Source organism: Cohnella ginsengisoli, from assembly GCF_029525555.1.
In the GTDB taxonomy this organism is placed as follows: Bacteria; Bacillota; Bacilli; order Paenibacillales; family Paenibacillaceae; genus Cohnella; species Cohnella ginsengisoli.
The window spans coordinates 340,549-398,219 of the sequence record NZ_JAPDHZ010000006.1 but is presented as its reverse complement, the minus strand read 5'-3'; the positions used below and the strand labels follow the sequence as shown (position 1 = coordinate 398,219).

Here is a 57,671-nt window from a genome sequence, read left to right as displayed (position 1 = left end):
GCCGCCAGACTTCAGCGCCGGGATACGCGCCAGCATGACGGCCATCTCCTCGCGGGTGATCGGCGCGTTCGGCGCGAAGCTGCCGTCGCCCTTGCCCGTGATGAGACCGTTCGCGGACGCGATGCCCACGACTTCGGCATACCAGCTGCCAGACGCTACATCCGTGAAGGAAGTGCCGGCGCCTTGGGCTTGCAGCCCGAACTCCTGTACCAGCAGCTTGGCGAATTCGGCGCGCGTGATCTGCCTTTGCGGCGCGAAGTTCGCGGTGTCCATGCCGTCGATAAGCTGCTTGGCAGCCAGTTCCGCGATGACGTCCTTCGCCCAATAGGACGCAGCCACGTCTGCGAAGCTGCGGTCGTACGTCAGCGCTGCATAGGTGCCCGGCTGCGTCACTTCAGTCGTCAACAGGCCGCCTTGCAGCTTGGCCTTCACGTAGACCGGCTTGCCGCCGTCGATGCGGTACAGGTTCGTCAGCTTCGCGTTCGCGCCGCTGTCGACCTTCATCGCGATCGAGACAGGCTCTGCGAAACGGCTAAGCGTACCTGCCGTCGTACCATCCTTCGCTATGGCGGAGAGACCGAGCTTCGTCACCGCGCCTGCCGGCTTGATGCTCAAGTTGGCGTTCTGCGCGCCGGCGAGCAGCGAGTTAGAAGCTTCGGACGTCAACCGGCTGTAATTCAGCGACAGCGTCGCATCCTTCGCCGCATCGCCGGCGACGAGCTTCGACGTATCCTCCAGCACCTTGGCCGGAAGCGACAGGGTCACGCCGTCCAGCTCGAGCTTGATCTTGTTGCCTGCGCCAGCCAGCTCCGCGATGTTGAGCGGCAGCGAGATGCTGACGTCGGCCGCGCCGGCCGGAATCGTCACCGGCAAGCTCACGACGCCGTTCTCCGCCTTCGGCACGTCCTTCGCTTCGACGCTCACCTTCACCGGTGCGCCCGGCGTCGGGGTCGGGGTAGGCGTAGGCGTCGGGTTGCCAGGGTTGCCTGGCGTAACCGGCGGCGTCCCCGGTTTATTGTCGATGCGTCCTTCGATCTTCGCCGTGATCGGTCCGCCCTTGAACGTATCCACGATGTACTTGTAGAAAATGTCCAGATCGGTCGGGCCCACTACCGCGCTCTTGGCTTCCGTAAGGACCTTATAGTTGTCGCCGCCGGCAGCCATGAAGTTGTTGACGACTGCCGTGTATTCCTTGTTGTCTTCGATCGGCGTGCCGTCCGTCTTCGTCAGGCTCGTGACGCGCTGCGCGACAGGCAAATCCTTATAGGCCGTATACTTCAGGCCCGAGATTTGCAGCGTCTTCGTGTCCGCGGTGCCGTCCGCCTTGACGCCCCACTGCTGCTGGAGCAGCGTGCGGATCTGTGCGCCCGTCAGCGTCAGCTTCACGAGCGTGTTGCCGAATGGCTGCACCTTGGCCAAGTCGCCGAACTTCACTTCGCCCTTCGGGAGGTCCGCACGGATGCCGCCCGGGTTCATGAACGCGAAGTCAGAGCCGGGGAACGCGCTGCGCATGGCGTCCGCGATCAGGTTGCCCAGCGGCGCCTCATTGTTGTATGCGTCGGTCCGGACGATCGTTCCGTCCGTCGTGCCGACCGGATTTTTGAGCTCCGGATGCTTGTCGAGATAGCTGTTTACCAACGTTTCGGTCGCCTTATCCGGCGTCACGCCGTCCTGGAACGTCGTCGTGACCGTCGCCGACTTGCTCGTGATGTCGCCCGTCGCCGGGTCGATGATCAGCTTGACGTCCTCGAAAGCCGTACCGTAGGAGTAGGCTTGAACGACCAGCTTGCCGTCCACGAGACCGTTGGCTAGCGCGTGGTTGTCGCCGGCCATGATCACGTCGACCTCGTCGTCGACGCTGTTCGCCAGATCCGCGGCTTCGCCGGTCGTCAAGCCCGTCGTCGCGTTCGTGGTCGCCGGATCGTGCGCTAAGATGACGATGCTCTTGATGCCTTGTTTCTTCAGCTCATCCACCGCTTTATTCACGACAGGCGCCTGATCGACCAGCTTAACGCCTTTCAGGCCCTCCGGCGACACCTTCGTCACCGTCGCCATCGTGACGACGCCGATGAAGCCGATCTTTACGCCGCCGATCTCCTTCACCGCATAAGGCGCGATGATCGGTTCGCCCGTCTTCTCGTCTACGACGTTGGCGTTGATATAGTCGAAGTTCACGCCTTTATGCGTGATCTTTCCGCCTACGGGATCGGTGCCGCCGTACAGCTGCGCCTTCAATGCCGCCACGCCTTGGTCGAACTCATGGTTGCCCAGCGTGCCGATATCGAACTGCATCAGGTTCATCCATTCGAGCGTCGGCTCGTCGCGCTCCAGCGAGGAGACCGGCGCGGTCGCGCCTACGGAGTCGCCGTTATGAACGAGAAGGCTATACTCATACTTGGCGCGCGCTTCCTTGATATACGTCGCGAGCGTCGCTGCCGTGCCCGCCGGTTTGTTGTTCACGATCGAAGTCGTGTCCAGTTGGCCGTGCAGGTCGTTGATGCCGATCAGATGCACTTCGACCGGCTTGGTCGGCGTCGGCGCCGACTCGCTCAGCTGCAGATCGTAAACTTCAAAATTTTTATCGTTCGTCTTTCCGGTGTCCGCGATCTTGCCGTTCGTCTGCCCCGCGTACTTCGCGGCCGCAGGCGCGCTCGTGAAGGTCACGTTCACCATGCCCTCGATCGGCGCGAACGTCCAGTTGCCGTCCGCGCTCGGGCTTACCGTCTTCATTTGCGAGATATAATCCATCAGGACCTGACGGTTCTCGTCCTGGGAATCGATGGCCAGCGTGGAGCCCTTAAGCCCCGGGAAGTTACCTCCGCCGCCTGCGCGGTAGTTGTTCGTGACGACGATGAAATCCTGTGCCGGATCGATCGGCTCGCCGTTGTATTCAAGGTTCACGATCCGGCTGGACGATGCGTCGTTGATGCTGCCGTCCGGCTTGTACTTGGTCGGCTTCGTCACGTCGATCTGATAAGTGACGCCGTCGATGACGTCATAGTTAAAGACGGAGAATGCGGGGTTCAGCAGCGGCTGAGGCAGTGACTTCGTCCGATAAATCTGGTTGAAGGCGCCCGCGGACATCTCCAGCCATTCCTTGACCGTCGCGCCCTTGATTACGACCGCCTTCAGCGTATTGTCGTACAGATACAGATCGCTCGCGCTGCGGATCGTCAGCGGACCCGTATCGATGTCCGTGTACTCGGAAGGTCCGTTGCGCCCCGCCTTGAACGGCGCGCCCGCGCTCAGGATCGGCAATCCCTCGTATACCGTGCCTGCCACCGACTGCTCCGCGTACCACTTCTGCGCGTCCGTCACGATCTGGATCGACGGATCGTCCTGCACCATCGCGAAGTAGCTGTTGATCGGCGCGTCCGTCTGTCCGAGCTCTTGCCCGGTATAGGCGATGGTCGCTTGATGCTCGGCATCTACCGCCGCTACGACCGCCGGGTCTGCGTTTACGTCGGCAATATTGACTTTGTCGACCGTGTGGTAGATCGAACGCGTGGACGACTGGGAGCCCGCCTTGTCCACCGTCCATTTGCCGCCCGCGTCCTTGACGAGCTTCAGGTCGATGAGACCGAGGTTCGCGCCGCCGAAGCCCGACTGTACGGCGAATACGCCGTTGATCGTGCCGCCGCCGAGGCCGTAAACGTTGTTCACGACGCTGCTCGGCGAATTGTACGGCTGGTTCGTGGCCGGGTCCTTGAACAAGGCGTCCAGCGAAGCGTTGCTCGCCGTCGGGAAGATTTTGTGCGTATGGGAAAACGTAATCGCGTCGATGCCGGGCACCTTGCTCAGCGCGTTGACGTCGTTTTCCGAAAGGTCGCCTTCGACCGCGTTCGAATCGAAGCCCGTATGCGCCAGCGCCACGACGATGTCCGCGCCTTCCGCCTTCATGAGCGGTACGAAATGCGCCGCAGTCTCGGCGATATCCCGCGTCACGACTTTGCCGAACAGATTGGCTTTGTCCCAATCCATGATCTGCGGCGTCACGAGGCCGATGACTCCGATCTTGACGGTCTGGTCGACGCCTGCGTCGTCCTTGAACGTACGGGTAAGGATTTGATAAGGATCGTATTGATTGGTCGTCTCTTCGGGCTGCGCGACACCGTCGTGATTGTCGTCCACGTAAATATTGGCATTTACATACGGCAGCGGATCGCCGGAGCGGTCTTTGGCGCCGGAGACGGCTTTGTCTAGAAAATCCAATCCATAATTGAATTCATGATTGCCGAAAGTCGCGGCGTCGTAGCCGAGCAGGTTCATCGCCTTGTACATCGGATGGACGCTGCCCGGGCTCGACAGCTTGTCCACTTTGGCCATATAGGTGCCGAGCGGCGTGCCTTGGAGCAAGTCGCCGTTGTCGAACAGCAGCGCATTCGGCTGCTCGACGCGTGCCTGCTTGATCAGCGTCGCGGTTCGGTCCAGTCCCACCGCTACCGACTCGGCGTTTTTAAAATAATCGAAGCCGCGAACATTCGTGTGCAGGTCCGTCGTCTCCATGATCCGCACGTGAAGCGGCGCATCCGTCGCCGCAGCAGCCTTGTCCGCCGCCAGCAGGCCGAATCCCCCCGAACACCTGAGAGACCAATACCGCCGCGGCCGTCACGGTCGACGATCTTTTGCTCCAGCCAGTCTTCCTGTTCAACATGCTCGCTCTCCCTTCGGTTCGCATTCTCTGCAAGTATAGTAAATGATATCGCTAGATGATCGCTTAATTTGTAAAAGATATGTAAAGGATCAAGAACAAGGGTGTAGATAGAGGGGGGAGCTCGTAACGCTGCAGAAGAAAGGTAGTAGCCTCCAAAGGGTGCCCGTGAATCTAAATTGGCACGTTCGCGGGAATGTGGCGCTCAAAGTGTGCACGTAGATCAATAGTTGTCACGTTCGCTAGAAGGAGAGTTGCAGAAAAACGGGGCTATCTCTCGGGTCAAATGATTGACCCTGAGACACCCCCTCGTTACATGCGGCTCGATACGCGAGCCACTTTTGCATGACTATATATATTGAATACTCGACTGCGTCCCTAGCGGCAGCAACTCATAGAGGTACACGCCGAGTAGCTCGCGCTCGATCGGCGAGATCGGTAGCGTGGAGCGGATCGTCAGATACACGATCGCATTCGACCGGTCGTAGCGCTCGAACGAGAGGCGCCCGCCGGCCAGCATGCGGTCCACGACGTCGATGATGTCGTGCAGGTCCGAGCCGCGGTGCATCGCCGCTTCCCTGACATCGTCCGGCACCTCCGGCGCGGCAGGCACCCGCTCCTCCTTCGTCAGCCCGTACGGCTTCACCTTGAAGCAGACGAACGGCGTCAGATACGCGGATGCGAACTTCAGCAGATTCGCCCGATCTTCCTCGCGCAGTTCCAGCTGGTCGTCCCAGGCATAGATCGTCGCCGTCTGCTTGCCGCTCGTATGGATCCTCACGTATCGCAGATGAGGAAATCGCTCCCGCACGAGCGATTCGGACAACAATCGCGTACTCATCGTGGGCCGCCCCCTTCTCTACAGGCTCATGCATTCAGTTTGGCTACGCTTTCACAAGAAGATGATTCGACGCCTTGGCTTCCCTCATGCTCCCCGTCGAGCGGAACGGAAGATATTCACTATTGTATTCCGCTCGCCTCGGGATGTATGTTCGCAAGCCTAAACTTGCAGCGGAGAAGGCCGCCGGACGCGAAAAGGGCGCCGCCCGCAAGGGGCGACGGCCTTCTTATTCGTTCCGGCTGCCGACTTAAAACCGCAGCTCCACCAACCGCGCCGTCCGCTCCCGCGGCAGCGTCACGCGCAGCGCGCCGGCTTCGCCGTCCCAACGGACGGCGCTGCCCTCGTGCGCGGCCGGGTACGCGATGCGCGCCTGCACTTTGCCCGCGCCGCCAACCGCAACCGCACCGCCAGCGCCTACTCCAGCCTCCGCCGCCAGCCACGGCAGCGGCAGCGCAATCTCGGCCGCCTCGCCGCCGATACGCCAGACCGCGACATAGGCGCGGTCCTCGGCGCGAATGCCGAAGCAGATCCAGTCGTCCTGCTGCGTCGGCAGGCCGAGCGGCCAGAACGGCAGGCCCGCGGCGATGTCGGCGCGCATCGTCTTGTAGTAGTCGAGCGCCTCCTTGACGAGCGCGCGGCGGCGCGGGCTCAGTTCGGCGACGTGGCCGCTCTGGTGGACGCGCAGCAGCATCGCGTTGACCATATTGAACACGACTTCCTCGTCGTCGCCCTCGCGCAGCGGATACGACCAGATCGCCGACTGCTCCGGCGTCAGCGCGGACGGAGAAGCGGCGGCGATCGCCGCGTATTTCACGTAGTCCTCCTGGTCGCTGGTCGACTGGATGCTATGCCGGCTCAGCATGGCGTAGTCCATGCGCATGCCGCCGCTGGAGCAGTTTTCGATGACGAGGTCCGGATACCGCGCGAAGACGCCGTCGAGCCAAGCGAGATACGCACGGTTGTGCTGCAGCAGGCCGTCGCCGAAGCTGTCCGCGTCCGTCTCGGTGCCGATGCCCGCGTTGATGTTGTAGTCCATCTTAATATAGCCGACGCCGTAGTCTTCGACGAGACGGCGGATGACTTCGTCCGCGTGGGCGACGACAGCCGGATTGCGGTAGTCGAGCTGGTAGCGGGAGCGATCCTTGACCCGTTTGCCGTGGCGCATGAAAAACCAGCTGTCGTCCGCGTCCGCAAGCTTCGGGCTATTGATGCCCATGACCTCGAGCTCCAGCCAGAGACCCGGGATCATGCCTTTGCCGCGGATATAGTCGAGCACGTATTTGATGCCTTCGGGGAACCGCGCCTTGGACGGCAGCCACTCGCCGACCCCGTCCCACCAATCGCCGTCCGCGTACCAGCCCGCGTCGATGCAGAAGTACTCGCTGCCGATGTCGGCGGCCGCGTCGATGAGCGGGAGCAGCTTTTCGGTCGTCGGCTGGCCCCAGAGGCAGTTCATGTAGTCGTTGAAAATGACGCGCAGCAGCCGATTGTCGTCGTTCGGCCGCCGGATCGCGCGCCGGTAACGGGTCAATTCGCCGATCGCCGCATCGAAGCCGCCGCGCGAAGCGCCGACCGCCGCCGGCACGGAGACGAACGATTCGCCCGGCGCGAGCTCCAGCCACCAGTGATTGTCATGCTCGGTCGGACCGCTCACGAGCAGCGTCAAATAATCGAACTGGTCGATGATCTCCCAGTGCCAGGAGCCGTTGTGCTCGATCTGCCAGAACAACTGCATGTCCGTCTCGCGATTGTCCAGCACCGCCATCGGGATATGCTCGGCGGCCGCCCAGGAGCCCGTGTTGCTGCAGGTAATGCGCTTCGAGCTGCGGTCGGTCACGTGCGACAGGCCGAGCTCGGGCAGCGAGTACGTCCGCCACTGCAGCTCGCTCTGCCAGCCCGTATGCGGGATGGAGACGGACATCTTGTCGTCGCGGTCCAGCGCGCCTTCTTTGTCGATGCCCGTCAAGGCGAACGTCGATACGTACTCGACGCCCAGCGGTGCCGCGCCGCCATTGTGCAGCGTCGTCCAGCAGCGCGCGACCGCGATGCCGTCGTAGAACTGGAAGTGGGACACGGCCTCGAGCCCGGTCTCGGGATCGGTCAGCGTCACTTCGAGCTTGCGGCCCGGACCGCCGCGCACGTCGGTGTGCGAACGATACTGCATGCGCAGGCCCGGATAGGTCGCGCGATGCGTGCGGCCATGATACTCGGCGCGGTCTTCGCCGGTCAGCTGCAGCTCCAGCAGGCGGAAGCCGGGGGCTTGCTTGTCCTCAACGGCGCCCGGCCGATACGGCTCGGGTCCGAAATGCATCAGCCGCGCATCCCCCTCGTCCGTCACTTCGATATATAAATGCAGGCCGTTCTCGGCGATCTCGATCGCTTTGCTCATTGTCGCGCACGCTCCTTGCGTTCATTTAAAATAAATAAGGTCCGAAAACGCGCAAAACCCAGTCCCGGAGGGCTGAGTCTCGCGTGCTTCTATGCCGGTTCGGCGCGAGGCGCCTTGCCGTTCCGTTCATTATTGTGCGGAGCCAAGCTGCGTCCACGCTTGCTGAATCTCGGTGATCGCCTGGTCCTTCGTCTTGCTCTTGCCGACATACGCCTGCATGATCTCGCCGAACTTCTGGTGGAACGTATCCAGCGAGTAGTTGACGGACAGGTCGCCGGACTTCTCGGTCTTCAGGATCTCGTCCATGGCCTTCGGCATTTGCAGATCCGGCAGCGGCGCGTCCTTGATCGGCGGGATGACCTTCGCGACGTTGGAGAACCAGCTCTTGCCGTATTCGGACGTATACAGCCAGTTGAAGAAGTCGATCGTCTCGCGGGCGACCTTGGAATCCTTGTTGATGCGCAGCGCCTGGTCGGCGCCCGTGATGATGACTGCTTGCTCCGGCTTGTCGCTCACCGGGTAGCCCATGATGCCGATCTGGATGTCCGGCGTGATCTTCTCGATCGCTTCTTCGTCCCACGCGCCCTTGCCGGTCATGATCGCGGCCTTGCCCGCTGCGAAGTCGCTGACTTCGGCGTTGCTGTCGCGCTCAAGCGGCTTGTCGGTGCCGTGGGCGATCGTGGTATCGACGAACTTGAAGAAGTTGTCGGCCAGCACCGGATGATCCTTGAACGTCGTCTTGCCGGCGATGAAGTCGGCGACCAGCGACTTGGCGTCCGTGCCTGCGTCCAGCGCGGCAGCGTCTACGAAGTGTTGGAATACGTGCTTCCACGTCCACCATTCCTTGTAGGCGTTGGCGAACGGCGTGATGCCCTTGGCTTCGAGCTTCGCGATCGCGTCGTCGAGCTGCGCGGTCGTCTTCGGCACCTCGGTGATGCCCGCTTCTTCGAACAGCTTTTTGTTGTAGATCAGCGTGAACAGGTTGCCCTTGACCGGCAGGCCCAGCACCTTGCCGTCGCTGGACGTCATATTGCTGCGAACCGCGTCCGTCATGGCTGCCGCGAGCGGCTCGTTGGTCAGGTCCGCGCTGTATTCGGCGAACGTGTCGATGTCTCCGCCTGCCGTCGTCTGGAACACGTCCGGCGTGTTGCCGGAAGCGATGCGCGACTTCAGCACCGTGTTGTAGTCGGCCTGCATGATCTCGAGGTTGATCGTGACGTTCGGCTTGACCTTCTTGTATTCGGCGATATAGGCGTTAAAAGCGTCCGTGTACTCCGGCGAAGCCGTGAACATGTTGATGGTGACCGGCTTGTCCGAAGCGCCTGTCGAGGCGCTTGCCGACGCGCCCGCGCTGGCCGAAGCCGACCCGGTCGGTGCCGCGTTGTTGTTGTCGTTGTTGCCGCCGCATGCAGCCAGCAGACCGGCCATCATCACTGCGCTGACGGATACGCCCGCGATCTTTTTGAGCATGTATGTTGCCCCCGATTCGTTTGTGATTTTGCGCTACGATGCCTATATTAAAGAACCGCGGCCGGCAACCCAATGCATTTAAGTAATCTCTTAAGGGTAAAAAAGCGGCCTGGCCGGCAGTTCGCTTTTTTACCCTTCTCTCGAACAAGGGAAGTTATGCGCGCCATGAGCCCCCCCTGGGGAGGCCCCGTCAGCCGATAAAATCGGCTATCTCCTCCAGAATCACGCCCAGGGCACCCTCGTTGGCCGATAAAATCGGCTATCTCCTCCAGAATCATGCCCCGGGACCCTCGTTAGCCGATAAAATCGGCTATCTCCTCCAGAATCATGCCCCGGGTACCCTCGTTAGCCGATAAAATCGGCTATCTCCTCCAGAATCATGCCCCGGGACCCTCGTTAGCCGATAAAATCGGCTATCTCCTCCAGAATCATGCCCCGGGACCCTCGTTAGCCGATAAAATCGGCTATCTCCTCCAGAATCATGCCCCGGGTACCCTCGTTAGTCGATAAAATCGGCTATCTCCTCCAGGATCACGCCCCCGGCACCCTCGTTAGCCGATAAAATCGGCTATCTCCTCCAGTTTGCGTCGGCAGAACCTAAGGCGCTTCTGTCCCCTGCGCCCGGTACTCCGACGGCGACAGCCCCACGTAGTTGCGGAACGCCTTGGAAAAGTAATTTTTGTCCTTAAAGCCGAGCATCTCGGAGATCTCCTGGATCTTCAGCTCCGGCCGGTCGAGCAGCGCCTTGGCCTTGTCCATGCGCACCTTCTGCACGTACTCGTGGATGCCGAAGCCGTAGTGCTGCTTGAACAGCTTCATCAGGTATTCCCTGCTCAGAAAATAGCGCTCCGTGAACATCGAGATCTTGATGTCCTCGAAGTAATGCTGCTCGATGTAGCGCTTGATCTCCCCCACATCGAAGACGCGCTCCGGCGAGAGCGCGGCGCGCGCCATCTCGGCGTACCGCTCGCAGATCCCGCAGAGCAAAGCCTCGTACTCGTCGAACCCGGCATAGTCGGCGGACAGCCCGAGCATGCCGAGTGCGCCAAGCGCCCCGTCGCCCCGAATGCCCGCCGCTTGGGCGTGGGCGTCCCCGGCCGCCCCGCCCGAACCGCCGCCCACAGCGCCGGCTGCCGGCAGGCCCAGCTCGAGCGCCAGCTCGCCGAGCAGGAAGAGCAGCTCCTCCAGCAGCCGGTCCGCCTGCTTGAAGCTGAAGCGGCCCCGCTCCCGCACGCCGGCCAGGAACTGCTGGGCGACCGTCCGCGCCTGCGCCGCGCTGCCCGCCTCGATCGCCGCGCGCAGCTGCGGCATGCGCGCCGCAAACGAAACGGCCGGCGCGACGGCATCCTTACGCTCCGCCCCTGCGTCCTTACGCTCCGCCCCTGCATCCTTACGCTCCGCCCCTGCATCCTTACGCTCCGCCCCTGCATCCTTACGCTCCGCCCCTGCGTCCTTACGCTCCGCGCCCGCCTCCTTGCGTTCCGCGGGCGGCGCCGGCTGAAGCGCGTCGCGGCGGAACAGGTCGGCGCCGTCGGCCGCCTCGGACGCGGCGCCGTAAGCGTCCGCCAATCCCCCGACCGCGACGCCGGGCCCGCTCAGTCCAGCGACCGTGCGGATGCCGAACAGGTCGCTTAGCCCCTGCGCGATCTTGCGCGCGAAGTGCGCGGCGCGGAACGCGAGATCCTCGGGATAGCCGCCCGTCATCGAATGGATGACGATCAGCTCCCGGTCCCGCTTCGGATTCGCCAGGCCGAAGCTCTGGAAGCCCGCCTCGCCGAACTCGCCGACGACGTTGGACGCCGCATAGTGAAGCAGCGCCGTCTCGCCCTTGAACCGGCCGGCCGCGACCGCTTCCAGGTTCAGAAGGCGCAGCACGGTCACGCCGAACCGCGTCCCCGGATCGTCGGCGCCGATGAGCCGCAGGTACGCTTCGCTGCTGCCTGCCCTGAACGTACGGGCCAGTAGCGACAGGTAGATGTTTTCCTTGAGCTTCGGCAGCGACATGTTGAGCGCGATGTCCCGGTCGATGTGGTCCCGCTTGCTGTCCCGCCGGGCGTCCAGGACGCCCGCCGCCTTGGCGAGCGCCTGGTTGAGATCGCCCCGGTTGACCGGCTTCAGCAGGTAGTCGACGACCCGCGAGCGGATCGCTTGGCGCGTATAGTCGAAGTCGTTGTAGCCGCTGATGACGATCGTGAAAAGGTCGGGATAATCCCGCTCCACGACCTGCAGGAACGCGAGCCCGTCCATGACCGGCATCTTCATGTCGACCAGCACCAGGTCCGGCCGCTCCCGCTCCAGCAGCGCCAGCCCTTCCTGGCCGTCCGCGGCCTCGAGCACCTCGCCGATGCCGTGGCGCGGCCAGTCGCCCAGGATGCGGATCGCCTCGCGCGTCGGCTCTTCGTCGTCGATGATCAATGCTTTATACAAGACGTCCGCCTCCCCCCCGCGGGAATTCGCATTCGCAGCTCCGTGCCCGCCTCAAGCGATTCGATCTCTAGCCCCGCTTCCCCGCCGAACAGCAGCTTCAGGCGCGCGTCCAAATTGCGCAGCCCGATGCTGTCGCCGCTGCGGTCTTCCCACGCCTGTTCGAAGGAAGCCCGCACCTCCCGCAGACGGTCCGGCGCGATGCCCGGCCCGTCGTCGCGCACGGCGATGACCGCCCGGTCTTCCTCCATATAAACGGATAGCGCGATCGTGACGGGCCGTTGCACCTTTTCGACGCCGTGCTTGATCGCGTTTTCGACGAGAGACTGGATCGACAGCTTCGGGATCGACAGCTGGAGCAGCGCATCCCCGATGTCGTACGACATGACGACGCGGCTGCCGAATCTCGCCTTCTGCAGCATCATGTACCTTTCCACGTGCTTCAGCTCCTCATTCAAATAGACGATGTCCTTGCCGCTGATGCAGTAGCGGAGCGTCCCGGCGAGCGCGTCCACCATGTCCGCCACGTCGTCGTTGCCGCTCTTGAGCGCCTTCGTGGAGATCGCCTGCAGCGCGTTATACAGAAAATGCGGATTAATCTCGGCCTCCAGCGCCTTCAGGATCGCGTTCTGCTCCGTGAGCTTCATCTTGTACCGCTCGTTGATCAGCTCGTTCGTCCGCCGCGCCATGAGGTTGAAGTGCTTGGACAAATAAGCGATCTCGTCGAGCCCGCGCACCTCGGTCACCGTCTCGAAGTCGCCCGCGCCGAACCGGCTCATCTCCTTGGACAGCCGCTTGAGCGGACGCGTGATCGCGTTCGAGGTCAGGATGACGAGCCCGACCGCGACGGCCAGGAACCCCAACCCGATCCAGATGCTGATGCGCCGCGCCTCCACCGCCGTCCGGTAGATCTCGCTGAACGGAATCGGCTTGACGAGCCGCCAGCCATCCTGCGCGTCGACGTTTTCGACGACCAGATAGCGTCCGTCCGGCCCATGCCAGTTGAATCTCTCCTTATCCTCCTCCGCATGGAGCGAGCGGACGAAGTCTTCGTCGCCGGCAGCCGCCGAATAGAAGCCGGGATCGTCGACATGAAACGGCGTGTCGTCCGCGTCCAACAGAATGGCGTGCTCTCCCGCGGTTTTGGGCATGTCGGCCATGATCGCGTTTTTGGCCGAATCGTTCACGTAAAAGCTGAGGACGGCGCGCGCCTGCCGATCCTTCAGCGAACGCAGCACCCGGTGATACGCCATATACACGCCCTCCGGCGCCGTGCCGTATCCGGTCTCGCGCGACAGGACGAGCGATTGCGCGCTCCGGTTGTGCGGATCCGCCATCGCCCGCTCGTACCAGGCCTGCCCGGGGATGCCGTCGTCCAGCGCGGCGCGCACCGTCACGTTGTAGCGCTCGCGGGTGACGTACAGATACTTGCGTTCGTCCACCAGGTACAAGTAGATGCTCTGCAGATCGGACCTCGCATAAAAAAGCGAACGCAAATAGTCCTCCAGATACAGCCGGGAGGCATAGTCTTCGCCCTCGCGCTCGATGGCGCGCATCAGCGGGTCGTAATCGATCTGCGGCAGCGACAGCTGCTCGAGCTCGCTCATGTACTTGGCATAGTTCTGGTTCACGAGCTTCAGGTTGCTCCGGTTGCTCGCGATGCTGTTCGCCACGGATTCCCGCTCGATGATCTTGTAGGCGATGACGGTGAGGCTCGAGACGATCAGGATGATGATGGAGGTGAACAGCAGGATCAGCTTGTTCACCAGCCTGCGGGAAGGCGCCTCGCGCAGCCGGCGCCCGGTCCGCCGCAGCCATTGCGGGAAAGTCTGCATAATTGCCTCCAGTTCACCTTATTACCCTTAAGTGATTACTTAAATCCATTTAGGACGTATTCGGCGCCGTTTTATAATGCATTATAGCCTAAACCCGTCATACCACAAGAGAAAAGAGGTGCCGCTATGGCCTCGTTTTACCGCAAATGGCGCTCCAAAATGGAATTCGGCCTCTTCACGCTGCCCGTTCTGATCTGCGTGGCCGTCGCCTTTTACATTCCGTTCGTCATGACCGTCCGCTACTCGCTGACCAAGTGGAACGGCATCTCCAAGCATCCGAAGTTCATCGGCCTGGACAACTTCAAGCAGATCTTCACCGGCGACGCCAACTTCACGAACGCGACTTGGTTCACCGTCAAGTACGCCGTGCTCTATATCGTGCTCATCAACGTGCTGGCCATTCTGCTGGCGCTCGTCCTGGACGCCAAGCTGAAGTCGAAGACCTGGCTGCGGGCAGCCTTTTTCATCCCGTACATTCTCAGCCTCGTCATCGTCGGTTTCATCTGGAAGTTCATCTTCATGCAGGGCTTCGAGTCGCTCGGCAACAGCACGGGCTGGCATATTTTTAAAATGAGCTGGCTCGGGGAGCCGGGACTGGCCTTCATCTCCGTCCTGTTCGTCTCGATCTGGCAGTCGATCGGCTTCTACCTCGTCATATACATCGCCGGCCTGCAGTCCGTGCCGGGCGATCTGAAGGAAGCCGCCGTCGTGGACGGTGCCGGCCCGGTCCGCCGCTTCTTCAGCGTGACGCTGCCGCTGCTCGCGCCTTCGATCACGATCGCCGTCTTCATGGCGCTGACCAACTCGATCAAGGTGTTCGACGTCATTCTCTCCCTCACCGGAGGCGGTCCCGGCGGCACGACGTACAGCGTCGCCTACGACATTTACCGCGACACCTTCACGAACAACCTGTACGGCTACGGCACCGCCAAGGCGCTCATTCTGTTCGTCGCCGTCCTGATCATCACCGTCATCCAGCTCACCATCTTCAAGCGCAGGGAGGTTGAGGCCTAATGTCCGCTACGAACAAAGCCGCGCGCTGGATCGGCGAGATCGTCATGGTCCTGCTCTCCCTCGTGTTCCTCTACCCGCTCTTCCTGGCGATCTTCAACTCGTTCAAGAGCTTCCAGGAGGTCATGTCCGACGTCATCGCGCTGCCGCATCACTGGACGTTCGCCAACTACTCGTACGTGTGGAAGTTCATCAACTACCCGCGCCTGTTCCTGAACAATACGATCATCACCGTGCTGGGCCTGGCGGGCATCGTCCTTGTCTCTTCGATCGCGGCCTACAGGCTGGCGCGCACGAAGTCTAGACTGAGCGGCATCGTCTACTTCATCTGCATCATGCCGATGCTTATCCCGTTCCAGTCGATCATGCTCACGGTGCTCAAGACCGCGCGCTTCCTGCACCTGTCCGACAGCACCTGGGGACTCGGCCTGCTGTACTGGGGCTTCGGCGCTCCGCTGGCCGTCTTCATCTATCACGGGTTCGTCAAAGGCATACCGAAGGAGCTCGACGAGAGCGCGATGATCGACGGGGCTTCCGGCTTCGGGCTGTTCTTCCGGATCATCTTCCCGCTGCTCAAGTCCGTCACGGCGACGATCGTCATCATCGACGTCATGTGGATCTGGAACGACTTCCTGCTCCCGCTCCTCATGGTCAACGGCTCGCCGACGACCAAGACGCTGACGCTCGCGGCCTACACGTTCGTCGGCCAGTACACGTCGGACTGGCAGTACGCGATGACCGCCATGGTGATGGCCGTCCTGCCGTCGATCGTCGTATTCATGTTCCTGCAAAAATACATCGTCAAAGGCGTCGTCGCCGGCGCGGTGAAGGGTTAATCGAAAAACGAAGACCGTCCGGCACCCTGCCGGCGGTCTTCGCTGCGTTTCCTATGGTGTATGGCGCGCTCGCCAAGCATCCAGCTGCCTTTGCACTTCCGCCCGCACCGCGTCCAGCCCTGCCTGCCTCAGCTCCGCGTTGAACTTGGGCAGCACCGCATCCACGTCCACGCTGCCGGTCATCAGGCCCGGGTAGTACTTTTCCCACACCGTCCGGATGTTGTCGATCTGAATGGACATGCCCGCCAGATCCGGCGTGAATCCGAACAGCTTGGATTTGACGGATTGGGCGTTGGCCGCTCGGTACTGGTCCCATTTGTCGAGCGGATCCGGGTACTCTCCTCCGATCGTCTTGAGGATGAACCAGTTGCCCTGCGTATACTGCACCCCTTCATAGCCGACCGTCCCGCCCTGCTCCCCGCCGTTTCCCGACGGCTTCAGCAGCACCTTCCCGTTGTCGTCCAGCGTGTAGTGCACGCCCTCGATGCCGTAATTGAACAGATTGCGGAGCTCGGGATCCGTGTTGAGCAAATTCAGGAACTTGACGCTCTCGGCCGGATGCGCGGAGTTGGCGTTGATCGCCATGATCCCGCCGCGCACGGACTCCGTCGTGATCAGAGGCGGCGTTACCGGCTGGGCGACGACCTGGTAGCCGCGATCCTTGCTCCAGCTGTTCTCCGCGAGCGGACCGCCGCCCGCGGGCTTCCAGAATACCCGGTCTCCCCCGCTTCAGGTTCTGGCCTTCCCGCAGGGCCGCATCCTCGTTAATGTAGCCTTTGAGATAGTAGGCGCGGAGCGTGTCCAGCACTTGCCTGGCTTCCTCCGTCTCGAAGATGCCCACCACCGGCGCCTTCGGATCTAGCGATCGGACCATCAGCGGAAGCGGCTTGTCGGTCACGTACTCGTAGCCGTCCAGCGCGAAGAAGTTCTGCGAATCCTTGTCCAGCTCCATCGGCTGGTAGGCAGGCTCTTTGTCCTTGATCATGCCAAGCAGCGGCTCGAGCGATTCCAGCGTGCCGTAATTGGCGATATCGATGCCGTACTTCCGTACGAGCGACTCCGGATACATCCACTGCATCCGGACCGCCAGCTCCTTGTTCGTCGGCACGCCGTAGATCCCGCCGTCTTCCATGCGGACGCCCTGCCACAGCACGGGATCGATCGCGTCGTACATCTCCCGGCCGAGACCGGACAGATAGTCGTCCAGTTTCAGCCAGGCGCCCCGCTGCACGAAGCCCGCATAATCGGTGGCGAACGCGATATCGAACGGCGAGCCCGTCGAGATCAGCGTATGGAGCCGGTCATTGTATTCCTGCCAGCCTACTTTGATATAAGTAATCGTGACCCCGATTTTTTTTGGACGTCACTTCATTGATCTTGTCGTTGACCATCTTCAGGTCGGGATCGGGATTGCCGATCGTATAGTAGATCAGATTGACGGCGCCGCTCGCTTGAACCGGCTGATCGCCCGCGGCCGATTCGGTCATGCAGCCGGACAGCGGCAGCGCCAGCAGAGCGGCAAGCATGGCTGCCTTGAGCATCGAGCCGCGGATTCGTCGGTATCGCATAGCCGGCTATTCCTTTCTCCGCAGATCCGAAGGCGATTTGTGAAAGTACGCGCTAAAATGCGTATAAAAGTAGTTCAGGTTGGCGTATCCGACGGACTGGGCGATCGTCGCTATTTTCTCGTCCGTCGTCTGGATTCGTTCGCGCGCCCGGAACATCCGGTAGGCCATCAGGTACTCCGAAAATTTCATCTGCGTTTCTTTCAAAAAAGAGCTGGCCAAGATAGGTTCCGTTCATGCGAAAGCGTTCGGCCACCGTTTTGAGGTTGAGATTGTGCCCGTATTCCGCCTTGACCATCTGCAGAATGCGGTTGGTCAGCTTGGACAGACTGTCGTAGCGCACGCCCAGTATGGGGTCTGTGTCACGGTCGTCCGGTTCCGCCCCCGCCAGCGTACCGTTCAGATCTTCGACGATAATCCGCTGCACCAGCGCTTGCAGCTTGGCGCGCTCGATCGGCTTGAGCAGATAGTCCTTGGCCCCGCAATGAATCGCCTGCACGGCGTATTCGAATTCCTCGTAGCCGCTCATCATTATATAGGTAGCCGGCAGCCGTATTTCTTTCAGCTTGCGGATGGCGTTATAGCCTCGCTCCTTGCCGATGCACACGTCGAAGATGGCCAGGTCCGGCCCGAACTCCACGGCTTTGGCGATCGCGCCCTCGTACGTCTCGCTGGTCTCGATCCGCGCGAAGCCGAGCTTCTCCCAATCCAGCGTTCGCTTGACGCCCTCCAGAATCTGCGGCTCGTCGTCCACGAGCAGAAGCTTATACATCCGCTACGCCTCCTTCGCAAAGGTCAGAGTGATCTTGACGCCGGCTTCCTCGTTATTATCGATTTGCATCGCAAAGCCTTTGCCGTGAAAAAAATGAAGCCGCGTATACACGTTTCGCAGGCCGATGCTCTCCGTAGCCGAATCCTCGTTAAGGGACAGATGCCGGCGGATCTCGGCCAGTCGTTCCTTGGAGATCGAGGTCCCGTTGTCCACCATCTCCAGCACGTAGGCGTCCGCGCGCGCCGTGCCGTTCACGACGAGCAGGTTGAACTCGTGTTCCGGATCGAAGCCATGGACGAAAAAGTTCTCCGCGAGCGGCTGCATCCAAAACTTCACGGTGGGCAGGGACAGCAGCGATTCGTCCACGTTAAGCTGGTAAAAAAACCGGTCGGGGTATTTGAATTCCATGATCTTCAAATATTTCTGCAGCAAGGCCAGCTCGCTGCCCAGCGGAATGATATTTTCGTTTTTGACGATCTCGCGGTACAGCGCGCCCAACGTCGCGATCGCTTCGGCCGTATCGTCCGAACGGCCCGACAGCGCGGAGGAACGGATAATTTCCAGCGTATTGTACAAAAAATGCGGATTAATCTGGTTTTGAAGCGCCTTCATTTCCGTTTGCTGCTGCTTCAGCTTGAGCAGGTATTCCGTCTGAATATGCTTGTTGAGCTGCAGCGTCATATCGTCCAGCTCCGCCGCGATCATTCCGTATTCGTTTTTCCGATAGCGCGCCGGGCTGACGGGCGTGAAGTTGGCGGATTTGACCCGTTCGATCGAATGGATGATCCGGCGCAGGAAGCCCGCGGCTTCGCGTAGATTGTAGGCGGCCAGCAGCAGGCCGCTTCCCATGGCCGCCCATATGACCAGGAATACGATGAGCAGGATGCCCGCCTTCTGCCGGACGAGCGCGGACAAATCGACGATGCTGACGAATTGATAGTTGAACGCCTTGGACGGATAGGCCACGTAATACGCGCGGCCCAGTTCGCCCAGGCGAATGAAGCCATGGCCGCTTGGGTTCGCCGCGGCCTTGCGGAACAAATCCGCGTCGGCGCGGTCCCCGCCGCCGGCGAGATACACGTCGCCTGCACGGCTGACGGCGGCGGATGCGACCCGCCGATTGTTCTGCACGTCCGCGAACAACGCGTCGCTGCTGACGAGAAACCGGAATTCGCCGAGCTGGCGCGAGATTTGGTTCGGATCCAGCAGCTGCTTGCGAATGACGAATCCGCGTTGGATCGTCTCCCGGAACAGATCGTCCGTGTTCGGCACGTTGAACTTGAAGCTCGTGCCCCCGCTGCTGCCAAAGCGCACGACGTTGCCTTGTTCCCCGGTATGCAGGCTCACCTGCACGATGCGATTTTGCCCGCCGTTGCCGAGAAATGCCTTCATATCCTCGGGAAACGAAACGAGCGTCTGGTCGTAGCGGCTGTTCTGGAGCCTGACCGTCAGATAGCCTTCCGCGCTGTTGCCCAGAAAATAGCGAACGTCGGCCACGAGGCCGCTGTTGGAGTAGACCCGCTGCAGGTAGGCGTCGATCCGCTCGGAATCGTTCTGCAGCGCGCTCTCCACCCTGTAAAAGGAGTCGGCGGATTGGCTTTTCGCATTCTCGAGCCATTGCTCCAACAACACGTAGGTGGCCAGCGCGCTTAAGCCCAGCCCCATGATAAACGCAAAAACCGCAAAAGCAATGAACTTGCCGCGATAGATTTGGATTTGAAAAAAGGAAAACATGCGGCGCTCCCTTGCTGTCGGACTTTTGACGAAGTCATAGTCTAACCATATACCGTATGCTTCGGATAAATCAATCCTCGTGTCCGCCGCATGCAAGACCGGAAAACCCGAACGTCCGGAGAGGCGCGTTCGGGCTCTTTGATCCGTTTTGAGACTTAGGCCTTGAAGTAGGCGTCGATTTGCGCCTGCGCGGACTGAATGATCTTATCCATGCCGGCCTTCCGCAGCTCTTCCGCGATTTTCGGCACTTGCTTCTCCGGATCGGAAGCGCCCGTGACCAGCTCATAGCTGTATTTGCTCCAGACGGACTTCACGTTGGCGACTTCCGTGGCCAGATCCGTGAGGTCAAGCGCGAAGCCGAGGATCGTGGAGGAAGTCGCGGCTTCGTTCAGCTTGCGCACCTGATCCCACTGATCTTCCGGCGCGCCCTTGGTGACGGCCAGGTTGAAGAACGTGCCTTGCGTGTAGGCGGCCAGCGGCCAGGAATCGGTTTTCCGCTCGACGACTTTGTCGCTGACATAATCGAAGTCGACGCCCTCTTCGCCGAAAGCCAGCATGTTGCGAAGCTTGGAGTCGGTATTGACCAATTGCAAATACTTCAGCGCTTCTTCTTTGTACTTCGAATTGGCGGAGATGGCGTTCATGGAGCCTTGAATCGTGCTGGTCGTGTAGATCGGGCCCGATATTTTCACCATGTCGTATTTCTCGATGCCCGCGTTGATCTGCCAGTTCACTTCCGCGCCCGGGAACGCCTGCGCGCTGAAGAACGGACGGTACGGATCGGCTTCGATCTTGGTCGGCGCGTCCGGATTGACGATGCCGTCCTTGTACCACTGGTGCAGAAGCTTCAGGTTCGCCATCGTATCCGGCTGTTCCAGCACGGAGACGACCTTGCGCGAGGCGTCGTCGGTCTTGACGCCGATCGGCGCGAAGCCGAGCGTCATATCGTCGTAGGCGTTAAAGAAGCCGTTGAACCCGTCGCCTTGCGTCAAGGAAAGCGGGTAGTAGCTCTTGCCTTCGCCCGCCTTGATGTCGCGGAACGGTTTGTCCAGATCCTGCATCGTCTTGATGCCGGCGAGGTCGATGTTGTACTTCTTCACGAGCGCGTCGTCGAATACCCAGTACTGGGTCGCGGACGAGTCCTTATAGGTCGGCACCGCATAGACTTTGCCGCCGATCTTGGTCCCGTCCCACACCATCTTCGGCACTAGATTGTACAAGTCCGGGGTTGCGCTCTGCACCATGTCGGAGATATCGGCGAAAGCGCCCATGTTGACCTGCTGGCTGTACTTGCCGTTATTCGTAAACATGATGTCGAACGGTTCGCCCGAGTTGACGATCGTGTTGATCTTCGTATCCCATTCGCCCCAGCCGGCGACGCGGAGATCGATTTTGACGCCGATCTTTTCGGCCGTATATTCGTTGATCTTCTCGATGGCCTTGTCGTAGTTGGCCGGTATTTGCCCGCCGATCGTCCACCAGACGAGCGTGGGGATATCGCCGGACTTCGTGGCGGGCGCGCTCGATGACGCGGACGCCGCAGATGACGCAGAGGCTGCCGGAGAGCTTGCTGCCGCTCCGTTCGCGCCGTTGTTGTTGCCCGATTTGGCGCACCCGGCCAGGCCGGTCATCGCCAGCGCGGCTGCGCCGATTAACAGCGGGGATTTCATGAATGCTTTCATCTTTTTTTCCTCCCTCATGTCATTTAAGCGTGTAGCTGTATGGCAGATATGATAAACCCGATCGATCCGGGCTTATTTCGGTTATCCCTTGACGGCGCCTACCGTCAGGCCGGAGATGAAGTACTTCTGGAAGAACGGATAGGCCAGCGCGACCGGCAGGACGATGATGATCGCGACGGCCATGCGCGCGGATTCCTTGGGCATCGTGGCGACGAGTTGCGCGTAGCTGACGCCCATCGTCGAGGCGTTTCTCGCCAGCGCGTCGACGTTGCTCATCAGGCTGTTGAGCAGCGCTTGCAGCGAGTACAGGTTCTGGTCGTCGATATAGAGCAGCGATTGGAACCAGTCGTTCCAGTACGAGAAGCAGAGGAAGAGCCCGATCGTCGCCAGGACGGGCAGCGAGATCGGCAGCACGATCGTGAAGTAGATGCGGAACTGGCCGGCGCCGTCGATCTCGGCCGACTCGATCAGTCCGTCCGGAATCGTCGATTTAAAGAAAGTTCTGCAGATGATGACGTTAAAGGAAGACACGGCAAGCGGGAGGATGAGCGCCCAGATCGTGTTCTTCAGCCCCAGCAGCGACGAATTGATGTAGTAGCTGGATACGAGGCCGCCGTTAAATATCATGGGGATAAACACGATCCACGTGAGCAGCCCGTTCAGCTTGTAGTTCGGACGCGACAGCACGTAGCCCATCGACGTGGTGAGCAGCACGCCGATCAGCGTGCCCCCCTGCCGTGACGAGCACGGAGACGCCGAGCGCCCGGGTGATCATCGATCCCTGCTTCACGATATAGTTGTACGCATCCCCGGACAGGACCTTCGGCAGGATGTGATATCCGCTTTCGCGAATGGAAGATTCGTCGGACAGCGAGATGGAGAGCACCACCACGACGGGAATGAGGCACAGCAGCGCCAACAGAATAAAGATCAGGTGGAACACGACGTTCGTTCCTCTGCCGATTCGATTGAATTTTTCGAGACCGGAATCGTAGTTCGTTTGCGTGGACATCGGGATGCCTCCTCTCTAGATCATCGCGCTATCGGGATCGACTCTGCGAACGACCCAGTTCGCGGTCAGTATCAGCGCGCAGCCCAGCACCGACTGCAGGAAGGAAGAGGCGGAAGCCATGCCGACCGTCGCGGTCTTGAGCTGCTTGAACACGAGCACGTCTACCGTCGTAGTGACGTTGTAAAGAGAGTTGGAATCTCGCGGCACCTGGAAGAACAGGCCGAAGTCCGTGGAAAAAATGTGGCCGACCGCCAGGATGAACATCAGCACGATTACGAATTTCATCAAGGGAAGCGTAATATACCGGGTCTGCTGCCACTTGGTCGCGCCGTCGATGACGGCCGCTTCGTAATAGGTCGAATCCATGCTCGTGATCGTCGCCAGGTAGATGACCATGCCGTACCCGAGGCCTTTCCACATATTCATGAAGACGAGAAAATAGGGCCAATAGGACGCTTCCATGTACCAGTTCTTAGGATCTCGATTGAAGTCGGACAGAAATTGGTTGAAGATCCCCTTGTCGTAGCTCAGAAAAGCCCAGACCACGGCGGATACGACGACCCAGGAGAGGAAGTAAGGCAGAAACATCATCGTCTGATAAACCTTGGCCGCCTTGCGGCTGTGCAGCTGTCCGACCATCAGCGCGAGCGTGACGGGGACCGCGATGCCCAGAATAATGAAGATGATGTTGTAGCCGATCGTGTTGCGAATGACGATCCAGGCATCGTTCGATTTGAAAAGAAATTCGAAGTTCTTGAAGCCGACCCACGCGCTGTTAAAGACATTGCGGATAAAATTACCGTGGATCTTGAAGTCTTTGAAAGCGATGACGACGCCGAACATCGGCAAAAAACAGAACAGAATGTACCAGATCGTGGTCGGGAGCGCGAGCAGCGTCAGCTCGGTATCGTGCTTGCGCCAGCGCGTTCGCTTTCCCTTGCGGTCGACCCTTGCGTCCATGAACATCATTCCCTTCCTGTAGTAAAGGCGGAGGAGCAGGTTCTGATGGCTTGCCTTTAACGGTTCCCTATTATAAAGCGCTTTCATTTCCCTATAGTTGTAATTCTAAAAAAATCGCGGGACGCTTCCTAGACCAAAAACAACAGACCATAGTCAAAAAACGTTAGGTTTACCTTACCTTCATAAAAAAACATGCCAATCAATCCCGATTGCCGCTGGCCGACGAGCCGACCGCGTCGCGATCCGGGACAAGGCGGGATGGCTGCAGGTGCCTGCGGACGATCTCCAGGCGAAAATGATTGGATCTCCGCCCGGGAAGGGCGCCTGATCGATGTTCGTTAAAAGCGGAGCGGCCCCGCCCGGTCAAAGACTGGCGAGGCCGCTCCGTTTATTGATTTGATATTTTCGCGGCTTGCAGCGCGGGCAATGCCCGCTTCTTCTTCCCGCCAAGTATACGCCGCCGAGAATAACGACCAAGCCCGCGAGCATATTCCAGCCGATGTGCTCGCCGAGCAGCGAATACGCCCACACCAACGCCGTGCACGGTACGAGGTAAGTGACCATCGTGGCGAATTCGGCGCTCGCCGCCAGGATGATGTAGTAGAACAAAATATAGCCGACGCCCGAGCCGAAGACGCCAAGTCCCAACAGCATTAGCAGGTTCGTGCCGTCCCCGATGCTCTCGATCGGGAAGGGCTCGGCGACGAGCGCCATGACGCCGCTCGCGACCGTGCTGCAGAGCAACGTGCCGAAGGTCAGCTGGTACATGGAGTAGCCGGTCAGCACCCGCTTGGACAGCTGCGAGCCCAGCCCATAGCATAGCGTGGCTGCCAGCATGAGCAGCAGGCCCGCCGCGTCGATCGACGAGACGGCGGACGGCGTGATGCCGAGCAGCAGCGCGACGCCCGCGAAGGCGATCGCGATGCCCAGCCACTGGTACCGGTTCGACGTCGCACGGAATGCGGCCACGCCGATGATGATCGTCCAGAGCGGCGTCGTCGCGTTGAGGATCGAAGCGACGCCGCTGTCGAGCCGCGTCTCGCTGTGCGCGATGAGAAACCAGGGCAAAGCGGTGTTCACGATCGCGACGAACGCCATCGCGGGCCATCGGACGCCGCGAAACCCGAATGGCTTGCGCATCGCCAGCATGATCGCCGTCACGGAGACAAGACCGAATGCCGATCGGAGGAAGGAGACGCCCCACGACCCGAAGTCATCCACCAGCATTTTAATAAAATAGAATGAACCGCCCCAAATGAGACTGAGCAGGACAAGCGCGACATAGACGGCCTTGGGCACAGGGCTCTATCACCTCCACCATTCCGCAGTCGCCCCAACGTTCGCGCCGTCGATCTCTACGGTCTCCCCCGATGCGCGGCGAGATGATCCGCACGTCTCTGCGGGCCGCCTCGGCGGACGCCCTGCGAATCGGATCGTTCCATTCGTGCAGCGCCAGCGTGAATGCGCCCCAATGAACCGGCAGCAGCGTTCCTCCCCTAACGTCGACGTGTGCTTGAACGGTCTCCTCCGGCGACATGTGGATCGCCGCCCAGCGCGGATCGTACTGTCCGCATTCCATGAGCGCGAGATCGAACGGACCGAATCGCTCGCCGATCTCCGCGAAGTGCGGTCCATAACCGCTGTCACCGCTGAAAAATACTTTTTGCCCCCCGCCTTCGATCGCCCAGGAGCACCACAAGGTCGCGTCCCGCCCGGTCAGCCCCCCTGCCCGAGAAATGCCGGGCCGGCAAGCAGGACAGCCGCAGTCCCTCCCATTCGAACGTCTCGTGCCAGTCGTGCTCCTCGATGCGGCTCTCGTCTACGCCCCACCTGCGCAGATGCGCGCCAACGCCTAGCGGCACGAAAAAGCGGCCGACCTTGGGATGGAGCCGCCGCACGGTGCCGTAGTCCAGATGATCGTAATGGTCGTGCGAAAAGACGACAGCATCAATCGGCGGCAGCTCCTCGATCTCGAAGGGCATCGTATCGGCATAGCGTTTGCCGCCGAAGCGAGGGAAAGGCGAGGGCGCGCGGCCCAGCATCGGATCGAGGAGAATCGTGCGGCCGCCGATCTCAAGCAGCGACGCGGAATGGCCGAACCAGGTGACGCGGAGCGGCCCGGGACGGCCGAGCCCGGCCGTGTCGAGCTTCACGACGGGGAGGCGACCGGGCGCGGGCCGGGCGTTCGGCCGCCGCTTCGCGAAGTCGCGCAGCATGGACAGATAGTCCGCTGCCGACGTCACCATCGCGGTCGGCAGCGGGTAGCGGAATTTGCCGTCCTTGAACTGCGGAGACTTGTGGAGGCGATGTCCGCGATCCCGGTAAGCCTGCGCGCCGAATACCGGATCCAAGGCGAGCACGGCGTAGACGGCTACCGCCAGCAGCAATACGACGGCGAGCGCGACGATGAGCGTTATCATAGAAAAAACAGACCTTCTCTCTGGCTGCAGCCGGACGATGGGCCCGAAGGCCTTCTACACCGATGATATCATCGCCGGCCCTCGTCCGCCACGGCAGCGCTATTCGCCGCGTCGGGCACGAGCGCCATCCAGCCGTGCGGATCCGGCAGCTCGCCGCGCTGAATGCCGGTCAGCGTCTCGTACAGCCGCTTCGACAGCTCGCCGGGCTCCCCGTCGCCGACGGTCCGCCGCACTCCGCGCCAATGCAGGCTGCCGATCGGGGAGACGACCGCGGCGGTGCCCGTGCCGAACGCCTCGCGCAGCGTGCCGTCCCGCAAGCCCGCCGCCACCTCGTCGATCTTAATGCGGCGCTCGCGGACGGATACTCCCCAGTCCCGGAGCAGATTGATTACCGAATCCCGGGTAACCCCCCGCCAAGATGCTCCCGCCTAGCGGCGGCGTGACGACCTCGTCGCCGAAGCGAAAAAACGCGTTCATGCTCCCGACTTCCTCGACGTATTCGCGTTCGACGCCGTCCAGCCACAGCACCTGGGCGCAGCCCCTCCGCGCGGCAGCCTCCTGCGCCTTGAGCCCTGCCGCATAGTTCCCTGCCGTCTTGGCGTCTCCCACGCCGCCGGCAACCGCGCGAACGTGTTCCGTTTCCACGTAAATCGCGACTGGACGCACGCCCTCGGCGTAATAAGCCCCCACAGGCGAGCAGATGACGACGAATCGATAGGACCGGGAAGGCGCCACGCCAAGCTGCGTCTCGGTCGCGACGACGAACGGACGGATATACAGCGAGGTGCCCGGCGCGTCGGGAATCCAATCCGCGTCCGCGGCCACGAGCCGCCGAAGCGCTCGCAGCAGGCACCCTTCGTCCACCGCCGGCACGCACAGGCGCGCGCAGGAACGGTTCAGGCGGCGGACATGATCCAGCGGCCTGAACAGCCTCGCCCGGCCGTCCTTCCACTTGAACGCCTTCATGCCCTCGAACACCGTCTGTCCGTAATGGAAAACCTTCGCCGCCGGGTCCAGCAGCAACGGTCCGTAGGGCACGATCCGCGGCTCGCCCCAGCCTGCGCCTTCCTCGTAATCCATGAGCAGCATATGATCGGTAAAATAACGTCCGAAGCCGAGCCCGCCCTGGCCTTCCAGCAGCTCGCGGACCTTGCGGGCCGCCGGCGTAGGCGCGGGCGGAGGCGAAGACGCTGGTGGGGGCGAAGAGGCAAGTGGAGGCGAGTCCCCGTTCGCTGCGGAGACGTTACAAATGTTCCGGGTAGCGTCGTCGGCTTCGCCTGCCGCGGATTCGACGGTCGTATCCGCCGCGAACGCGCGGCTTCCTCCCTCTCCGTTCCCCGCCGACGTCCGCCCCTTGCGTCTTTTTCTGACCGGCGGCATCCGGCTCTGAAGCCCCCGGATTCCGTTCATTGACATGCCGTCCTGCGCTCTTCGTTCCATTTTCGTTCCCTCCTGCAACGTGTTGCTTGTAGAATAACGCGAACGGGAATATATTTGAAATATCTGATTTATACGATTAACATACCTTCAGGGTATGGATAAACGAATCAAGCGAGGAGGAGCGGACGATGGATGTCAGGCAGCTGCGTTACTTTTTGACGGTGGCCGAAGAAGGCCAGATCACGTCCGCCGCCAAAAAGCTTCATATGGAGCAGCCGCCGCTCAGCCGGCAGATGCGGCTGATCGAGGAGGAGCTCGGCGTCGCGCTCTTCGACCGCTCCGGCAAGCGGCTGCGGCTGACGCCGGCCGGCGAGCGTCTTCGGGATCGCGCGGCCGGACTGCTCCGCCAGCTGGAGGAGACCGTGGCGGAAGTGCGGGAGCTGGACGAGGGCGTGAGCGGCGTACTGTCGGTCGGCGCCGTCGTGTCCTGCACGTCGCTGCTGCCCGGCCCGCTCGGCCGATTCAGGGAGCGGTATCCGAACGTCAGCTTCAAGCTGAGCGAAGGCGACCATCACCTGCTCGGCGAGCGGCTGGACCGCCGCGAGATCGAGATCGCCGTCGCGCGGCTGCCGTTCGAAGCCCCCGGCGGCGCGGCGCGCTACGAGATCCGGCCGCTCCCTTCGGACCCGATCGTCGCGCTGCTGCCGGCGGGCGCAGGGAAAGCAGCGGGCGGCGCGGTCCAGGCGCAAGCCGGAGGATCGGTGCACGACGGACCGGCGCATAGCGGACCGGTGCATGACGGACAGGCGCATGACGAACCTTTGCATGACGGACCGGTGCATAGCGGATCGGTGCACGACGGACCGGCGCATAGCGGACCGGTGTATGACGAACCGGCGGTCAGCGCCGGCACGGAGCCGCTGTCCCTCGCCGAGCTCTCGGCTTATCCGCTCGTCTCGCTGAAGACGGACCGCACGGTCGTCATGCACGAGACGATCATGCGCGCCTTCGCGGACGCGGAGCTCCGCCCCCGGGTCCTTTGCGAATGCGCGAGCGTGGCGATCGCGCTCACGCTGGTCGCCCACGGCTTCGGCGCCGCGCTGCTGCCGAAGTCAGTCATGTCGACGTTCCCGCTGGCGGGCATCGAATGCCGCGCGATCCGCGACGCCGACCTGCTGTCCGAAGTGGGGCTCGTCTGGCTCAAGGACCGTTATCTCTCCCGCGCGGCGCGGCGCTTCGTCGCCTTGTTCGACGCTTCCGATGGACAAAGCGGCGGCGGGGGTCTATCATGAGAAGGAATCGAATAGCCGAATGACGGCAAGGCGCCCCGACGCGAAGCGCGGACGGGCTTAATCGGGAAGCCGGTGCGAATCCGGCGCGGTCCCGCCACTGTAATTGCGGAGCGAAGCGGCTTGTTGCCACTGTCCGAACGGACGGGAAGGCGCCGCGTCAGCGATGAGGCAAGAGCCAGGAGACCTGCCTTGAACGTCGGTTTCTCTTTCTTCGGGGGCTAAAGGAAGGGAAAGCGCCGCAGCGTTTTTGCGCGCTCGTCTCGCGCGGCGAACCATGCGCGGCTTGACTTCGGCACGGCTTTGCATGTCAGCCCCTGTTAACGGCAGGGGCTTTTTTTAATTGTCGGATATCCGAGGCACCTATTTTCTATTTTCGCGCCTTTTGGGGCCTCCGATGATGCCCCTAGCGGATCTGGGGTCCGCTACGACGCTTTTTTCGGCCAATCCCGGTCATATAGCGGCTCTGGGGTCGCCAGGCCGGTGCTTCAGCCGCTCGTGCTATCCTGCAAAAGTACATCATCCATGGCCGATATGGCGGTTTTCTGCGATATTTCGCGCAAAGTGCATGATAGCTCGCCGCTTTAAGCGAGAACACGGGTGTTTTGGGTAAAAATCCTGCATTTTTGCGCGATAGTCCGAACGACGAACGGATGCGGACCGCGATCGTGTACTTTTGCGCGAATGCCCCATTTTCACCTCTTCACTTTGCATCCATTGATGATTGACGCTGTGCTGTCCCAGCCCTCTATGACGCATACATCTTACCGGAAACTTACCGGAAATGAGGTTCGCTCCATGCCAAACGCCCGATCTTTATTGCAACGCGCCTTATCCCCTTCGCTCAGAAAACATCGCGCATGGCCGCTGACGCTCCTACTGATCGTAGCGATGGTCGCCTGCCTGGCAGCGCCTGCCGCGGCTGCGGTCGTCGCAGACAATGGTACGGCCGCCGGCACCGTCACGCTCTCCGTCATCGGGGATGTCAAGCGCGGCACGCTGCTCCACGCGACGCAGGTAGGGCTGCAGGATGGGGATACGGCCTACTCCGTGCTCGAGCGAACGCTCCCGGGCAAGGTCAAGTCCTCCGGATCCGGAGAAACGCTGTACGTGAGCGGCATCGACGGGCTGTCGGAGCTCGATCTCGGTCCGAAAAGCGGCTGGATGTACGAAGTGAGCGGCGCGTATCCCGCCAGGAGCGCCAGCATGTACCGGCTGAAGCCGGGCGATGCGGTCGTCTGGCGCTACACGCTCGATCTGGGCGCGGACGTTGGCGCGCCGAATCCAGGCGCCGGCGGGAATGCGGCCGGCGGGGCAAGTGGCGGGACCGGCGCAAGCGGGAATGGCAGTGCCGGCGATGGCGGGAACGCAGGCAACGGCGGCAGGCCAAGCGTGGGCGAGGGAGCGAGCGCCGTATATGACGCCGACATCGCGGCGCTCCGCAAGCTTCTGCTCGCCAAGCCGGCGGCCGAGCTGTCCGAGTGGGAAGCCTTCGCGCTCGGCCGATCGGGCGGCGGCGTACCGGACGCCTACCTGGCTGAGCTGGCAGCGCAGGTGAAGGCCGCCTCCGGCGCGTATCGCAAGGCGACGGACCTGGAGCGCATCGTCCTCGCCGTGCGGGCGGCCGGCGGCGATCCCCGCGCGTTCGCGGGATACGATCTGGTGGCGGCGGTGTACAACCACGCCAAGCTGACGCTCCAGGGCGCCAACGGCCCGATCTTCGCGCTGCTCGCGCTCGACAGCGGCGGATACGACGTCCCGGCTAGCGCCCTCTGGACGCGCGCCAAGCTCGTCGATTGGCTGCTCGCGCTGCAGAACGCCGACGGCAGCTTTCCGCTGGCCGCCGGCGAAGCCGGCAACGCGGACATCACCGCGATGGCGCTGGCCGCGCTCGCGCCTTACGCGAATGGCGCCGAAGACGCGGACGCCGGGGCCGGCGCTGTCCCAATCAGCGGTTCTCGCTCCGCAGCAACGGCGATCGACCGCGCCATCGCCTATCTCTCGTCCGTCCAGCTGCCGGACGGCGGCTTCAAGCTCGAGCGCGACGAGAACAGCGAGACCGCGGCGCAAGTCGTCATCGGCTTGACCGCCGCCGGTCGCGATCCCGCCGGCGCCGCCTTCCTCAAGGCCGGCGGAAGCCTGCTCGACGCGCTGCTGGCGTACCGGACGGCCGACGGCCGCTTCGCGCACGCGCCGGGCGGCGCTTCCGACGCCATCGCGACGGAGCAAGCGATGCTGGCGCTGGTCGCTTACGACCGTTATACAACCGGCGCTTCCGGGTTGTACCGGATCGCCGCCGAGCGGTTCGCGGACGAACGGCAGATCGCCGGCTGGGCTTCGGATGCCGTGCATCAAGCCTATGCGGCCAAACTGCTCTCCGGCACGAGCGCCTCCCCGCTCCGCTTCGAGCCGAAGCGCGGCATCACGCGCGCCGAGTTCGCCGCCCTGCTCGTCCGGCTGGCCGGCGACCGGCTGGACACAGCCCAATCCCCCGGCAACGACGGCGCTACCTTCGAAGTCTCGTTCGCCGACGTCCAGCCGTCCGACTGGTACTACGGGGCCGTCATGCGAGCCGCCCGGGCCGGCATCGTGAACGGCGTATCGGCCGCGGCCTTCAAGCCCGGCGATCCGATCACGCGCGAGCAGATGGCCGTCATGATCGGCCGCGCCTTCGGCCTCACCGGATCCCGGAGCGGCACCGCTTGGCGGGATGCCTCCAGCATCCGCGCGGCTGCCCTGCCTTACGTGAACGCGGTCGCGGAAAAAGGTATCCTGCTCGGCGCCGCGGGCGCCTTCGATCCGTCGGGCACCGTGAGCCGGGAGATGGCCGCCGTAACCGCCGTCCGATTGAAGCATTTAGATTTAGCCTCTTAAAATCGTCAGTCTGCGCAGACGCAAGGAGGGAAATGAAGTGAAGCCTATTACCCAGGGAAGGCTGGCCGCGTTGTTCGTCCTGCTGGCCGCGCTGCTCGCGACCGCCGGCTGCAGCGGATCCGGCGCGGACCGCGAGGCGATACCCGGCCAAGCGAGCGTGTCTGTCCCGGCATCGTCCGCGGGACAGAAGCAGCCGGGGGACGCCGCAGCCTCGGCAAGCGCGCAATCCAGCCAGCAAGCGAGTGCAACGGCGATGGCGCCGAGCGGCGAACCCGAAGGCGCGAGCAGCGCAACGGCTAAGCCCGGCACGGCGTCCGCCGACGGCGCCGTCAAGCCATCCGGCGGCAAGGTGCCGACGGCGACCGCCGATGCCGGCTCGGCTCCGTCCAAGCCGGAGGCGTCGGCGTCCGCCGAGACGCCAACCGCGACGCCAACCGCGAAGCCATCCGCTTCGCCTGCGACGCCGAGCGCAGCCGCCGGCGGCAAGCCCTCAGCCCCTCCGCAGTCCGGCCAAGCGACGCCAAGCCCCTCTCCTGCGGCGACGCAGGCGCCGCAAAAAGCCGAGATCACGCTGTCGATCGTCGGCGATGGCGATACGGGCACGATCCTGTCCCCCGCCGCGGTCGAACTCAAGTCCGGCGACAGCGTGCTCGACGCGCTGAAGCGCGCGACCCGCAGCCGCAAGATGCAGATGGAGTACCAAGGCAGCGGCGCAGCCGCTTATGTAGAAGGCATCGATAATTTATACGAATTCGACAAAGGCGCGAAGAGCGGCTGGCTGTTCCGCGTGAACGGGGAATTTCCGGGCAAGAGCGCTGGCGCCTATAAGTTGGAGGCCGGCGACATCGTGGAATGGCTATACACGCTCGACATGGGCAAGGACGTCGGAAAAGGCGCGGACGGCGAGGAGAGCGGGTCGTGAGCGCAGGCGGCTTCGGCGGGCTTCATCCGCTCGTTTGCTTCACCTATTACGCCGGCGTGATCCTGTTGGGCCTCATGCTGGCGCATCCCGTCTATCAATTGGCGTCGCTCGCTCTGCTGACGGCGCTGCTGCTCCTTCAGCGGCAGGGCCGGACGCTGGCGCGCTCGCTCCCCTACTACTTGCTCGTCGGCGGGCTCTTCGCGATCGTCAATCCGCTGCTGTCCCACCGCGGGCGGCATATTCTTTTTTTATCTGATGGATCAGCCGATCACGCTCGAAGCCGTCCTCTACGGCGCCATGATGATGATGACCATCCTCGCCGTATTGCTGATGTTCGTCTCCTATCGCGTCGTGATGACGACGGACAAGTTCATGTATTTGTTCTCCGCCGTCCTGCCCCAGACCGCCCTGCACGCGTGGATGACGCTGCGGTTTATCCCGCTGTTCGCCCGCAGGTTCCAGCAGATCGAGCTCATCCAGCGCTCGCGCGGCATCGACATGCGGACCGGCGGGCCGATCCGCAGACTGAAGAACGGCGCGCTGCTGCTGCGCATCCTTATGACCTGGTCGCTCGAGGACGCGATGCGGACCGGCGATTCGATGAAGGCGCGCGGCTACGGCACGGCGAAGCGGACCGCCTATTATCCGTACCGGATGGACCGGCGGGACCGGGCGACGCTCGCGACGCTCGGCCTGCTGCTGCTGCTCTCGCTCGCGGGCTGGCGGGAAGGATGGGGGCTGCTTACGCTGTTCCCGCGCATGGAGAAGATCCGGCTCGGGACCTTTGAATGGATTCACTTTGCCATAACCGCTATTTTCGTAGGCATGCCGATCGTATTCGAAACGAGGGAGAGATACCGATGGAGATCGTCGCGGCGCAGCGCCTGACCTTCCGCTATCCGGACGCGGCGCAGCCTGCGCTTACGGAAGTGGACTTGTCCATACGCAAAGGCGAGTTCGTCGTGCTGTGCGGCGCTTCCGGCTCCGGCAAAACGACGCTGCTCCGCCACTTCAAGCGCGAGCTCGCTCCCGTCGGGAACGCCTCAGGCAGCGTGCGTTACGACGGCTGTCCGCTCTCGGAGCTGCCGGACGGACGCGCGGCCGAGGAGATCGGCTTCGTCTTCCAGCATCCCGAGAGCCAGATCGTGATGGACACCGTCTGGCACGAGCTGGCGTTCGCGATGGAAAACCGGGGATACCCGCAGGTCGTCATGCGCCAGCGGCTGGCCGAGCTGTCCAGCTTCTTCGGGCTGGAGCCGCTCCTGCAGCGCTCCGTGCACGAGCTGTCCGGCGGACAGACCCAGCTCGTCAACCTGGCTTCCGTGCTCTTGCTCCAGCCGCGGCTGCTCCTGCTCGACGAGCCGACGTCCCAGCTCGATCCCGTCGCCGCCCGCGAGTTCGTTCACCTGCTGCGCCGTCTGAACGAGGAGTTCGGCGTGACGGTCGTCGCGAGCGAGCACCGGCTGGACGACATTTTGCCGCTCGCGGATCGCCTCGTCGTCATGGCTGACGGCCGCGTCCGGTACGACGGCACGCCGGGCGAAGTCTGCAGGCGGATCTGGGCGAGCGGAGACGCGCGCGAGCGGCTGTACGTGCCGTCCGTCGCCAGGCTGTTGGCCGCGCTAGACGGCGCGGGCACGAGCGCCGCAAGCGCTTCAGACGCGCCGCTGCCGCTCACCGTACGCGAAGCGGTCGCCGCGCTCGATCGCCTGGCCGAGGTACGCGCGCCGGCTTCGGAAGGATCGGCGGACGAGGCCTCCGAGGCTGCCGGCATGCGCGGCCAGGCGACCGTCGGCGGCGCGGAGGCCCGCCGGCAGCCAGCCCCAAGCGGCGTCGCGCAACTGCGAAGCCTGATTTGCTTGTCAGCCCGCCGTGACGCCGACGGTCCGGCCGAAGCGCTGTCCTGCCGCGATCTCGCCTACCGCTTCGAGCGCGACCAGCCCGATGTCCTGCGCAGGCTGAGCCTCCAAGTGCGCGAGGGCGAGCTGCTCGCCGTCCTTGGCGGCAACGGCGCCGGCAAGTCCACGCTGCTGCAGCTCATGGCGGGCTTGCGCAAGCCGCAGCGCGGCAAGATCGCCATCGCCCCCGGACGCAGGATCGGGTACCTCGCGCAAAATCCGATGCTCTACTTCAGCAGCGACACGGTGCGCGAAGAATTCGCGCGGGCAGCCGTGAATGCCGGGTACAAAAGCGGCGCGGCCGAGACCGAGATCGCCCATTGGTCGGACGCGTTCGGTCTCGGCGAGCTCTCAGACCGGCACCCGCACGATCTCAGCGGCGGCCAGCAGCAAAAGCTGGCGCTCGCCCTCGCCCTGCTCCCGCGGCCGGACATCCTCTGCATCGACGAGCCGACCAAAGGGCTCGACCCCGATGCCAAGGAAGCCTTCGCGGCGCTGCTGCTGCAGCTCCGCGAGGAAGGCATGACGATCGTCATGGTGACGCACGACGCCGAGTTCGCCGCCCGCCACGCCGACCGATGCGCGCTGCTCTACGATGGGGAGATCGCCGCCGCAGCGGAGCCGCCGCTCTTCTTCGGCGGCAACTACTTCTACACGACGGCCGTCAACCGGGCGGTCCGGCACCGCTATCCGGACGCCGTCACGGCGGAGGAGGTCATGCGCAGATGGACAACCGAAGCCGCGCGATCCTGATCGCCGTAGCCATCCTCGCGGCCGGTCTGGCCGTCGCTTCCGCGATCTGGGACGGCCACTACCTGCTCCTGTCCGCCGTCGCGATGACGCTGGCGATGGCGCCGCTGTTCGTCCGCTTCGAACGGCGCCGGCTCGAGCCGCGCGAGATCGCGATGCTGGCCGCGCTGGCGGCCGTCGCGGCGCTGGGACGGATCGCGTTCGCACCGCTGCCGAGCTTTAAGCCCACGTCCTTCGTCGTCATCGTGGCGGCGCTCGTCTTCGGCAGCGAAGCCGGCTTCATTGTGGGCGCGGTCGCCGCGCTCGCCTCGAACCTCTTCTCGGCCAAGGCCCGTGGACGCCCTGGCAGATGTTCGCCTGGGGCATGGTCGGCGCCTCGGCGGGATGGCTGCGCCATACGCGCTTCATGAAGTCGCGGATCGGCCTGTGCGCTTTCGGACTCGTCTGGGGCTTCCTTTTCGGCTGGATCATGAACGTATGGTCGCTGCTCAGCCTTCCCGATGCCTTCGGATGGGGGCTCGTTCTGATCACTTACGCCCAGAGCTTCTACTTCGACCTCGCGCATGCGGTGGCGAACGTACTCTTCCTCGGCTTCTTCGGCCTCAGCTGGGTACGGCTGCTCGATCGCATCCGCAAGAAATACGGGCTCCTCGAAAACCGAAGCGCCCGCCGCTGATGATCCGCCTCGTATATGCGAACATGACAAACAGAACACCCGGTTAACAGCTGATAACCGGGTGTTCTACTGTTCTGGTTTACTATTCAATTGTCTCAAGACGCTCCCATCTTAAGTTTCCGAAGATTCATCCAGATTCGCTTGCGCATGATCGTAATCTTCTTAGACTTCATTTTAAATGTGACCTCCAAAGGTCGTACGCGCATTCGTGCGGTTAAAGGGTCTTGCCGGCGCCCTTGGCGCTCGTTTGCCGCGACACCTCTCGCTTCGCCGTTCTTTGGATTATTTTAATTTCTTGACCTGCTTTCTTGTTCAGATTTCTTGTTCTGCTTTCTTGTTCGGTTGCCGAAGAGTCGTCCTTGCTCGTACACGTTGGATTCCCGCATATCCGAACCGCCACGTTACGTCAATTGCCGGGCGGTTGCGTTCGCCACATTTCCGTACGCTGCGGATATGCTTCGCTTACCTGGCCCAATGGACTATCCCCTTTCGTTTCGGTTGCCCTCATTATAAGACAGCGGATTCAATTATTCAAATTTTCTGATTATTGATAAACGAGCCTCATCGCCCAGGAACGGGCGACAATCCGGCCTATACGCACATATCCGTTAAAATACTCGCTTTTTCGTTTCTTTTTTACGCAAATCGCGCTTTAATTTTACAATGCCCCCGTTGCGACGCCGTTACTGTAATGTTGCTTTTATCGCTCGCAGCACGAACCGATGCCGTCCACCGTCCTGGGAACGTTGCTTTTACCGCTTGCAGTAGCACGCTTGCTCCTGTAGCCGTTTTTTTTCGCCTCGTCGGATCATTTCCGCCATAGAGAAAAACCGCACGTTGACCGTGCGGTTCCGAAACGACAAGCATGCATTAAGAACGACAAGCACGCATCGAGCTCGCAAGACGACTCAAGCTGCCTCAAGAAGAAGGATGCTCCGCGGAGGCGGAAGCCTCCTGCGATTCGCTCGCGGCCGCAGGCGCACGCCGCACGTTGACCCGCTTGATCTGGCGATTTTCCATCTCGGCGACGACGAACGTATAGTCGTCCGCGGACACTTCTGCGCCCGGCGCTGCCTCCTCCAGCTCGGACATGAGCCAGCCGCCCAGCGTGTACACGCCTTCGTCGTCCTCGATCTCCGTCTTCAGCAGACGGTTGGTCTCCTCGATCATAAGCGTGCCGCTCAGCTCGTACTGGCCGCCGGGAAGCTGCTGAATCAGCGGGCGGCCGTCCTCGTCGCGCTGCTGCCTCCGCTCGCCGACGATGCGCGCGATAATGTCGCGAATCGTGACGATGCCCGAAGTCCCGCCGTACTCGTCGAGCAGCACCGCCATATGGATGTCCCTTTTTTTGCATCAACAACAAGATCTCCTGCACCGACACGGTATCCAGCAGCTGCAGCACAGGCTCGATATAAGGCTTGACCGGCATGTCCGGCTCCCCCCGGATGGCGAATGTACGCCGTGAGCAGCTCCTTGTAATCGATCAGTCCCACGATCGTGTCCTTGTCGCCGCCCGCCGTGACCGGGTACAGATCGTAGGCATCCAGCGAAGTACGGGCCACGACCTCCTGCACCGTCTCGCTCTCGTCGATGAACGCCACGTCCCGCCGCGGGATCATGATGCCTTTGGCCACCATGTCGTCCAGCTCGAAGATGTTCGTCACGTACCGGAACTCCGAGGAGTTGATGATGCCGCTCTTGTAGCCTTCGGACAGGATCAGGCGCAGCTCGGCTTCGGTGCGGGTGTTGTCCTGCTCGGAGAGCGGCTTCATCCCGAACAGCCCGGTGAGCAGCCGCGCCGAACGGTTCAGCAGCCAGCTGAACGGATAGGTGAGTTTGAAAAACATCATCAAAGGCCTCGCCAGCGCAAGCGCGAGCGATTCGGCCTTTTGGATCGCCACGATTTTAGGCAGCAGCTCTCCGACCACGACCTCGAGAAAGGTGAGGATGAGGAATGCGATCACGAACGATACGACCGTCTCCACCGACTCCGGCAGCGAAAAAAGTCCGAAGACGGGACTCAGCAGGTGTTCTACCGTCGATTCGCCCAGCCAGCCGAGCGCCAGGTTGGTCAGCGTATTGCCCAGCTGGCAAGCCGATAGATACTCGTCCAGCCTCGCCACGATCTGCTTGACCGCCGACGCCTTCTTGTTGCCTTCGGCGACTAGCTGCTCGATTCGGCTCATCCTCGCCCGAATGACCGCGTACTCCGCAGCCACGAAGAAAGCCGTGCATGCGATGAGCGCCAGCACGATTATCGTATTGATCATCCGCGCGTCTCTCCCTTCCGTGCTCGCTCCGTCGTTTCCAATGGTATATTGTACCCGGAACGCGGCGAATCGAAAGAAAGGTTACGTATATATAATGTTCGGACTCCAGTACGTCGTGTCGAAGCTGTTGTTCCCGTTCTTGTCCAGGACGAAGTAGAGCACATCGCCCGCCGTCACGTTCACAGTCAGAGAATGGCTGACGCCGGTCGCGTCGTTGTAAGCGATCGCCTGCCAGCCGCTCGCCGGCCATAGCTGGGCAGCGTTCTTTAAGATCTTGATCCGCACGCCGTCCCCGCCGTTCGTATCCTGCTTCCGCGCGTTGCCCGTAACGCGCACCGTACCGGTTACCGGAGCCGTCCAGGCCCGTACCGTGTCGTCGGCGTCCGGGTGCATTAGACCGCCGTCGTGAATGATATTCCAAGCGTTCGTGCCGCGCCACGTCTTGTCCGTCGCGTTCCAGGCCATGCTCGTATAGGGAGCGGCATTGCCCTGCAGATAGTTCCAGTTCCAGCCGCCCTGATACGTCAGGAAGTCGGTTGATGCGTTAAAAACCGGCTTGTAGGTGATCATCGCATCCAGTACGGTCGTATCGTGGCTGTCGGTGCCGTTCTTGTTGACGACGATATAGACGTAATCGCCGGCGGCGACGTTCGCGATGACGCCGAACTGCACGCCGAGCCGATCGGTCGCCCCGATCGTCTGCCAGCCGCTGGACGGCCAAAGCGGGGTGCTGTTCTTCATGATCTTAATCCGCACGCCGTCGCCGCCGCCCGTATCCCACTTGGCCGCCGTACCCTTGATCATGACCGTGCCCGTACTCGGAGCCAGCCACGCTTTGACCGCGTCGTTGCTCTCCGGATGGACGAAGTTCGGCCCCCACATGCCGATGTACGCCCCCGTTCCCTTCCACTTGCGGTCCGCCGCGTTCCATGTCATATTGGCATAGCCGCTTCCGTTCCACTCTTTGTAATACCACTGGTTCGCCCCCCTGCGCGGAGGAGAAGTCCAGTCCGCCGACATATGTGTCGACCGGCGCGGTCGACTGCCTGACGACGACGTTTTTCACGTAATTATTCACGTTAAACGGCTTGTCGCCCAGATCGGTCAAATATTGTCCGTCGATCGATACGTCCTCGAACAGGATGTCGCTGACCGGCTTGCCCAGATCCCAGCCCCACAGCCTAATCTCCTTCGAACCGGTGCCGACGGCGGTAATGTTCCTGAACGTCACGCCGCTGATGAGCCCCGGGAAGGACTGGTTGCCCGGCAGCGAGCCGAACCAGAAGCTGTCCGCAAACGAGAGATTGACGAGCCGGACGCTCTGCTCGACTCGGATATCCTGGTACAGAATGTTGCGGAACTGCGTGCCGTTCAAGGCGGTGATATCCATAACGGCCCGGTCCTGGATGACCCCGTGATTGTCGCGGTCGTCATAGCTGTACAGCACGTCGTTGTTCAAATACTTAATGTTCTCGTAATAGGCCGCTTGCGTCTCCGCGCCGAGCGACCATACGTCGTTGGCATCGCTCCAGAATTGACTGTTCTGGATGGTGATGTTGTAGTTGGGCGCCCCGCTCGCCGGATTGTCGCTTGCGTTGTAGCCTGGCGTGACGACGCCTTTGATCGCGATGCAGTCGTCGGCAGTCCGAAAGAAAGAGCGGTCGATCGTCACGTCGTGGGAATTGACGAGATTCAGCCCGTCCGTGCTCGCATAAGTCGGGCTGACGACTTTATAATCGGTGACGCTAACCTGGCTGCTGTTGTCTATCAGGCTCGACCAAGCACCGATCCGCCGATCCACGATGATACCGCTTATCTGCACGTTCGTGCTCGACAAGATGCTGATCGGCTGATTGAGGTAAGTCGACGTATAGTTCATGCTGACGATGCCCCGGCCCCGGATCGCGACATTCGAGGCGCCGCGCACTTCGATATGCCCGTTCAGGAACGCGCCGCCGGCGATATACAGCGTCTTGCCCGAACCGACCGTGATCGTCGTCGTCGGCGTGGAAGAGTAGTCGTAATAGCCGGGTCCGATGTAGATGACGTTCGGATCGGACGGACTCGGTACGCTGGTATCAGGCGCGCTGGCGAACAGGTGGAGCGTGCGGCCCTGATAGTTCCCGTCCAAAATAAGCGATACGTTGGTCGGCCCGCTCAATGTGAACTGTATCGTGTTCCCGCTTCGGGTAGAGGCCAGGCCGAGGGAGGCAGGCGCCAGTTTATAGGAGGAAAAAGAGAAGTTGACCGTCACCGACACGGTGATGGAGCCGGTCATGTCGAAGTAACCGTACGATACCTTGTTGCCCCAGCCGTTATTGTCTCCGTACAGATCGATGGCGCTGCCGCCGGCCGTGACCGTGAAGTCGGAGGAGCGGGGCGCGCCGGTGGGCGCCGCGTAGGCGGTGACCGTACCGGCGGCGTGCGTCGCCGGTACGCCGAAGGCCAGGGGTGCGACGAATAAAGCCGCCGCGATCAGAAGACGAACGAAACGAAAACCGATCTTTCTCATACCGATTTACCTCCCGAAATGAAGTTTGAACTCTTAATATAAAACGCTTTCATTTTCACTTGAAAAAATGGCCCGTCGCGCTGTCCCTCCCCCTCAGGCGAAGCAGGTTGGCGGAGCGAACGCCGCCCCGCCCCTCTCTCTCATGAACCTGCACTTCCTACCGGAGGCGCCTCAGTCCTCCGACAGCGCAAGCGTACCAGCCTCCGTCTTCACGCGGAAAAATACGGGGCGCTCGTCCGGCGTCCGGTTCGGGCAATGCAGCGCGAGCGTCAGCCGCCCCTCCAGGTCCGCGAACAGCATCCCGTGCCCGCCGTCCCGGCGGAAGAAAGGCAGCTCCTCCTGCGTCCACGGCCCTTCAATCTCCCCCCGACGCAGACTTGGCGACGCCCATCGCGTAACCTTCGTCACCGTGGCTCGACCAGAGCATCCACAGCTCCCCTTCTGCCGGTCGGAACAGGAACGGCCCGTCCGTCACGTAGCCGCGAACGTCCGGCTGACCCTCAGCTTCGTACACCGTGCTTCGCACCCACGGCGCCTCCGTTGCGGCGAACAGTTTGATCGGCTCCCCCTGCCGTCTCGGCCAGGTCAGCGCTCAACCGAAGGGCGTACATCTCGCCGTCCGTCACCTGCAGCCACTCGCGGCAGAATACGATCCATGGTTCGCCCTGCCGGTCCACGTACAAGGTACCGTCCAGGCATTCCCAGTCCGGCGGCGTCGCCGGCCGGTCCGACAAGGGCCTGAACGGGCCGAGCGGCCCGTCCGCGGCCAGGATCTGCGTCGCGCGCCGCCGTCCGGGCGCCTTGAAGCTGGCGAACATATAGTACATGCCCCGCCAGCGATGAACCTCGGGCGCCCAGAAATTTTCGGTCCCCCCAGAACCCGGCCTCCGGCCGGAACGCCGGGAACGGTCCCTCCCACGCTTCCAGATCGCGGCTGCGGTAGACGTCGAAGCCGGTGCCCGGTCCCGACCAGGCGTTGCGGTCGGTCGTGCCGTACAAATAGTACAAGCCCTCTTCCGGCACCGTCACGACGAACGGATCGCGAATTTGAATGTCGCTTCTGTGCAGCATACCGGCCATTTCCTCCTTATCCGTCAACCTGCGCGAATTCCAATACGAACGCTTCGATGCCCTTGCCGCAATCCTCGATCCTGAACCGCACGGTTCCGGCTTCGCGATCCTCCTCCCAGACGAAACGCATCCGCCTTGACCGCAGCCGCCTCCGTGCCAATGAGCCGGACGAGCTCGTACCAGAGCTTTTCGCCGATGCCCCATTCGTAATTGTCGATCGCATGCTTGCCGCCGACCGGACCGTAGTAGTTCATGTCGATCTTGAAGCCGTCGGCATTCAGGGCGTCAGCCTCGTCGGACAGCAGGTAACGTACGGTGCTGCGGATATGCGCCCGCACGTCTTCGCGCGAACAGTCCAGCAAGTAGACGTAGTCGTAGATTTCGGTGTTCGTGACGCGAGCCGGCTCCCCCCTCCAGGGTTTTCACCAGCCACTCCGGATGCTCGCGCACGATGCGGGACGTCTTCGATACCCATAGCGGCGTGTACCAGAGCACGACTTTATGGCCGCGCGCCTTGACCGATTCGATCAGCCTTCGGAAGGAAGCGGTGTCGCCGAACCGCTGCGGATGCACGCCGTATTCCCCATAATGATCGAACCAGTGCGAATCGACGATCAGCGTAAACGGATGGCCGCCCGTCTTGTCCTCCAGGCTTACGACCCAATCCATTAGCGTGTCCGCCGTCAGCGGATTGCGCTCGAAGTCGCAGCTTTGCTCCAGATACTCCTGCTGCCCCCCAGGTGCAGAAGATCGGCCGGCTCCACCAATCGAACCATTCGCCCCCTTCCCGCATATATCCGCTGTCCCTGTAATACGCCACGTAGCGGTCTAGCACCGAGTCTTCTGTTTCGAGTCCGAAATGGAACTGCACCCGGGGAAACCGACCCTCGTACGCGGCACCGTAAAAATGGGTGAACGCGATATCGAAGCGGCCCTGCCGGAACGTCGCCACCGTCTCGCGGACGGGAAGCGGGTCAGGCACAATCATGCCCCACCACGGGCCGGCCTCTGCCCATTTATCTCGAAACGCCAGCGTCTTCGGCGCCGGACATGTCATCCAGATCCGCTCCAGCCCGCGGTCGAACTGCGATTCCTTGGCCGTTGCGCTGAATACGAATTCGGCCGATTCGCCCGATTGGAACACTCGGTTGTAATGGTCGGGCAGAAAGCCGCGAACGACGGAATCGACCAGCTCCGTGCCGGCAAAATAGCGGATCTCTCCGTGCAGCGAGCTGGATCCGTCGATCGTATATTCAAGCCAGGACGCGCCCGCCGTCAGCTTGACGCGATAGCCGCAGTCCCGCAGTTCCCCGAGCAGCGCACTTCCTTCTTCCGTCCATCCCGAGATCGGCAGCTTGAAGCCGTCCAGTACCGGCCTCAAGCAGACCGCGTACGACTTTCCGCCCAGCGCGAGCGTCATGACTTCGCCTTCGACCGCGATGTCGGCGCCGCCGAGCCTGATCCGGTAGCCTGCCCCTTTTTGTTCGAACACTTCGTCTTCTCCCCTTTATCCTTTGACGGAACCTGCGGTCATGCCGTCGATGATGTAGCGCTGCAGCAGCAAATAGACGATAACGACGGGCGCCGAAACCAGCACGACGTTGGCGAAGATCAGGTTCCAGTCCGAGCTGTACGTGCCCAGGAAGTTGAAGATGGTCAGCGTCACCGTATAGTTGCGGGGGCTGTTCAGGAAGTAGATCGTAATGCCGAAGTCGTTCCAGACGCCCATAATTGAAATGATGATCAGCGTGACGGTCACCGGCCGCAGAAGCGGGAAAATAATCCCGAAGAACAGGCGGTACGGCCCGACCCCGTCCACGATGGCCGATTCGTCGATCTCGCGCGGGATGCTCTTGTAAAAGCCGGTGTACAAAAAAGGTGCCGAACGAGAAATTCGTTACCGCCAGCATGACGGTGGCCGCCAGGTATGTCTTGACATGCAGGTAATACGTGATGAAATACGCGGGAATGATCTGCAGCGGGATCATCAGGCCGAGCAAAACGAGCAGATACAGCAAGCCGGACATCCGCGTGTTTTTGCGCTGCAGCGTAAAGGCGGTCATCGAGCAGAGCACGATGAGCAGCGCCACGGTGGCGAACGTGACGAGCGCGCTGTTTCTCAGCCCGGTCAGCACGCCGCCGGCGTCGATCATCTCGGCATAGTTGGAGACGAGGAACCACTTGCTCGGCAGCGCGAGGCTCATGGCCGCCGCGCCGGCTTTGTCCTTGAACGAATTGACGACGATAAAATAAAGCGGGACGATGACGAGCAGGCTGAGGAGCAGCCCGATCGCCTCCGCGGCCCACTGCGGCCGCTTGCTGCTCATAGCTCCACCTCCTTGCGCGCGATCAGCTTCCATGTGGGCAGCGTGATCGCGATGACGATCAGCGACAGCAGGATGCTCGCGGCCGCGCCTTCGCCTAGCCGGCCGCTGCCGAACGACTTGAACACCAGCGTGCCGAACACCTCCGTCGCCGAGCCGGGACCGCCCTGCGTCACGGCCTGCACGAGGTCGAACACTTTCAGCCCGCCGATCAGGTTGACGATCAGCGCGTTGTTGAAGTAGGGGAGCACAAGCGGGAACGTAATCGATCGGAATTGCTGCCATTCCGAGGCGCCCTCTAGATTGGCGCTTTCGTAGTAGTCCTTGGAGATCGACTGCAATCCCGCCAGCACGATCGCCATCGTGAAGCCCGACCACTTCCACGTCTCGATGCCGACGAGCGAATAGATGGCCAGATGCGGATCGGTCAGCCAGTCCGGCGCGATCGCGCCGAGGCCGACGGCGTGCAAGAAGCGGTTGATCATTCCGTTCGTCGGATGCATCGCCGAGGTAAAGAAAACGCCGACCGCCACCGTGCTCAGCACCGCGGGCAGGAAGGCCACCGTGCGCAAATAGTTGGTCGTGCGCAGCTTGCGGTTGAGGAAGACGGCGAGCGCCGTGCCGATGCCGACCTTGAGCAGCGTCGTGGCGAAGGCGAAGACGAACGAATTGCGGATGGCCGCGCTCAGATAGTCGTCGGTGAGCACGTTGATATAGTTGGTCCAGCCTGTGAAGCGGATGTCCGAGAACGAGAAGCGGCCGATGTTCGCAAACGAGAGCACGCCCCCGAAGAGCGACGGCACGAGGAAAAATACGGCGTACAGCAGCATGCCCGGCAGGATGAGCGTATACGTGTAAGGCTTGTTTTTGGTTGGTTTCATCTTGCTCCGCTCCTATTTGTGTAAGGAATCGCCCCTCCCGGGGAATGGAGAGAGGGGCGACCGGCTTTATTTCCAGTTCGGATCGTCTTTGGCCTTCGCGTTTTTGGCCGTTTCCTGATCGAGCGCCTGCGCCACCTGCTCCGCAGTCTTGCCTCCGGCGTAATAATCCTGCATGAACTTGTCGAACGAACCGTACGGATACAGCTCTCCGTTGCCCTGCCAGTGCAGAATGCCCTTGCCGTCCTTGAGCGCCGCGTTCAGGTCGGCGATCGCCGGGGACAGCGCCACTTCCACCTTTTTGTTCAGGTAGATGCCCGGCTGCGCTTCGGCGAAAATTTGCTGCGCTTGCGCGGAGGCGATGAAGTCGACCGCGCGCTTGGCCAGCTCGACGTCCTTCGCGGAGGTCGTCACCGACAAGGAGCCCGGCGGCGAGATGTTGACGTAGTTGTCGCCGGTGAGCGGGAACGGGAACGCGCCGATGTCGTTCACCTTGTCCGGGAACTTCTTGATAATCTCCCCGATGAACCAGGTGCCGTTGACGTGCATGGCCGCCGTGCCGTCCGCGATTGCCTGCTGCGCGGAATCGTACGTATCGGACAGGTACGATTTGTTGACGTAGCCTTTGTCGATCAGGTCCTTGGACTTCTTGATCGTATCGATGAAGTTCGTCAGCTCCGCGTAATGCTTCTTGTTCGTGTTCATGTCCTGCCAGAAGTCCGGGAACGACTTGCCGCTCTGCACGATATCCTGCGAGAAGCCGAAGTGCGGAATCGTCTGCAGCGTCCACGTATCCTTGCCGGAGTAATAGAACGGCGTCTTGCCCGCTTCCTTGATCTTCTCGGACACCGCCAGAAGCTCGTCCCATGTTTTCGGAACCGTCAGGTTCAGGTCGGCGAACACCTTTTTTGTTGTAGAACACGCCCATCAAGGTCGTCGCGTCGATCGGCACGGAATAATACTTGCCTTTGTACTTGTACACGCCGTCCATCGCGCTCTCGTCGTAATCCGCGTAGCTGGCGAGTCCCGTCAGATCGACGAGCTTGTCGAGCGCGTCCGCGTTCTGATCCATCCATTTCGGCCCGTAGTTTTGCAGCAGGTCCGGGAGATCGTTGGTGGCGATCTTCGTCTTCAGCAGCTGCTCGCCCTGGCTGCCGCCCGCGATCTTCTGAATGTCCAGCTTGAAGCCGAGCTCGGAGGCATGATCGGCGATGTACTTCTCCAGCGCTTGCCAGCCCGGCGTGTACCAGTCGCTGAACATGAGCAGCGACAGCGTCTTGACCTCCTGCGGCTTGCTGCCGGTCGAATCCGATGCCTGCGCCGTTGGCGAGGCCGCCGAGGATGCCGGCGCCGTCGAGTTTGCCGGGGATGCGCCTTCGTTTTTTTCGTTCGCCCCGCACGCCGCCAGCGAGAACGCCATCGTCGCCGAGAGCGCGGACAGGAACAGTGCTTTTTTTGTGCAGCCGCCGTTGTTGCATTTTTGTTTCGCCCCTTGTCGGTTGTTTGTTTTGGCACTTTGAATATAACGAAGATTCGGAGACGGAAGGATTGTATTTTTTTTTAAAACGCTTTATTTTTATTAAATATCCGCATCACAACCTCGCGAGAGAAGCGACGCGATTGGGAGATGACACCGATGCACCGGCCGCTTCGCACCCGACTGAACAGCATCAAGTTCAAGCTGTCCGCCGCGATCCTCCTCTTGTTCGTCACGTTTATGTCCGTAACCGTATACATGTGGTACGCCAACTCGACGGCCGATGCCGAGCGGCAGGCGGGACAGGCCGCGGCGGCCATGATCAACGTTTCGAGCGACAATCTGGAGACGTCGCTGCGCGACATCGACAAGATCGTCGCGCTGCTCTCCGTCGACACCGGCGAATACATGAACGATCTCGTGCGCAAGTATATCGAGCGGTACGACACGATGGACAAGGTGGAGCTGATCCATACCGAGCGGGAAATTCAGGACTATCTGGTCAACGTATCGATGTTCAAGCATTACCTGGCCGGCGTCACCCTCTCCGATCTGGCGGGGCACACCATCGAGTATGGCGTGACGACCCCGCTCGACGCGCTTCGTTCGCAGCCTTCGTTCGGCGAACTGACAGGCATGGAGAACGAGGCGCTGCTGCTGCCTCCCCATCTGAATCCGCGCCTCGGCAGCAGCGCGGACCCGCAGAAGGGCAAGGTCATCACGATCGCGCGGCCGATCCGCAGCGGCGGGCGGGCGATCGGCTTCGTCGCCGCGGACGTCGACTACGAGATCGTCGAGGACCTGTTCGCCACCAATATCCGCAATTCCGGCCATATGCTCATCTTTAATACGCAAACGGGACAGCCCGTGCTCGATCAGCCCGAGCTCGGCCTGGCTCCCTCCGATCTTGAACAACTCGTCTCGCGCCCGCATGCCGACGGGGGCAGCTTCTACGCCCGCCTGTCGACGGGAAATACGTTCGCGGTGTATCGCACCTCCGCGTTCACCAAGTGGACGACGATGGTGCTGATTCCCAAGGCCAGTCTGCTCGCGGACTCCTCCTCTACGCGCGACAAGATGCTGAACGTCTCGCTGCTGTTTTCCGCCGTCGCCGTCCTGCTCATCCTGTCCATGTCCTCGCTCCTCACCCGCAATCTGCTGCGGCTGGGCCGGGCGCTGAAGGAGGTCGCCAAAAACAATCTCGACGTCGCGATCGAGACCAAGTCGCAGGACGAAATCGGCCAGCTGTACCATCAGTTCAATTCCATGACCCGCCGCATGAGCAACCTCGTCGCCGAAGTCCGCTCGACCGAGCGCGAGCGCAGCCGGGCGGAGATCCGGGCGCTGCAGGCGCAGATCAATCCGCATTTCCTGCACAATACGCTCAATACGATCAAATTTTTGTCGATCCTGCAGGGCGCCGACAACATCAAGCTGGTCGCCGAGTCGCTGTCCGGCCTGATGTACGCGCAGATGGACGGGCGTCCGTTCGTCAGCGTGGACGAGGAGATGGATAGCCTGCGCAGCTACTTTAGCATTCAGAAGTTCCGGTACAGCGATAAATTCGCGGTTCATTTCAGTCTGGAGGAGGGCGTCGGCAAGCTGATGATTCCGAAGATGCTGCTGCAGCCGATCGCGGAGAACGCGCTGCTGCATGGCATCGCGCCGCTGAAGACGCAGGGCGCGATCCAGATCAAGCTGTTCACGAGCGAGGCGCAGCTCAAGATCCGCGTGCAGGACAACGGCGTCGGCATGAGCCCCGCGCAGCTCGAAGCGCTCGAAGCGCCCGAAGCCTCGATCGGGAGCCCCGATCATATCGGTCTCGCCAACGTCCGGTCCCGGATTCGCACCTTGTTCGGGGAGCCGTACGGCTTAAGCGTCTGGAGCGAGGCGCAGCGGTTCACGACGGTGGAGATGTCCTTTCCGATTTTGAGCGAGGAGGAGGCGAAACGTTATGTATAAAGCGCTGCTGGTCGACGATGAATTGCTCGTGCGGACGAATCTGAAGCTGATGCCGGAATGGCGGGCGCAAGGCTTCGCGCTATGCGGCGAAGCGGCGAACGGCGCCGAAGCGCTGGCGTTGGTCGAACGGGAGCGGCCGGAGCTGGTCGTCTCCGATCTGCGCATGCCGGTCATGGACGGCCTGCAGCTGTCGGCCGAGCTCGCCCGCCGCTATCCGGGCGCCAAAATGATCGTGCTCAGCAACTACGACGACTTCGACTACGTGAAGGGCACGCTGCAGAACGGCGCCGTCGACTATCTGCTCAAGCACCGGCTGAACGCGGCGTCGCTGGCCGCGGCGCTCGCACGGGTGAAGGCGCTGCTCGATGCCCGGCCGCAGCGCACGGGCGGCGAGCGTACGGACGCGAACCAGCGGCTGGCGCTGCGCACACGCTTCATTACCGAATTGATCGCCGGGTTCCACAACAGCCCGGAGGAGATCCGCCATCATATCCGAACGCTAGACTTGAAGCTGGATACCAGGCAGCTCATTCCCGTCATCTTGTCGATCGACGATTACCGCTCCCGGCAGTCCCGCTCGACGCTCAAGGCTGCCGAGCTGGAGCGCTTCTCTATCCTGAACATCGTCGAAGAGATCGCGGGCGAGCTTGGCAACGGCGCGGTCGGCCATGTCGGCGGCGACCGGTTCGTCATCCTGTTCTCGTTTCCCAACGTACGAAGCGAGACCGCATTGGCCCTCGCCGTCGGCGAAGCGGTATCCCGCATCGCGAGCTGTCTGCGCACCTTCCTGAATCTGTCCGCCAGCTTCAGCATCGGGCCGACCTGCACGACGCCCGCGCAGATCCCGCACAGCTATAAGCAGGCGGAGAAGCAAATGCAGGACCGCTTTCATCTGGGGAAAAACGTCGTGCTGCGGCGCGCATCCATCGTACAAGACAACGAAGCGCTCGCCGGTCTGGAGATCGGGACGGAGAAGGATATGCTCGCCTGTCTGAAAACGCGGGACGCCGCCGGCCTTCTCGCGATTCTGGAGGACCTGTTCGCGCGAATCAAGACGGCGGCGCTCAGCATGGCCGGCTCCCAGCTGCTGTTCAACGACCTGCTCAGCCTGCTGCACCGCGCCATCCGCGAGCATGGCCTGGAGCTGGGGGCGCTCTATGCGGACGCGGTTCCGCCGCACGAGCGTCTTGCCGCCTTCGAGACGCTGGAGGAGGTCAAGGCGTGGTTCCGTTCGCTGTTCGAACGGTACTTCGAGTTGCTGCAGGCCGACGAAAGAGGAGACTACTCGGCGTATACTACGGAGGCGATCCGTTATATCCGAAGCCATCTCGCGGACAGCATCTCGCTCACCGAAGTGGCGGAACGGATCGGCATCAGCGGCGCTTATTTAAGCACCCTGTTTAAAAACGAGGTCAAAATCGGCTTCGCCGAATACTTGTCCGACGCCCGCCTCGAGCGGGCCAAGGCGTACTTGGAGGACGGCCGCGAGGACATGAAGGACATCGCCGCCTTGTGCGGCTTCAACAGCGCCAGCTATTTTTTCAAGACATTCAAGAAGAAGACCGGCATGACGCCCTCTGAATTCGCCCGCGGCCGCAGGTCGACTTGATTAAATTGGAGCGTCAAGCGACAGCTTAGCCCCGCCGCCCCGCCAGCTTGGTCAGCATCCCTAGCAGCTCCCTCGTCTCCGTCCCCAAAACGGAGAAAAAAGCGCGGTCGGCGGCTTCGACCGCCTGAACGGCGCGGTTCGCCAGCTCGCTGCCTGCCGGCGTCGCCGCGATCGCGTGCGCGCGCGTGTCCGTAGGATGGGGTCCCCGGCGTACGAACCCCTGCTGCTCGAGCTTGCGCAGCACCTGCGACGTCACGTTAACGTCCATGCGGACGTTTTGCGCGAGCTGCACCTGGGTCAGCCTGCCCGCCCACTCCGCTTGCCCGTTCATAAAGTGACAGGAGAACAGCAGCACGAACTGCGGATGCGTAAGCCCGAATGGCTCAAGCGCCTTTCGCATCTCCCGCTGCCACATGTTCGTCGTCTGCCACAACAAAAATCCCGGGCTGTCTTCCGCGTCTTCAAACGCCGTGCTCATCGATGTCCTTGGCCTCCATGGCGCCCGCGATCGTCAGGAAGTCCTCTCGCCCGATCTCGAAGTGCCCCGTCCGGAAGAGATAACCCCAATGGCGATTGCCCCGCGTGAAGCTAAGACGCTCCAGCAGCCCGCCGATCTCGGTTGATTTGCATTCAGTATAGCGGATGTTCCTTCGAAACGGTACAAAGGTCTCGCTCATCGCAAAGGAGTACGTAACGTCGTCAGCCACGCGGCCGATCGCGGTAAACGATCGCAAGGGCGCTCCGCCGTCCATCTCGGTGCGCGGCGAGTAATAGATCAGCCAATCTCCCGCCTTCATTCGACGCAGCGGCGCCGCCTTGCCATGGCATACTTGGGCGAAACCGCCCTGTACGCCGCGCTTCACGTGCGAGGCGGATACGACCCCGATCCAGTAGCGCTGCCCCGGGCTTGGCGACTGCGATCGTTCGGAACGGGCAATAACGGGATCGTCATCGTCGGACGCGCCTGCGGAAAAAAGCGCGAGCTGCTCAGGCGCGGCCCTCATGGGTGCTCCATTCGAAGCGCGAGAGCCGCGAGCGACGCGACCGTCTGCGGAATCCCCTCCGCCATGCCCGCTCCGATCGCGGGTCCGAGCTCATCGGCGTTCGGTCCGTCGATCGTCACGCGATGGGTGATTCGCGTTCCTTCATTCACGGTCTCCAACGTATGCGCGAAGCGGATCTCGATTCCCGCCTCCGGCAGCCGCGTCAAATCCGAAAACCTCTGCATCGGCATCACCTCCACCAGTTCGAACGCCAACCGCTCCTGCCCCTCCGGCTGAAGCCAACCGGTAGTGCCGACCTCGAACGGCCCGTGCAGCTCGGCGCCTTCGATTCCCGCGTCCCATGCCGTCCACGTGCGCATGTCGCTGTACAAAGCCCAAATCGTTTCCTTCTTCGCTTGCGTAACGATGCTGTGTTCGAATGTCCACATCTGTAAAACCTCCGCGTTTAATTATATGTATATATATTATATTTACACGTATTATATGTCAATAGCCTGTCGAATCGCTCCGTCGGCGGACAACCCGGCCCCGCTATGCGCATAAATCCACTTCGGTTGTACAGCCTACTCTTCACGAAGACTGCCGAGGGGACGGTAACCAATGCGCAATGAAGAAAGACTTCCCTCCGACGTGCACGGCGTGCGAACGCTGATCGCGAACGTCGTGATGATCGGCGAGCCGGGCGGCCGCGAATGGACGCTGATCGACGCCGGCATCGCCGGTTGCGCCGATGACATCGCCCAAGCGGCCGCCGATCGATTCGGAGATGCGCCTCCCGGCGCGATCGTGCTGACGCACGGCCACTTCGACCATGTCGGTTCGCTGCGCCCGCTGCTGGCGCGTTGGCGCGTGCCCGTGTACGCGCATGCGATGGAACTGCCGTACCTGACGGGTCAAGCCGACTATCCCGAAGCGGATCCGGAAGCCGGGGGCGGACTCATGGCACGCATCTCCCCGCTGTACCCGCACAAAGGGATCGACATCTCCGGCGTCGTTCGCCCGCTGCCGGAAGACGGCACGGTGCCGACCTTGCCGGAATGGCGCTGGATCCATACGCCCGGCCATACCGAAGGGCATATCTCGCTTTTCCGCGAGCGAGACCGAACGGTGGTGGCGGGCGACGCTTTTATCACCGTGAAGCAAACGTCCGCGTTCGCGGTGCTCACGCAGGAGGAGGAAATTCACGGTCCCCCCGCCGTATTTCACCTTCGATTGGCGCCATGCCGCCGAATCCGTCCGCAAGCTCGAAGCCTTGAAGCCGGCTGCCGCGATCACCGGCCATGGCAGGCCGATGGCCGGCGAGGCGCTGACGGAGGGACTGGCGGAGCTGGCGCGGTCGTTCGAGGAGCGGGCGGTGCCGCATCGCTGAATGGGTGAGCGCGGCGCGGATCACGGTGTATCGCAGAATAGCGCACTTTTGCGCTATTGCTGGGCGAGCGAGAGGTAGCGGGTGTGGCGCGGACCGCGGTGCATCGCAGAATAGCGCACGTTTGCGCTATTCTTAGCCATGTGTGCGCGGGAGGGCGGGATGCCGAACGCGCCACATCACAATTTAGCTGAAAATTGCGCTATTTTCAGGTACGCAAGAGGCGGTACACGGAGCGCTGAACACGGCAAATCGCGGAATAGCGCAATTTTGCGCTATTGCTGGGCGAGCGAGAGAAAGCGGTATTGCGCGGACCACGGCGCATCGCGGAATAGCGCAATTTCGCGCTGTTCTTAGGCATGCAGGATGTGGCGGCAATGATAGGTGCGAGCCTCAAATTTCGCATAGCCCGCCTTTCGCGCAACCGGACATTTATTTCCCGCCGCTCGCCCCAATGCCGCCACTCCGCGGCTCAACCCGCGCCATGTCAGGCTTCTTCCGTCCAGCCGCCCGCTGCGCCGCGCGGACATCAATTGCATCGACGAAGGACCGGCTGCCACAGCCGGTCCTTTTCAATTTATGTCCGTATTCCGCTGATCGCCGCGCGCCTACAATGGAGGCAGATCCAGATTAGGTCCGCCATCGGACGGAAACGAGGTGCTTCGGATCATGGAAAAGGCGCTGGCCGCATTACCGGTCCGAAAGGAAAAAGGCTATTGGTCCCGGCTCGGCGCGCGGATCGTCAAACATCGGGCGATGTATCTGCTCGCGCTGCCGGGCGTGCTGTTTTTTATTTTGTTCAAGCTCACCCCGCTGTGGGGCCTGCTGCTCGCGTTCAAGGACTACAACCCGTACTCGGGCTTCGCCGGCAGCGAGTGGGTAGGATTCAAGCATTTTGCCGACCTGTTCGCCGACCGCAACTTCTACATCATGCTGCGCAACACGTTCGCCATCAACGTCTTCGGGCTCGTGTTTATGTTCCCGCTGCCCATCCTGCTCGCCCTCATGCTGAACGAGGTGCGTCACGGCGCCTTCAAGCGCTTCAACCAATCCATCGTCTACCTGCCGCATTTCCTGTCCTGGGTCGTGGTAGCGAGCATGACCTTCTTCGTCCTGTCCACCGACGTCGGCATCGTCAACAAGCTGATCGGCGAATCCGGACACGAGCCGATCAGCTTCCTGTCCGAATCGAAGTATTTCTGGGGCCTCATCACGGCGCAGACGATGTGGAAGGAAGCCGGCTGGGGCACGATCATCTTCCTCGCCGCCATGGCGGGCGTCGATCCGCAGCGGTACGAAGCCGCTGTTGTAGACGGCGCAAGCCGCTTTCGCCAAATTTGGCACATCACGCTGCCCGCCATTCGCCCGACGATCCTCATCCTGCTCATCCTGCGTCTCGGCCAGATGGCCGACGTCGGCTTCGAGCAGATGCTGCTCATGATGAATCCGCTGGTCATGCAGGTGGCGGAAGTGTTCGACACGTACGCGTATACGCAGGGCATCCTGCGCGGACAGATCAGCACGGGCGTGACGGTCGGCATGTTCAAGGGCGTCGTCGGCTTCGTCCTGGTGATGGCATCCAACTATATCGTCAAAAAAATCCGGCCAGGAAGGCATCTACTGACCCGCCGGGAGGAGGCATACAGCCATGAGCTTCGTTTCGCGCAAAAAAATGACGGCGTTCGATTGGATCAACTACGCGCTGCTCGCCGTTATATCCCTCGTCTGCGTATTCCCGTTCCTGTACGTGTTCAGCGTTTCGTTTACGGACCCTGAGGTGTACGTGCCGCTTCGTTTCTACTTATTTCCGGAAAAATGGTCGCTGGCCGCCTATTCCTACATTTTGTCGACGGACAGCTTCCTCAATGCGCTGAAAAGCACCGTCTTCATCACCGCCGTCGGCACGGTACTGAATCTGATCGTCACCTTTTCCCTCGCCTACGTGCTCACCAAGAAGGATGTGCCCGGTCGGGGTCCGATGATGGGCTTCGTCATCTTCACGCTCGTCTTCAGCGCGGGCATCGTGCCGAACTACCTGCTCGTGCAAAACCTCGGGCTGCTCAACTCGTACTGGTCGCTCATCTGGCCGGTCTTGACCAACGCCTGGAGCCTCATCATCATCAAGAGCTTCCTGGAGTCGCTGCCCTCGGAGCTGGAGGACGCCGCGCGCATCGACGGCTGCTCGGACATCGGCGTATTCCTGCGCGTCGTTCTGCCGCTGTCTATGCCGGCGGTTGCGGCATTCACGCTGTTTTTCGCCGTTTCTCACTGGAATACGTACTTCAACGCCCTCATCTATCTCTCCGACGCCAAAAAAGTGGACGCTGCAGGTGCTGGTCAAGACGCTCGTCATCGACTCGGACAACGCGGGGATGGCCGGCGCGGGAGGCGACGAACGCTCGGTCCCGCAGGAGACGATCCGCATGGCCTCGATCATGCTGGCGATGGCGCCGATTTTGCTCGTCTATCCGTTTCTGCAAAAGCACTTCGCCAAGGGCGTCATGCTCGGCTCGGTGAAGGGATGAATTTTACGAAAGCTGGAGGTTGATCTCTCTTGGAAAACAACGAACGCGGCTGGTGGCACAAGCCACAGCGCATCATTCAGACGAATCTGCAGGTGAAAGACACGCATCTGATCGAACCCCGCCGCCTGGCGCGGCAGATGAAGGAGCTCGGGGCGACCGCCCTCGTCTTCAACGTCGGCGGCATCTACGCCTGGTACCCTTCCGAGGTCGAAGGCCATCATGTCAACGAGTATTTGCCGCAGGACTTCGACCTGCTGAAGGGCGTCGTAGACGCCTGCCACGAAGAAGGCATCCGCTTCATCGCCCGGCTCGACTTCAGCAAGACGGACGACATCGTCTACCTGAAACGGCCGGAGTGGTTCGTGCGTAAGCCAGACGGACAGCCGGAAATCATCGGCGCGCATCGCCCCGGCGCATGGTCGCTTCTCATGAGCACCTGCCTCAACGCGGGCTACCGCAACGAAGACGTCGCCGTCCCGGTGCTGGACGAGGTGCTGTGCCGCTACGACGTGGACGCTGTCTTTTTTTAACGCGCCGCACTTCCTCCCTTGCTGGTGCGGCATCTGCAAGCGCAAGTACGAGCGGCTGTACGGCGTGCCGCTGCCCGCGGATCCGGCTGCCTTCGCGGCGGATTGGCCGTCGACTTGCATTCGGGACAATATGGACAAAATGTATCGCTTCATCAAGGGCAAGAAGCCAGAAGTTCAGATGATTCTGTACTACAACCTGTACAAGGACAATCTGTACGACAGGCTGGAGACGACAGATTTATTGTGCACGGAGCCGCAGGACGTGCTGTCCGAGGGCCACCGGCGGATTCCGGAATTCTGGAAGCCCGCGCTCAGTATTAAGCTCGGCCGCTCCGCGCACGGCGTCCCCGCGCCGCTGGGCATCGTCCACTCCAGCCCCGGCATGGAGTGGCGGCATACCGGCCTGCCGCCTGCGGAATACCGGTTCTGGCTGTCGCAGATCCCGGCGCACGGGGGCAGCATCTGGCACTCGCTCACCGGCATTCCGGAGACGATCGGCGACAAGCGGATTCTCGAGACGGTCGCGGCGCTCAACCGCGACGTCGCCAAGGTGGAGCCGTACATGGACGGCGCCGAGACGCTGGCGCAGGTCGCGCTGCTGTGGACGGCGAACGCAGCCGCCGAAGGCTGGGCCGACGGCCTGATCAACCGCCAGATCCCGTTCGACGTGCTGCTGGAGGAGCAAGCAACGCCGGAGCGGCTGTCGCGCTACAAGGCGCTGATCGCGCCGGAAGGCCTGGCACTGACCGAAGGGATGGCCGCTGCGCTGGCCAGCTATGCTGCAGCAGGCGGTCACGTCATCGCCGAGGGCGATGCCGCCGACGATCCCGCGTGGCGGGACCTGCTCGGTGTCCGTGACCAGGGCGCAGCCGGCGAACTGCTGTCGGCCGCCTACCTGCGGTTCGAGGGCACCGACAATCCGCTCCAAGTCGGCCTGGAGCAGACCGAGCTGGTCGCGCTGCGGGGCGCCGTCTATTATGCGCAGCCGACGGCGGAGACCCGGGTGCTGGCGACGCTCGTCCCGCCGTTCGCCCCGCTTGAGTGCGTGGGCGCGCCGCCCGAACGCGCGTCGCTGCCCGTGATCCGCACCGACCTGCCGCTGGCGCTGCATCGCCCGAGCGGGCTCGGCGGCTTCCTGTACTTCCCGTTCTCGCTCAGCGGCATGCTCAATGAATTCAAGCTCGGCGAGCATTACCAGCTGCTCGCCAACGCGATCGACCTGTCACTGGGCGAAGATAAGCTCGTCGAAGTCACCAATTATCAGGGCCTGCAGCTCACGTTATTCGAGCGGGACGACTACGTCTTGGTCCACCTGGTCAACGGCGCGGGCAGAAGGCCGCTGGCCACCAACCTCCCGCTGCATGACCTCTCGCTGAAGCTGCGGCTCCCCGGCCGGCGCGTCGCCGGCGTGCGCAGATTGATCGCGGAGGACGCGTTGCCGTACAGCCAGACGGAGGATGCGGCGGTCATCGATATTCCGAAGCTTGAAGTGTGGGAGTGCTTGCTCGTCCGGACGGAAGCCGGCGATAGCATTTAGGGGAGCGGGGTTGGGCGTCGGAGTTGCACGGTTTTTCCGGCTAACTCCGACGCTCGAGCGAGGTTTGCCACGAAGTTACACGGTTTTTCCGGGTAACTCGCTCTCGCGTGCTGGCTCGCATCGGAGTTGCACGGTTTTTCCGGCTAACTCCGCACTCGAGCGAGGTTTGCCACGAAGTTACACGGTTTTTCCGGCTAACTCGCTCTCGCGTGGGTCAAGTCCATATTTATGTGTAAAATCCTCGTCGACGAATTTTGTTGCTTACTTTTGATTCTTCGCACGCTCTTTCTGCCACGCATGGTACCTTGTCATGTCCATGAAGCGCTTGTTGCTCCATAATTCTTCGAGCTCCATGAGCACGGCACCGATTAATCGGATAACCGATTCACGGTTCGGAAAAATCTGTATAACCGATTCTCGCCGACGGATCTCCCGGTTGACTCGCTCCATGCCGTTCGAGGTCCGGATTCTTACCCGGTACTCTTCCGGGTATGCCAGTACCGCTGTGGCGTCGTCAAATCCTCGCTCCAGCGTCTCCATGGCCTTTGGCGCTTTCTCCTGGTACATCTCTTGCGTTTCTTCCAGCAGCCTTCTCGCGCTCTCCAGGTTCTGCGCTTCGAATATCGAGCGCAGAGCCGCCTTTATTTCGGATTGTAGTGCCTTCGGCGTGACATCTAGAATATTTCGCGTAAAATGCGTCTGACACCTTTGCCATGTCGCCCCTTGAAAGTGATGCTTAATCGCTTGGACAAGGCCGCCATGCGTGTCGCTGATGACCAGGTCTACGCCATGGAGTCCACGCTGCTTCAAGCCCTCAAAGAATGCACTCCAGCTCGCTTCGGACTCGGTATCGTCGATGGAAATTCCAAGCACCTCACGGTTACCGTGCTCGTTGATGCCGTAGCCGGTTAACACGCCACGGGAGCGCACCCGACCGTTCTCTCTAACTTTGACATACATGGCGTCCACAATGACAAACGGGTAGCTCTTTTCCTCCAAGGAACGCGTGCGCCAAGACTCCACCAGCGGATCCAACTGCTTACACAGCTCGCTCACTGTGGATTTCGAAAACGTTGTACCGCAAAGTTCCTCTGTAATCCGCTGAACCTTCCGCGTCGAGACGCCGTTCACGACCATCTCCATAAGGGATGTCACCAGCGCCTGCTCACTACGTTGATACCGGGCGAATAGCTCTGTGGAGAACTGGCCGTCTCG

The 57,671-nt window shown here is 61.8% G+C and carries 47 protein-coding genes, 1 tRNA gene and 8 pseudogenes (2 of these 56 only partly in view); 19 read left to right on the top strand and 37 right to left on the bottom strand.

Going from position 1 to position 57,671, the window contains the following annotated elements; all coding sequences use genetic code 11:
• The 6 genes from OMP38_RS28355 to OMP38_RS28330 all read right to left on the bottom strand — a co-directional run.
• On the bottom strand, nucleotides 1-4,506 hold the 5' portion of the coding sequence (locus tag OMP38_RS28355) for a bifunctional 2',3'-cyclic-nucleotide 2'-phosphodiesterase/3'-nucleotidase (protein WP_277568400.1). 201 nt of this gene lie to the left of the window's left edge; only the first 4,506 of its 4,707 coding nucleotides appear in the window; its start codon is at nucleotides 4,504-4,506; its stop codon lies off the left edge, out of view.
• 494 nt (nucleotides 4,507-5,000) lie between these two features.
• Nucleotides 5,001-5,492 carry a hypothetical protein gene (locus tag OMP38_RS28350; protein ID WP_277568070.1) on the bottom strand — a complete coding sequence of 164 codons (492 nt, stop codon included), beginning with the start codon at nucleotides 5,490-5,492 and terminating at the stop codon, nucleotides 5,001-5,003.
• Between the two features lie 247 nt (nucleotides 5,493-5,739).
• Nucleotides 5,740-7,881 carry a glycoside hydrolase family 36 protein gene (locus OMP38_RS28345; RefSeq protein ID WP_277568069.1) on the bottom strand — a complete coding sequence of 714 codons (2,142 nt, stop codon included), beginning with the start codon at nucleotides 7,879-7,881 and terminating at the stop codon, nucleotides 5,740-5,742.
• A 129-nt stretch (nucleotides 7,882-8,010) separates the two neighbouring features.
• Nucleotides 8,011-9,351 (bottom strand): extracellular solute-binding protein, encoded by a 1,341-nt coding sequence (locus OMP38_RS28340; protein WP_277568068.1) that lies wholly within the window; start codon nucleotides 9,349-9,351, stop codon nucleotides 8,011-8,013.
• Between the two features lie 597 nt (nucleotides 9,352-9,948).
• Nucleotides 9,949-11,778 carry a response regulator transcription factor gene (locus OMP38_RS28335; RefSeq protein WP_277568067.1) on the bottom strand — a complete coding sequence of 610 codons (1,830 nt, stop codon included), beginning with the start codon at nucleotides 11,776-11,778 and terminating at the stop codon, nucleotides 9,949-9,951.
• Nucleotides 11,763-13,610, bottom strand: coding sequence for a sensor histidine kinase (locus tag OMP38_RS28330; RefSeq protein ID WP_277568066.1), 1,848 nt, complete (start codon nucleotides 13,608-13,610; stop codon nucleotides 11,763-11,765). The genes OMP38_RS28335 and OMP38_RS28330 overlap by 16 nt, the downstream gene beginning before the upstream one ends.
• Nucleotides 13,611-13,736: 126 nt before the next feature.
• On the opposite strand from OMP38_RS28330, the gene OMP38_RS28325 reads away from it, so the two are divergent.
• Together OMP38_RS28325 and OMP38_RS28320 are read left to right on the top strand one after the other, a co-directional pair.
• Nucleotides 13,737-14,624 carry a carbohydrate ABC transporter permease gene (locus OMP38_RS28325; RefSeq protein ID WP_277568065.1) on the top strand — a complete coding sequence of 296 codons (888 nt, stop codon included), beginning with the start codon at nucleotides 13,737-13,739 and terminating at the stop codon, nucleotides 14,622-14,624.
• A complete protein-coding gene (locus OMP38_RS28320) occupies nucleotides 14,624-15,457 on the top strand; it encodes a carbohydrate ABC transporter permease (protein ID WP_277568064.1) in 834 nt (277 codons plus the stop codon). The genes OMP38_RS28325 and OMP38_RS28320 overlap by 1 nt, the downstream gene beginning before the upstream one ends.
• Nucleotides 15,458-15,508: 51 nt before the next feature.
• Here the strand turns inward: OMP38_RS28320 and OMP38_RS28315 are convergent, their stop codons facing one another.
• The 13 genes and pseudogenes from OMP38_RS28315 to OMP38_RS28250 form a co-directional block, all read right to left on the bottom strand.
• Entirely contained in the window at nucleotides 15,509-15,934 is a 426-nt protein-coding gene (locus OMP38_RS28315) for a DUF3502 domain-containing protein (RefSeq protein ID WP_277568063.1), read from the bottom strand.
• Complete coding sequence (locus OMP38_RS28310; protein ID WP_277568399.1) at nucleotides 15,849-16,787, bottom strand: hypothetical protein; 939 nt, start codon at nucleotides 16,785-16,787, stop codon at nucleotides 15,849-15,851. The genes OMP38_RS28315 and OMP38_RS28310 overlap by 86 nt, the downstream gene beginning before the upstream one ends.
• Nucleotides 16,759-17,025: a hypothetical protein gene (locus OMP38_RS28305; RefSeq protein WP_277568062.1), complete on the bottom strand. Its 267-nt coding sequence runs from the start codon at nucleotides 17,023-17,025 to the stop codon at nucleotides 16,759-16,761. The genes OMP38_RS28310 and OMP38_RS28305 overlap by 29 nt, the downstream gene beginning before the upstream one ends.
• A 6-nt stretch (nucleotides 17,026-17,031) precedes the next feature.
• Nucleotides 17,032-17,193 (bottom strand): helix-turn-helix domain-containing protein, encoded by a 162-nt coding sequence (locus OMP38_RS28300; protein ID WP_277568061.1) that lies wholly within the window; start codon nucleotides 17,191-17,193, stop codon nucleotides 17,032-17,034.
• A gap of 313 nt (nucleotides 17,194-17,506) precedes the next feature.
• Nucleotides 17,507-17,794 (bottom strand): annotated as a pseudogene (locus tag OMP38_RS28295) (response regulator); the annotation flags it as partial.
• 3 nt (nucleotides 17,795-17,797) lie between these two features.
• Entirely contained in the window at nucleotides 17,798-19,528 is a 1,731-nt protein-coding gene (locus OMP38_RS28290; protein WP_277568060.1) for a sensor histidine kinase, read from the bottom strand.
• 155 nt (nucleotides 19,529-19,683) lie between these two features.
• Complete coding sequence (locus OMP38_RS28285) at nucleotides 19,684-21,210, bottom strand: ABC transporter substrate-binding protein (RefSeq protein ID WP_277568059.1); 1,527 nt, start codon at nucleotides 21,208-21,210, stop codon at nucleotides 19,684-19,686.
• Between the two features lie 81 nt (nucleotides 21,211-21,291).
• Nucleotides 21,292-21,924, bottom strand: a complete 633-nt coding sequence (locus tag OMP38_RS28280) for a carbohydrate ABC transporter permease (RefSeq protein WP_277568058.1) — start codon at nucleotides 21,922-21,924, stop codon at nucleotides 21,292-21,294.
• Nucleotides 21,827-22,222, bottom strand: coding sequence for an ABC transporter permease family protein (locus OMP38_RS28275; protein WP_277568057.1), 396 nt, complete (start codon nucleotides 22,220-22,222; stop codon nucleotides 21,827-21,829). Before OMP38_RS28275 ends, OMP38_RS28280 begins: the two co-directional genes overlap by 98 nt.
• Nucleotides 22,223-22,237: 15 nt before the next feature.
• A complete protein-coding gene (locus OMP38_RS28270) occupies nucleotides 22,238-23,182 on the bottom strand; it encodes an ABC transporter permease (protein WP_277568056.1) in 945 nt (314 codons plus the stop codon).
• A gap of 363 nt (nucleotides 23,183-23,545) precedes the next feature.
• The gene (locus OMP38_RS28265) at nucleotides 23,546-24,481 is read right to left on the bottom strand and encodes a DMT family transporter (protein WP_277568055.1); all 936 of its coding nucleotides are present in this window, start codon (nucleotides 24,479-24,481) and stop codon (nucleotides 23,546-23,548) included.
• A gap of 67 nt (nucleotides 24,482-24,548) precedes the next feature.
• Nucleotides 24,549-25,428: pseudogene (locus OMP38_RS28255) on the bottom strand (MBL fold metallo-hydrolase); the annotation flags it as partial.
• Between the two features lie 242 nt (nucleotides 25,429-25,670).
• Nucleotides 25,671-26,742, bottom strand: a pseudogene (locus tag OMP38_RS28250) (branched-chain amino acid aminotransferase).
• A 428-nt stretch (nucleotides 26,743-27,170) separates the two neighbouring features.
• Between OMP38_RS28250 and OMP38_RS35235 the strand changes: the two are divergent.
• From OMP38_RS35235 to OMP38_RS28215, 8 genes and pseudogenes are all read left to right on the top strand, one after another.
• Nucleotides 27,171-27,689 (top strand): annotated as a pseudogene (locus OMP38_RS35235) (LysR family transcriptional regulator); the annotation flags it as partial.
• 54 nt (nucleotides 27,690-27,743) lie between these two features.
• Complete coding sequence (locus OMP38_RS35230; protein WP_338130701.1) at nucleotides 27,744-28,274, top strand: LysR family transcriptional regulator substrate-binding protein; 531 nt, start codon at nucleotides 27,744-27,746, stop codon at nucleotides 28,272-28,274.
• Nucleotides 28,275-28,277: 3 nt separating this feature from the next.
• A tRNA-OTHER gene (locus OMP38_RS28240) sits at nucleotides 28,278-28,371 on the top strand.
• 698 nt (nucleotides 28,372-29,069) lie between these two features.
• Complete coding sequence (locus OMP38_RS28235; protein ID WP_277568051.1) at nucleotides 29,070-31,145, top strand: S-layer homology domain-containing protein; 2,076 nt, start codon at nucleotides 29,070-29,072, stop codon at nucleotides 31,143-31,145.
• A gap of 37 nt (nucleotides 31,146-31,182) precedes the next feature.
• Nucleotides 31,183-32,067 carry a DUF4430 domain-containing protein gene (locus tag OMP38_RS28230; protein WP_277568050.1) on the top strand — a complete coding sequence of 295 codons (885 nt, stop codon included), beginning with the start codon at nucleotides 31,183-31,185 and terminating at the stop codon, nucleotides 32,065-32,067.
• Nucleotides 32,068-32,322: 255 nt separating this feature from the next.
• Nucleotides 32,323-32,955 carry an energy-coupling factor transporter transmembrane component T gene (locus OMP38_RS28225; RefSeq protein ID WP_277568049.1) on the top strand — a complete coding sequence of 211 codons (633 nt, stop codon included), beginning with the start codon at nucleotides 32,323-32,325 and terminating at the stop codon, nucleotides 32,953-32,955.
• The gene (locus tag OMP38_RS28220; RefSeq protein WP_277568048.1) at nucleotides 32,928-34,718 is read left to right on the top strand and encodes an ABC transporter ATP-binding protein; all 1,791 of its coding nucleotides are present in this window, start codon (nucleotides 32,928-32,930) and stop codon (nucleotides 34,716-34,718) included. The genes OMP38_RS28225 and OMP38_RS28220 overlap by 28 nt, the downstream gene beginning before the upstream one ends.
• Nucleotides 34,691-35,391: pseudogene (locus tag OMP38_RS28215) on the top strand (ECF transporter S component). Before OMP38_RS28220 ends, OMP38_RS28215 begins: the two are co-directional and overlap by 28 nt.
• A 918-nt stretch (nucleotides 35,392-36,309) precedes the next feature.
• Here OMP38_RS28215 and OMP38_RS28210 read toward each other — a convergent pair.
• The 11 genes from OMP38_RS28210 to OMP38_RS28175 form a co-directional block, all read right to left on the bottom strand.
• On the bottom strand, nucleotides 36,310-36,723 hold the full coding sequence (locus OMP38_RS28210) for a transporter associated domain-containing protein (protein WP_277568047.1): 414 nt from the start codon (nucleotides 36,721-36,723) through the stop codon (nucleotides 36,310-36,312).
• Complete coding sequence (locus OMP38_RS28205) at nucleotides 36,606-37,661, bottom strand: hemolysin family protein (protein ID WP_277568046.1); 1,056 nt, start codon at nucleotides 37,659-37,661, stop codon at nucleotides 36,606-36,608. Before OMP38_RS28205 ends, OMP38_RS28210 begins: the two co-directional genes overlap by 118 nt.
• Nucleotides 37,662-37,742: 81 nt before the next feature.
• Nucleotides 37,743-38,465, bottom strand: coding sequence for a hypothetical protein (locus OMP38_RS28200; RefSeq protein ID WP_277568045.1), 723 nt, complete (start codon nucleotides 38,463-38,465; stop codon nucleotides 37,743-37,745).
• A complete protein-coding gene (locus OMP38_RS28195; protein WP_277568044.1) occupies nucleotides 38,407-40,173 on the bottom strand; it encodes a glycosyl hydrolase family 28 protein in 1,767 nt (588 codons plus the stop codon). Before OMP38_RS28195 ends, OMP38_RS28200 begins: the two co-directional genes overlap by 59 nt.
• A 171-nt stretch (nucleotides 40,174-40,344) precedes the next feature.
• A complete protein-coding gene (locus OMP38_RS35225) occupies nucleotides 40,345-40,473 on the bottom strand; it encodes a hypothetical protein (protein WP_338130681.1) in 129 nt (42 codons plus the stop codon).
• 55 nt (nucleotides 40,474-40,528) lie between these two features.
• Nucleotides 40,529-40,699: a hypothetical protein gene (locus OMP38_RS35220; protein ID WP_338130680.1), complete on the bottom strand. Its 171-nt coding sequence runs from the start codon at nucleotides 40,697-40,699 to the stop codon at nucleotides 40,529-40,531.
• Nucleotides 40,674-41,102 carry a family 43 glycosylhydrolase gene (locus tag OMP38_RS35215; protein WP_420869776.1) on the bottom strand — a complete coding sequence of 143 codons (429 nt, stop codon included), beginning with the start codon at nucleotides 41,100-41,102 and terminating at the stop codon, nucleotides 40,674-40,676. The genes OMP38_RS35220 and OMP38_RS35215 overlap by 26 nt, the downstream gene beginning before the upstream one ends.
• A gap of 165 nt (nucleotides 41,103-41,267) precedes the next feature.
• Entirely contained in the window at nucleotides 41,268-41,606 is a 339-nt protein-coding gene (locus OMP38_RS28185; protein WP_277568043.1) for a hypothetical protein, read from the bottom strand.
• Nucleotides 41,530-41,817: an alpha-galactosidase gene (locus OMP38_RS36315; RefSeq protein ID WP_420869762.1), complete on the bottom strand. Its 288-nt coding sequence runs from the start codon at nucleotides 41,815-41,817 to the stop codon at nucleotides 41,530-41,532. Before OMP38_RS36315 ends, OMP38_RS28185 begins: the two co-directional genes overlap by 77 nt.
• Nucleotides 41,744-42,736 carry a hypothetical protein gene (locus tag OMP38_RS28180; protein ID WP_277568042.1) on the bottom strand — a complete coding sequence of 331 codons (993 nt, stop codon included), beginning with the start codon at nucleotides 42,734-42,736 and terminating at the stop codon, nucleotides 41,744-41,746. Before OMP38_RS28180 ends, OMP38_RS36315 begins: the two co-directional genes overlap by 74 nt.
• A gap of 15 nt (nucleotides 42,737-42,751) precedes the next feature.
• Complete coding sequence (locus tag OMP38_RS28175) at nucleotides 42,752-43,117, bottom strand: carbohydrate ABC transporter permease (protein WP_277568041.1); 366 nt, start codon at nucleotides 43,115-43,117, stop codon at nucleotides 42,752-42,754.
• Nucleotides 43,118-43,197: 80 nt separating this feature from the next.
• Between OMP38_RS28175 and OMP38_RS28170 the strand changes: the two genes are divergently transcribed.
• Entirely contained in the window at nucleotides 43,198-43,407 is a 210-nt protein-coding gene (locus OMP38_RS28170; protein ID WP_277568040.1) for a hypothetical protein, read from the top strand.
• A gap of 160 nt (nucleotides 43,408-43,567) precedes the next feature.
• Here the strand turns inward: OMP38_RS28170 and OMP38_RS28165 are convergent, their stop codons facing one another.
• From OMP38_RS28165 to OMP38_RS36310, 3 genes and pseudogenes are all read right to left on the bottom strand, one after another.
• Complete coding sequence (locus OMP38_RS28165; RefSeq protein WP_277568039.1) at nucleotides 43,568-44,449, bottom strand: carbohydrate ABC transporter permease; 882 nt, start codon at nucleotides 44,447-44,449, stop codon at nucleotides 43,568-43,570.
• A gap of 66 nt (nucleotides 44,450-44,515) precedes the next feature.
• Nucleotides 44,516-45,349 carry an ABC transporter substrate-binding protein gene (locus OMP38_RS28160; protein ID WP_277568038.1) on the bottom strand — a complete coding sequence of 278 codons (834 nt, stop codon included), beginning with the start codon at nucleotides 45,347-45,349 and terminating at the stop codon, nucleotides 44,516-44,518.
• Between the two features lie 19 nt (nucleotides 45,350-45,368).
• Nucleotides 45,369-45,707, bottom strand: a pseudogene (locus OMP38_RS36310) (extracellular solute-binding protein); the annotation flags it as partial.
• Here OMP38_RS36310 and OMP38_RS28155 point away from each other — a divergent pair.
• The 3 genes from OMP38_RS28155 (at nucleotide 45,658) to OMP38_RS28145 (ending at nucleotide 49,494) form a co-directional block, all read left to right on the top strand.
• Nucleotides 45,658-45,966, top strand: a complete 309-nt coding sequence (locus tag OMP38_RS28155) for a hypothetical protein (protein WP_277568037.1) — start codon at nucleotides 45,658-45,660, stop codon at nucleotides 45,964-45,966. The pseudogene OMP38_RS36310 and the gene OMP38_RS28155 overlap by 50 nt on opposite strands.
• 116 nt (nucleotides 45,967-46,082) lie before the next feature.
• Nucleotides 46,083-47,885 (top strand): cache domain-containing sensor histidine kinase, encoded by a 1,803-nt coding sequence (locus OMP38_RS28150; protein WP_277568036.1) that lies wholly within the window; start codon nucleotides 46,083-46,085, stop codon nucleotides 47,883-47,885.
• Nucleotides 47,878-49,494 carry a helix-turn-helix domain-containing protein gene (locus OMP38_RS28145; protein ID WP_277568035.1) on the top strand — a complete coding sequence of 539 codons (1,617 nt, stop codon included), beginning with the start codon at nucleotides 47,878-47,880 and terminating at the stop codon, nucleotides 49,492-49,494. The genes OMP38_RS28150 and OMP38_RS28145 overlap by 8 nt, the downstream gene beginning before the upstream one ends.
• 25 nt (nucleotides 49,495-49,519) lie before the next feature.
• Here OMP38_RS28145 and OMP38_RS28140 read toward each other — a convergent pair whose 3' ends face one another.
• From OMP38_RS28140 to OMP38_RS28130, 3 genes are read right to left on the bottom strand one after another with little or no spacing between them, the layout of a single operon-like run.
• Nucleotides 49,520-49,972 (bottom strand): MarR family winged helix-turn-helix transcriptional regulator, encoded by a 453-nt coding sequence (locus OMP38_RS28140; protein WP_277568034.1) that lies wholly within the window; start codon nucleotides 49,970-49,972, stop codon nucleotides 49,520-49,522.
• Nucleotides 49,956-50,498, bottom strand: a complete 543-nt coding sequence (locus OMP38_RS28135; protein ID WP_277568033.1) for an EVE domain-containing protein — start codon at nucleotides 50,496-50,498, stop codon at nucleotides 49,956-49,958. The genes OMP38_RS28140 and OMP38_RS28135 overlap by 17 nt, the downstream gene beginning before the upstream one ends.
• Nucleotides 50,495-50,926 (bottom strand): SRPBCC family protein, encoded by a 432-nt coding sequence (locus OMP38_RS28130; protein ID WP_277568032.1) that lies wholly within the window; start codon nucleotides 50,924-50,926, stop codon nucleotides 50,495-50,497. Before OMP38_RS28130 ends, OMP38_RS28135 begins: the two co-directional genes overlap by 4 nt.
• Nucleotides 50,927-51,098: 172 nt before the next feature.
• On the opposite strand from OMP38_RS28130, the pseudogene OMP38_RS28125 reads away from it, so the two are divergent.
• From OMP38_RS28125 to OMP38_RS28105, 5 genes and pseudogenes are all read left to right on the top strand, one after another.
• Nucleotides 51,099-51,867: pseudogene (locus OMP38_RS28125) on the top strand (MBL fold metallo-hydrolase).
• Between the two features lie 666 nt (nucleotides 51,868-52,533).
• Nucleotides 52,534-53,488 (top strand): annotated as a pseudogene (locus tag OMP38_RS28120) (ABC transporter permease).
• A 24-nt stretch (nucleotides 53,489-53,512) separates the two neighbouring features.
• Nucleotides 53,513-54,412 (top strand): carbohydrate ABC transporter permease, encoded by a 900-nt coding sequence (locus OMP38_RS36305; RefSeq protein WP_420869761.1) that lies wholly within the window; start codon nucleotides 53,513-53,515, stop codon nucleotides 54,410-54,412.
• Nucleotides 54,413-54,418: 6 nt separating this feature from the next.
• Nucleotides 54,419-54,919 (top strand): alpha-amylase family protein, encoded by a 501-nt coding sequence (locus tag OMP38_RS28110; protein WP_277568030.1) that lies wholly within the window; start codon nucleotides 54,419-54,421, stop codon nucleotides 54,917-54,919.
• A 64-nt stretch (nucleotides 54,920-54,983) separates the two neighbouring features.
• A complete protein-coding gene (locus tag OMP38_RS28105) occupies nucleotides 54,984-56,456 on the top strand; it encodes a hypothetical protein (RefSeq protein ID WP_277568029.1) in 1,473 nt (490 codons plus the stop codon).
• A 261-nt stretch (nucleotides 56,457-56,717) separates the two neighbouring features.
• Here the strand turns inward: OMP38_RS28105 and OMP38_RS28100 are convergent, their stop codons facing one another.
• Nucleotides 56,718-57,671, bottom strand: partial view of an IS256 family transposase gene (locus OMP38_RS28100; protein ID WP_277564084.1) — the 3' portion only. It continues 249 nt past the right edge of the window; only the last 954 of its 1,203 coding nucleotides appear in the window; its start codon lies beyond the right edge, outside the window — the gene reads right to left on this strand; it ends in the stop codon at nucleotides 56,718-56,720.

Bases quoted from the DNA above. Each gene is read 5' to 3' on its own strand.
- OMP38_RS36305 (WP_420869761.1), top strand. From the start codon at position 53,513: ATGAGCTTCGTTTCGCGCAAAAAAATGACGGCGTTCGATTGGATCAAC.
- OMP38_RS28170 (WP_277568040.1), top strand. From the start codon at position 43,198: ATGAAATACGCGGGAATGATCTGCAGCGGGATCATCAGGCCGAGCAAA.
- OMP38_RS28345 (WP_277568069.1), bottom strand. From the start codon at position 7,881: ATGAGCAAAGCGATCGAGATCGCCGAGAACGGCCTGCATTTATATATC.
- OMP38_RS28320 (WP_277568064.1), top strand. From the start codon at position 14,624: ATGTCCGCTACGAACAAAGCCGCGCGCTGGATCGGCGAGATCGTCATG.
- OMP38_RS28155 (WP_277568037.1), top strand. From the start codon at position 45,658: ATGTACTTCTCCAGCGCTTGCCAGCCCGGCGTGTACCAGTCGCTGAAC.
- OMP38_RS28290 (WP_277568060.1), bottom strand. From the start codon at position 19,528: ATGTTTTCCTTTTTTCAAATCCAAATCTATCGCGGCAAGTTCATTGCT.
- OMP38_RS28235 (WP_277568051.1), top strand. From the start codon at position 29,070: ATGCCAAACGCCCGATCTTTATTGCAACGCGCCTTATCCCCTTCGCTC.
- OMP38_RS28150 (WP_277568036.1), top strand. From the start codon at position 46,083: ATGCACCGGCCGCTTCGCACCCGACTGAACAGCATCAAGTTCAAGCTG.
- OMP38_RS28140 (WP_277568034.1), bottom strand. From the start codon at position 49,972: ATGAGCACGGCGTTTGAAGACGCGGAAGACAGCCCGGGATTTTTGTTG.
- OMP38_RS28340 (WP_277568068.1), bottom strand. From the start codon at position 9,351: ATGCTCAAAAAGATCGCGGGCGTATCCGTCAGCGCAGTGATGATGGCC.
- OMP38_RS28205 (WP_277568046.1), bottom strand. From the start codon at position 37,661: ATGATCAATACGATAATCGTGCTGGCGCTCATCGCATGCACGGCTTTC.
- OMP38_RS28135 (WP_277568033.1), bottom strand. From the start codon at position 50,498: ATGAGGGCCGCGCCTGAGCAGCTCGCGCTTTTTTCCGCAGGCGCGTCC.
- OMP38_RS28195 (WP_277568044.1), bottom strand. From the start codon at position 40,173: ATGAGAAAGATCGGTTTTCGTTTCGTTCGTCTTCTGATCGCGGCGGCT.
- OMP38_RS28220 (WP_277568048.1), top strand. From the start codon at position 32,928: ATGGAGATCGTCGCGGCGCAGCGCCTGACCTTCCGCTATCCGGACGCG.
- OMP38_RS28305 (WP_277568062.1), bottom strand. From the start codon at position 17,025: ATGCGATACCGACGAATCCGCGGCTCGATGCTCAAGGCAGCCATGCTT.
- OMP38_RS28275 (WP_277568057.1), bottom strand. From the start codon at position 22,222: ATGTCCACGCAAACGAACTACGATTCCGGTCTCGAAAAATTCAATCGA.
- OMP38_RS28330 (WP_277568066.1), bottom strand. From the start codon at position 13,610: ATGCAGACTTTCCCGCAATGGCTGCGGCGGACCGGGCGCCGGCTGCGC.
- OMP38_RS28165 (WP_277568039.1), bottom strand. From the start codon at position 44,449: ATGAAACCAACCAAAAACAAGCCTTACACGTATACGCTCATCCTGCCG.
- OMP38_RS28300 (WP_277568061.1), bottom strand. From the start codon at position 17,193: ATGGCCTACCGGATGTTCCGGGCGCGCGAACGAATCCAGACGACGGAC.
- OMP38_RS28325 (WP_277568065.1), top strand. From the start codon at position 13,737: ATGGCCTCGTTTTACCGCAAATGGCGCTCCAAAATGGAATTCGGCCTC.
- OMP38_RS28145 (WP_277568035.1), top strand. From the start codon at position 47,878: ATGTATAAAGCGCTGCTGGTCGACGATGAATTGCTCGTGCGGACGAAT.
- OMP38_RS28130 (WP_277568032.1), bottom strand. From the start codon at position 50,926: ATGTGGACATTCGAACACAGCATCGTTACGCAAGCGAAGAAGGAAACG.
- OMP38_RS28200 (WP_277568045.1), bottom strand. From the start codon at position 38,465: ATGATCAAGGGTACGGCGGCCAAGTGGGATACGGGCGGCGGCGACGGC.
- OMP38_RS35225 (WP_338130681.1), bottom strand. From the start codon at position 40,473: ATGCTGTTCGCGGACCTGGAGGGGCGGCTGACGCTCGCGCTGCATTGC.
- OMP38_RS28350 (WP_277568070.1), bottom strand. From the start codon at position 5,492: ATGAGTACGCGATTGTTGTCCGAATCGCTCGTGCGGGAGCGATTTCCT.
- OMP38_RS28270 (WP_277568056.1), bottom strand. From the start codon at position 23,182: ATGGACGCAAGGGTCGACCGCAAGGGAAAGCGAACGCGCTGGCGCAAG.
- OMP38_RS28285 (WP_277568059.1), bottom strand. From the start codon at position 21,210: ATGAAAGCATTCATGAAATCCCCGCTGTTAATCGGCGCAGCCGCGCTG.
- OMP38_RS28210 (WP_277568047.1), bottom strand. From the start codon at position 36,723: ATGGCGGTGCTGCTCGACGAGTACGGCGGGACTTCGGGCATCGTCACG.
- OMP38_RS28225 (WP_277568049.1), top strand. From the start codon at position 32,323: ATGGATCAGCCGATCACGCTCGAAGCCGTCCTCTACGGCGCCATGATG.